56 protein-coding genes and 1 pseudogene (1 of these 57 running past the window's edge) are annotated in these 57,671 nt (G+C 44.8%); 36 read left to right on the top strand and 21 right to left on the bottom strand.

Features of this window, described 5'->3' with window-relative positions; all coding sequences use genetic code 11:
• From yidC to glmU, 17 genes are all read left to right on the top strand, one after another.
• Positions 1–283: the 3' portion of a membrane protein insertase YidC gene (yidC, locus tag QWZ04_RS03290; protein WP_290324899.1), read on the top strand. Its footprint begins 1,343 nt before the window's first position; the window shows 283 of its 1,626 coding nt (coding positions 1,344–1,626); its start codon lies off the left edge, out of view; its stop codon occupies positions 281–283.
• Positions 284–411: 128 nt separating this feature from the next.
• On the top strand, positions 412–1,773 hold the full coding sequence (gene mnmE / locus QWZ04_RS03285) for a tRNA uridine-5-carboxymethylaminomethyl(34) synthesis GTPase MnmE (protein ID WP_290324897.1): 1,362 nt from the start codon (positions 412–414) through the stop codon (positions 1,771–1,773).
• A gap of 49 nt (positions 1,774–1,822) precedes the next feature.
• Positions 1,823–2,257, top strand: a complete 435-nt coding sequence (mioC, locus tag QWZ04_RS03280; protein WP_290324895.1) for an FMN-binding protein MioC — start codon at positions 1,823–1,825, stop codon at positions 2,255–2,257.
• A gap of 469 nt (positions 2,258–2,726) precedes the next feature.
• Positions 2,727–4,619 carry a tRNA uridine-5-carboxymethylaminomethyl(34) synthesis enzyme MnmG gene (gene mnmG / locus QWZ04_RS03275; RefSeq protein ID WP_290324892.1) on the top strand — a complete coding sequence of 631 codons (1,893 nt, stop codon included), beginning with the start codon at positions 2,727–2,729 and terminating at the stop codon, positions 4,617–4,619.
• Between the two features lies 1 nt (position 4,620).
• Positions 4,621–5,256 (top strand): 16S rRNA (guanine(527)-N(7))-methyltransferase RsmG, encoded by a 636-nt coding sequence (rsmG, locus tag QWZ04_RS03270; protein WP_290324889.1) that lies wholly within the window; start codon positions 4,621–4,623, stop codon positions 5,254–5,256.
• 11 nt (positions 5,257–5,267) lie between these two features.
• A complete protein-coding gene (locus QWZ04_RS03265) occupies positions 5,268–6,041 on the top strand; it encodes a ParA family protein (RefSeq protein WP_290324887.1) in 774 nt (257 codons plus the stop codon).
• Between the two features lie 31 nt (positions 6,042–6,072).
• Complete coding sequence (locus QWZ04_RS03260; protein ID WP_290324884.1) at positions 6,073–6,954, top strand: ParB/RepB/Spo0J family partition protein; 882 nt, start codon at positions 6,073–6,075, stop codon at positions 6,952–6,954.
• Between the two features lie 188 nt (positions 6,955–7,142).
• Positions 7,143–7,532 carry a F0F1 ATP synthase subunit I gene (locus QWZ04_RS03255; RefSeq protein ID WP_290324882.1) on the top strand — a complete coding sequence of 130 codons (390 nt, stop codon included), beginning with the start codon at positions 7,143–7,145 and terminating at the stop codon, positions 7,530–7,532.
• An 8-nt stretch (positions 7,533–7,540) separates the two neighbouring features.
• Complete coding sequence (atpB, locus tag QWZ04_RS03250) at positions 7,541–8,371, top strand: F0F1 ATP synthase subunit A (protein WP_290324880.1); 831 nt, start codon at positions 7,541–7,543, stop codon at positions 8,369–8,371.
• 62 nt (positions 8,372–8,433) lie between these two features.
• A complete protein-coding gene (gene atpE / locus QWZ04_RS03245) occupies positions 8,434–8,691 on the top strand; it encodes a F0F1 ATP synthase subunit C (RefSeq protein WP_068334124.1) in 258 nt (85 codons plus the stop codon).
• A gap of 76 nt (positions 8,692–8,767) precedes the next feature.
• Positions 8,768–9,238, top strand: a complete 471-nt coding sequence (gene atpF, locus QWZ04_RS03240) for a F0F1 ATP synthase subunit B (protein ID WP_290324874.1) — start codon at positions 8,768–8,770, stop codon at positions 9,236–9,238.
• Between the two features lie 14 nt (positions 9,239–9,252).
• Positions 9,253–9,786, top strand: a complete 534-nt coding sequence (gene atpH, locus QWZ04_RS03235; protein WP_290324872.1) for a F0F1 ATP synthase subunit delta — start codon at positions 9,253–9,255, stop codon at positions 9,784–9,786.
• Between the two features lie 13 nt (positions 9,787–9,799).
• A complete protein-coding gene (gene atpA, locus QWZ04_RS03230) occupies positions 9,800–11,341 on the top strand; it encodes a F0F1 ATP synthase subunit alpha (RefSeq protein WP_290324870.1) in 1,542 nt (513 codons plus the stop codon).
• Positions 11,342–11,382: 41 nt separating this feature from the next.
• Positions 11,383–12,249 carry a F0F1 ATP synthase subunit gamma gene (gene atpG, locus QWZ04_RS03225; protein WP_290324869.1) on the top strand — a complete coding sequence of 289 codons (867 nt, stop codon included), beginning with the start codon at positions 11,383–11,385 and terminating at the stop codon, positions 12,247–12,249.
• A 34-nt stretch (positions 12,250–12,283) separates the two neighbouring features.
• A complete protein-coding gene (gene atpD, locus QWZ04_RS03220) occupies positions 12,284–13,687 on the top strand; it encodes a F0F1 ATP synthase subunit beta (protein ID WP_290324867.1) in 1,404 nt (467 codons plus the stop codon).
• Between the two features lie 18 nt (positions 13,688–13,705).
• Complete coding sequence (locus tag QWZ04_RS03215) at positions 13,706–14,128, top strand: F0F1 ATP synthase subunit epsilon (RefSeq protein WP_290324865.1); 423 nt, start codon at positions 13,706–13,708, stop codon at positions 14,126–14,128.
• A 194-nt stretch (positions 14,129–14,322) separates the two neighbouring features.
• Positions 14,323–15,684 (top strand): bifunctional UDP-N-acetylglucosamine diphosphorylase/glucosamine-1-phosphate N-acetyltransferase GlmU, encoded by a 1,362-nt coding sequence (gene glmU / locus QWZ04_RS03210; RefSeq protein WP_290324863.1) that lies wholly within the window; start codon positions 14,323–14,325, stop codon positions 15,682–15,684.
• 186 nt (positions 15,685–15,870) lie between these two features.
• Here the strand turns inward: glmU and punC are convergent, their stop codons facing one another.
• Positions 15,871–17,076 carry a purine nucleoside transporter PunC gene (gene punC / locus QWZ04_RS03205; protein WP_290324861.1) on the bottom strand — a complete coding sequence of 402 codons (1,206 nt, stop codon included), beginning with the start codon at positions 17,074–17,076 and terminating at the stop codon, positions 15,871–15,873.
• 136 nt (positions 17,077–17,212) lie between these two features.
• Here punC and punR point away from each other — a divergent pair, with 136 nt between their 5' ends.
• Positions 17,213–18,118, top strand: a complete 906-nt coding sequence (punR, locus tag QWZ04_RS03200) for a DNA-binding transcriptional activator PunR (RefSeq protein ID WP_290324859.1) — start codon at positions 17,213–17,215, stop codon at positions 18,116–18,118.
• Positions 18,119–18,182: 64 nt separating this feature from the next.
• Here punR and ilvA read toward each other — a convergent pair whose 3' ends face one another.
• The 5 genes from ilvA to ilvG are packed head-to-tail and all read right to left on the bottom strand — an operon-like array spanning position 18,183 to position 24,484.
• Entirely contained in the window at positions 18,183–19,718 is a 1,536-nt protein-coding gene (gene ilvA / locus QWZ04_RS03195) for a threonine ammonia-lyase, biosynthetic (protein ID WP_290324857.1), read from the bottom strand.
• Between the two features lie 4 nt (positions 19,719–19,722).
• Entirely contained in the window at positions 19,723–21,579 is a 1,857-nt protein-coding gene (gene ilvD, locus QWZ04_RS03190) for a dihydroxy-acid dehydratase (RefSeq protein WP_290324855.1), read from the bottom strand.
• Between the two features lie 12 nt (positions 21,580–21,591).
• Positions 21,592–22,542, bottom strand: coding sequence for a branched-chain amino acid transaminase (locus QWZ04_RS03185; protein WP_102523609.1), 951 nt, complete (start codon positions 22,540–22,542; stop codon positions 21,592–21,594).
• 11 nt (positions 22,543–22,553) lie between these two features.
• Positions 22,554–22,838 (bottom strand): acetolactate synthase 2 small subunit, encoded by a 285-nt coding sequence (gene ilvM, locus QWZ04_RS03180; RefSeq protein ID WP_290324851.1) that lies wholly within the window; start codon positions 22,836–22,838, stop codon positions 22,554–22,556.
• A complete protein-coding gene (gene ilvG / locus QWZ04_RS03175; protein WP_290324849.1) occupies positions 22,838–24,484 on the bottom strand; it encodes an acetolactate synthase 2 catalytic subunit in 1,647 nt (548 codons plus the stop codon). The genes ilvM and ilvG overlap by 1 nt, the downstream gene beginning before the upstream one ends.
• A gap of 454 nt (positions 24,485–24,938) precedes the next feature.
• Between ilvG and QWZ04_RS03170 the strand changes: the two genes are divergently transcribed.
• Positions 24,939–26,462, top strand: coding sequence for a YifB family Mg chelatase-like AAA ATPase (locus tag QWZ04_RS03170; RefSeq protein ID WP_290324848.1), 1,524 nt, complete (start codon positions 24,939–24,941; stop codon positions 26,460–26,462).
• Here the strand turns inward: QWZ04_RS03170 and QWZ04_RS03165 are convergent.
• Positions 26,459–27,427: a DUF2860 family protein gene (locus QWZ04_RS03165; protein ID WP_290324846.1), complete on the bottom strand. Its 969-nt coding sequence runs from the start codon at positions 27,425–27,427 to the stop codon at positions 26,459–26,461. The two genes, QWZ04_RS03170 and QWZ04_RS03165, sit on opposite strands and share 4 nt — an antisense overlap.
• Positions 27,428–27,614: 187 nt before the next feature.
• Between QWZ04_RS03165 and yihG the strand changes: the two genes are divergently transcribed.
• Positions 27,615–28,499 (top strand): 1-acylglycerol-3-phosphate O-acyltransferase, YihG family, encoded by an 885-nt coding sequence (gene yihG, locus QWZ04_RS03160; RefSeq protein ID WP_290324845.1) that lies wholly within the window; start codon positions 27,615–27,617, stop codon positions 28,497–28,499.
• 43 nt (positions 28,500–28,542) lie between these two features.
• On the opposite strand, the gene QWZ04_RS03155 is transcribed toward yihG, so the two are convergent.
• The 5 genes from QWZ04_RS03155 to QWZ04_RS03135 form a co-directional block, all read right to left on the bottom strand.
• A complete protein-coding gene (locus QWZ04_RS03155) occupies positions 28,543–29,142 on the bottom strand; it encodes a thiol:disulfide interchange protein DsbA/DsbL (RefSeq protein ID WP_290324842.1) in 600 nt (199 codons plus the stop codon).
• A gap of 42 nt (positions 29,143–29,184) precedes the next feature.
• Complete coding sequence (locus QWZ04_RS03150; RefSeq protein WP_290324945.1) at positions 29,185–30,171, bottom strand: serine/threonine protein kinase; 987 nt, start codon at positions 30,169–30,171, stop codon at positions 29,185–29,187.
• Between the two features lie 51 nt (positions 30,172–30,222).
• Positions 30,223–31,641, bottom strand: coding sequence for a cytochrome c oxidase accessory protein CcoG (gene ccoG / locus QWZ04_RS03145; protein WP_290324840.1), 1,419 nt, complete (start codon positions 31,639–31,641; stop codon positions 30,223–30,225).
• 256 nt (positions 31,642–31,897) lie between these two features.
• Positions 31,898–32,164: a YihD family protein gene (locus tag QWZ04_RS03140; RefSeq protein WP_290324838.1), complete on the bottom strand. Its 267-nt coding sequence runs from the start codon at positions 32,162–32,164 to the stop codon at positions 31,898–31,900.
• Between the two features lie 203 nt (positions 32,165–32,367).
• The gene (locus QWZ04_RS03135) at positions 32,368–32,535 is read right to left on the bottom strand and encodes a hypothetical protein (RefSeq protein ID WP_290324835.1); all 168 of its coding nucleotides are present in this window, start codon (positions 32,533–32,535) and stop codon (positions 32,368–32,370) included.
• Between the two features lie 326 nt (positions 32,536–32,861).
• Between QWZ04_RS03135 and QWZ04_RS03130 the strand changes: the two genes are divergently transcribed.
• Both QWZ04_RS03130 and trhA read left to right on the top strand, forming a co-directional pair.
• Positions 32,862–33,659, top strand: coding sequence for a sporulation protein (locus tag QWZ04_RS03130; RefSeq protein ID WP_290324833.1), 798 nt, complete (start codon positions 32,862–32,864; stop codon positions 33,657–33,659).
• A gap of 108 nt (positions 33,660–33,767) precedes the next feature.
• Positions 33,768–34,421, top strand: a complete 654-nt coding sequence (trhA, locus tag QWZ04_RS03125) for a PAQR family membrane homeostasis protein TrhA (protein ID WP_290324831.1) — start codon at positions 33,768–33,770, stop codon at positions 34,419–34,421.
• On the opposite strand, the gene QWZ04_RS03120 is transcribed toward trhA, so the two are convergent.
• From QWZ04_RS03120 to def, 5 genes are all read right to left on the bottom strand, one after another.
• The gene (locus QWZ04_RS03120) at positions 34,418–35,863 is read right to left on the bottom strand and encodes a TrkH family potassium uptake protein (protein ID WP_290324828.1); all 1,446 of its coding nucleotides are present in this window, start codon (positions 35,861–35,863) and stop codon (positions 34,418–34,420) included. The genes trhA and QWZ04_RS03120 overlap by 4 nt on opposite strands.
• Positions 35,864–35,934: 71 nt before the next feature.
• The gene (gene trkA, locus QWZ04_RS03115; RefSeq protein ID WP_290324826.1) at positions 35,935–37,311 is read right to left on the bottom strand and encodes a Trk system potassium transporter TrkA; all 1,377 of its coding nucleotides are present in this window, start codon (positions 37,309–37,311) and stop codon (positions 35,935–35,937) included.
• A 73-nt stretch (positions 37,312–37,384) separates the two neighbouring features.
• On the bottom strand, positions 37,385–38,671 hold the full coding sequence (rsmB, locus tag QWZ04_RS03110; RefSeq protein WP_290324824.1) for a 16S rRNA (cytosine(967)-C(5))-methyltransferase RsmB: 1,287 nt from the start codon (positions 38,669–38,671) through the stop codon (positions 37,385–37,387).
• Positions 38,672–38,751: 80 nt separating this feature from the next.
• On the bottom strand, positions 38,752–39,699 hold the full coding sequence (fmt, locus tag QWZ04_RS03105) for a methionyl-tRNA formyltransferase (protein ID WP_290324823.1): 948 nt from the start codon (positions 39,697–39,699) through the stop codon (positions 38,752–38,754).
• 13 nt (positions 39,700–39,712) lie between these two features.
• The gene (gene def, locus QWZ04_RS03100; protein ID WP_290324822.1) at positions 39,713–40,225 is read right to left on the bottom strand and encodes a peptide deformylase; all 513 of its coding nucleotides are present in this window, start codon (positions 40,223–40,225) and stop codon (positions 39,713–39,715) included.
• A 116-nt stretch (positions 40,226–40,341) separates the two neighbouring features.
• On the opposite strand from def, the gene QWZ04_RS03095 reads away from it, so the two are divergent.
• The 4 genes from QWZ04_RS03095 to QWZ04_RS03080 are packed head-to-tail and all read left to right on the top strand — an operon-like array spanning position 40,342 to position 43,637.
• Complete coding sequence (locus QWZ04_RS03095) at positions 40,342–41,427, top strand: LysM peptidoglycan-binding domain-containing protein (RefSeq protein ID WP_290324821.1); 1,086 nt, start codon at positions 40,342–40,344, stop codon at positions 41,425–41,427.
• Between the two features lie 3 nt (positions 41,428–41,430).
• Positions 41,431–42,528 carry a DNA-processing protein DprA gene (dprA, locus tag QWZ04_RS03090; RefSeq protein ID WP_290324820.1) on the top strand — a complete coding sequence of 366 codons (1,098 nt, stop codon included), beginning with the start codon at positions 41,431–41,433 and terminating at the stop codon, positions 42,526–42,528.
• 2 nt (positions 42,529–42,530) lie between these two features.
• Positions 42,531–43,004: a DUF494 family protein gene (locus tag QWZ04_RS03085; protein WP_290324818.1), complete on the top strand. Its 474-nt coding sequence runs from the start codon at positions 42,531–42,533 to the stop codon at positions 43,002–43,004.
• Between the two features lie 39 nt (positions 43,005–43,043).
• Positions 43,044–43,637 (top strand): DNA topoisomerase family protein, encoded by a 594-nt coding sequence (locus QWZ04_RS03080; protein ID WP_102523626.1) that lies wholly within the window; start codon positions 43,044–43,046, stop codon positions 43,635–43,637.
• Between the two features lie 29 nt (positions 43,638–43,666).
• Here QWZ04_RS03080 and QWZ04_RS03075 read toward each other — a convergent pair whose 3' ends face one another.
• The gene (locus QWZ04_RS03075; protein ID WP_290324814.1) at positions 43,667–44,554 is read right to left on the bottom strand and encodes a LysR family transcriptional regulator; all 888 of its coding nucleotides are present in this window, start codon (positions 44,552–44,554) and stop codon (positions 43,667–43,669) included.
• Between the two features lie 156 nt (positions 44,555–44,710).
• Here QWZ04_RS03075 and QWZ04_RS03070 point away from each other — a divergent pair, with 156 nt between their 5' ends.
• From QWZ04_RS03070 to QWZ04_RS03045, 6 genes and pseudogenes are all read left to right on the top strand, one after another.
• Positions 44,711–45,109, top strand: a complete 399-nt coding sequence (locus tag QWZ04_RS03070) for a RidA family protein (protein WP_102523628.1) — start codon at positions 44,711–44,713, stop codon at positions 45,107–45,109.
• An 83-nt stretch (positions 45,110–45,192) separates the two neighbouring features.
• Complete coding sequence (locus QWZ04_RS03065) at positions 45,193–46,653, top strand: aldehyde dehydrogenase family protein (RefSeq protein ID WP_290324944.1); 1,461 nt, start codon at positions 45,193–45,195, stop codon at positions 46,651–46,653.
• Between the two features lie 67 nt (positions 46,654–46,720).
• Positions 46,721–47,710 carry a membrane dipeptidase gene (locus tag QWZ04_RS03060; protein WP_290324810.1) on the top strand — a complete coding sequence of 330 codons (990 nt, stop codon included), beginning with the start codon at positions 46,721–46,723 and terminating at the stop codon, positions 47,708–47,710.
• Positions 47,711–47,941: 231 nt separating this feature from the next.
• Positions 47,942–49,447: pseudogene (locus QWZ04_RS03055) on the top strand (BCCT family transporter); the annotation flags it as partial.
• Positions 49,448–49,532: 85 nt separating this feature from the next.
• Complete coding sequence (locus QWZ04_RS03050; RefSeq protein ID WP_290324807.1) at positions 49,533–51,266, top strand: hypothetical protein; 1,734 nt, start codon at positions 49,533–49,535, stop codon at positions 51,264–51,266.
• Complete coding sequence (locus QWZ04_RS03045) at positions 51,263–52,000, top strand: DUF3726 domain-containing protein (RefSeq protein WP_102523633.1); 738 nt, start codon at positions 51,263–51,265, stop codon at positions 51,998–52,000. Before QWZ04_RS03050 ends, QWZ04_RS03045 begins: the two co-directional genes overlap by 4 nt.
• 77 nt (positions 52,001–52,077) lie before the next feature.
• On the opposite strand, the gene QWZ04_RS03040 is transcribed toward QWZ04_RS03045, so the two are convergent.
• Both QWZ04_RS03040 and purE read right to left on the bottom strand, forming a co-directional pair.
• Positions 52,078–53,193, bottom strand: a complete 1,116-nt coding sequence (locus QWZ04_RS03040; protein WP_290324804.1) for a 5-(carboxyamino)imidazole ribonucleotide synthase — start codon at positions 53,191–53,193, stop codon at positions 52,078–52,080.
• Positions 53,194–53,198: 5 nt separating this feature from the next.
• Positions 53,199–53,684: a 5-(carboxyamino)imidazole ribonucleotide mutase gene (gene purE, locus QWZ04_RS03035; protein WP_102523635.1), complete on the bottom strand. Its 486-nt coding sequence runs from the start codon at positions 53,682–53,684 to the stop codon at positions 53,199–53,201.
• A gap of 193 nt (positions 53,685–53,877) precedes the next feature.
• Here purE and tsaC point away from each other — a divergent pair, with 193 nt between their 5' ends.
• The 4 genes from tsaC (at position 53,878) to QWZ04_RS03015 (ending at position 56,532) form a co-directional block, all read left to right on the top strand.
• A complete protein-coding gene (gene tsaC / locus QWZ04_RS03030) occupies positions 53,878–54,435 on the top strand; it encodes an L-threonylcarbamoyladenylate synthase type 1 TsaC (protein WP_290324802.1) in 558 nt (185 codons plus the stop codon).
• A 17-nt stretch (positions 54,436–54,452) separates the two neighbouring features.
• Positions 54,453–55,367, top strand: coding sequence for an oxygen-dependent coproporphyrinogen oxidase (hemF, locus tag QWZ04_RS03025; protein ID WP_290324800.1), 915 nt, complete (start codon positions 54,453–54,455; stop codon positions 55,365–55,367).
• A 68-nt stretch (positions 55,368–55,435) separates the two neighbouring features.
• Positions 55,436–56,269 (top strand): shikimate dehydrogenase, encoded by an 834-nt coding sequence (gene aroE / locus QWZ04_RS03020; protein ID WP_290324797.1) that lies wholly within the window; start codon positions 55,436–55,438, stop codon positions 56,267–56,269.
• Entirely contained in the window at positions 56,269–56,532 is a 264-nt protein-coding gene (locus tag QWZ04_RS03015) for a DUF1488 family protein (protein WP_290324795.1), read from the top strand. Before aroE ends, QWZ04_RS03015 begins: the two co-directional genes overlap by 1 nt.
• Here the strand turns inward: QWZ04_RS03015 and QWZ04_RS03010 are convergent.
• Positions 56,525–57,079, bottom strand: a complete 555-nt coding sequence (locus QWZ04_RS03010; protein ID WP_290324793.1) for a gamma carbonic anhydrase family protein — start codon at positions 57,077–57,079, stop codon at positions 56,525–56,527. The two genes, QWZ04_RS03015 and QWZ04_RS03010, sit on opposite strands and share 8 nt — an antisense overlap.
• Between the last annotated feature and the right edge of the window lie 592 nt (positions 57,080–57,671).

Below are 57,671 nucleotides of genomic sequence, written 5' to 3'. Positions count from 1 at the left end.
ATTCTTCCTTTGGATTAATGACTTGTCGGCACAAGACCCATACTACATCCTGCCTCTATTGATGGGTGCAAGTATGTTCATGATTCAAAAAATGAGCCCAACGACTGTGACGGATCCAATGCAGCAGAAGATCATGACCTTTATGCCGGTTATGTTTACTTTCTTCTTCTTGTGGTTCCCATCTGGCCTAGTACTTTACTGGTTAGTATCGAACATCGTAACGCTTATCCAGCAAACTCTGATTTATCGAGCGCTGGAGAAGAAAGGCTTACATACTAAGTAAGACTAATTAATGTTCAACAAAGGCGACCTTTTGGTCGCCTTTTTGTTTTTCGCTGATTACAATTGCGAACAATGACAGCTTCACTATTGCCATCAACAAAGGCAATCAAACTAACTAGGCACTTATTTATGACAACAGACACGATTGTTGCTCAAGCTACAGCACCAGGCCGAGGCGGCGTTGGTATTATTCGCGTATCAGGCCCAAAAGCGGCCCAAGTCGCCCTTGAAGTAACAGGTAAGAGCCTTAAACCTCGTTATGCTGAATACACACCTTTTACCGATGAACACGGCACAGAGTTGGACCAAGGCATTGCTTTGTACTTCCCGAACCCACACTCGTTTACTGGCGAAGATGTCCTTGAACTGCAAGGGCACGGTGGCCCTGTTGTCATGGACATGCTTATCAAACGCATTTTGGCTATCCCAGGTATACGCCCCGCTCGACCTGGGGAATTCTCGGAACGCGCATTCTTAAACGACAAGATGGATTTAACCCAAGCTGAAGCGATTGCTGACCTCATCGATGCAAGTTCAGAGGAAGCGGCTAAATCTGCACTGCAATCACTACAAGGCCAGTTCTCTAAACGCATTAACACGCTGGTGGAATCACTGATACATCTGCGTATCTATGTAGAAGCGGCCATCGACTTTCCAGAAGAAGAAATCGACTTTCTTGCTGACGGTAAAGTAAGTAATGACTTACAAACCATCATCAATAACCTGTCGGAAGTGAGAAAAGAAGCCAACCAAGGTTCCATCATGCGTGAAGGCATGAAAGTCGTTATTGCTGGTCGCCCTAATGCGGGTAAATCGAGCTTACTCAATGCGTTATCTGGCAAAGAGTCAGCCATTGTCACCGACATAGCGGGCACCACACGTGATGTGTTACGTGAGCACATACATATCGATGGCATGCCCCTGCACATTATAGATACCGCAGGGCTGCGAGAAGCGTCAGATGAAGTGGAAAAAATTGGTATTGAACGTGCATGGGAAGAAATAACCCAAGCCGATCGTGTTCTCTTTATGGTTGATGGCACAACTACCGCTGCAACAAACCCTAGTGATATTTGGCCTGAATTTGTTGATCGTTTACCTAAAAAGATAGGCATTACCGTAATCCGAAATAAAGCAGATCAAACCGATGAAGGCCTAGGGATCTGTCATGTAAACGATCCTACTCTTATTCGCCTTTCTGCAAAAACCGGACAAGGCGTAGATGCATTAAGAACTCACCTAAAGGAAATAATGGGGTTCTCAGGCAACCAAGAAGGTGGCTTTATGGCCCGAAGACGTCACCTGGACTCTCTATCACACGCAGCGGAACATCTAGATATAGGCCAACAGCAATTGGAAAGCTACATGGCTGGTGAGATTTTGGCAGAAGAGCTACGAATTGCGCAGCAACACCTTAATGAAATTACGGGTGAATTTAGTTCCGATGATTTACTAGGCCGTATTTTCTCTTCTTTTTGTATTGGTAAATAACATTAGGATGGCCACTTAATGTGGCCACCTGTACTCATAGGAACGAACAATGATCCACATTATTACAGGAAGTACCCTTGGCGGCGCAGAGTACGTTGGTGACCACCTCAGTGACCTATTAGAGCAAGCCGGGCATGAAACGACTATCCACAATCAGCCGGAAGTCAGTGCTATACCATCTGAAGGAACCTGGTTAATCGTCACCTCTACACACGGAGCCGGTGATTATCCTGACAATATCAAACCCTTTTTCGCAGCTATTCAAACGGCGCCACCAAGAATGAGTAACGTCCGTTTCGCGGTTGTGGCATTAGGAGATTCAAGTTACGACACCTTTTGTGAAGCTGGAAAACAGGCACGTGAACTGCTGTTAGACATCGGCACTAGCGAGATATGCGAGCCTTGCGAAATAGACGTTTTGAGCACACCAGTACCTGAAGATGCCGCTGAAGTATGGCTAAAAGAAGTCATTGAATCGTTCTAATTTTGATAAAAAGTCACTCTCAAGGACACCTTATTGGTGTCCTTTTTTTTGCCTAATACAAAAATAAGTCAGAAAACCACGTTCAACTGATGATTAATTGAGCAGCACACTTGTGGATAAATAGATAACTATCCCGTTATTAACCTATAGTTATCCAAAGAATAAGATCTAATATTACGATCGCCTGTGCATAAGTAGCCGTTTTGATCCCAGCTAATCCTCGTGATGATCAGATCAAGATCACAAGAATTGATCTAATCAAAACCGATGATCTTATTGATCATTTTCCAGTTATCCACAAGATCGTGCTTCCCTAATAATAGATCTAATAAAAGATCTATATACAGATCCTACATATAGTAAAGATAACGCCACATGATCCAAAATCGTTTTCACAAGCAGCCAAAGAAGGTAGAATACTGCTCCTTTTGAAAAGATCATCAACCCATTGAATACCTGAGGTCGGTCCATGCTTTATCACGAAATTTTTGACGTCATTATTGTTGGTGGCGGCCATGCAGGAACGGAAGCCGCACTCGCATCAGCACGAACAGGTCAGCGTACCCTGTTACTCACTCATAACATCGATACTTTAGGCCAAATGTCTTGTAACCCTGCAATTGGCGGCATTGGTAAAGGTCACCTAGTGAAAGAAGTGGATGCTCTTGGTGGGTTAATGGCTCAAGCTATTGATCATTCGGGTATTCAATTTAGAACATTAAACGCATCGAAAGGACCTGCTGTTCGTGCTACTCGCGCTCAGGCCGATCGTGCGCTTTATAAATCATTTGTACGGAATGTTCTTGAAAACCAGCCCAACTTGACCCTCTTCCAACAGTCCGTTGATGATCTCATTGTTGAAAATGATCATGTTGTCGGTGTTATAACTCAAATGGGGCTTAAATTCCGCGCTCAAGCGGTTGTATTAACCGTCGGGACCTTTCTTGGTGGAAAGATCCATATTGGAATGGAAAGTAGCTCTGGGGGCCGTGCAGGCGATCCTCCATCGATCGCATTGGCAGACCGTTTAAGAGAGCTCCCATTAAGAGTTGATCGATTAAAAACAGGCACTCCGCCAAGAATTGATGCGAGAAGTGTCGATTTTTCAGTGCTCGAAGCTCAGCATGGCGATAACCCGACACCTGTTTTTTCATTTATGGGCAATAGAAGCCAGCAACCTCGTCAAATACCGTGTTTCATTACGCACACCAACGATAAAACTCATGATGTGATCCGTGCTAATTTGGATCGTAGCCCAATGTATGCCGGTGTTATTGAAGGGATCGGGCCTCGATATTGTCCGTCCATTGAAGACAAAGTCATGCGCTTTGCGGATAAAAACAGCCACCAAATATTTGTTGAACCTGAAGGGTTAACAACACATGAATTATACCCAAATGGCATTTCTACAAGCTTGCCATTTGATGTTCAAGTTCAAATCGTTCGTTCTATGAAAGGATTTGAAAATGCGCATATTGTTCGCCCTGGTTACGCCATTGAATATGATTTCTTTGACCCAAGAGATCTTAAGCAAACCTATGAAAATAAGTACATTCATGGTTTATTCTTCGCTGGTCAAATCAATGGTACTACTGGTTATGAAGAAGCTGCTGCACAAGGTTTAATGGCTGGATTGAACGCCAGTTTATACACCCAAGGCAAAGAGGGTTGGAACCCTCGTCGCGATCAAGCTTACATGGGTGTACTGATCGATGACCTGTCGACGATGGGCACGAAAGAACCTTATCGTATGTTCACCTCGCGCGCTGAATATCGTTTGCTACTGCGTGAAGACAATGCTGATTTACGTTTGACCGAAAAAGGCCACGAACTTGGATTAGTAGATGAAGCTCGTTGGGCTCGTTTTAATGAAAAAGTAGAGAACATTGAAAAAGAGCGTCAACGCTTAAAAGATACTTGGATGAATCCAAAATCAGAAGGCATAGACAAGCTTAACGAATTACTTAAAACTCCTATGTCTCGCGAAGCCAGTGGTGAAGACTTATTGCGTCGTCCTGAAATGAATTATTCATTGTTGACCAGTCTTGATACGTTTACTCCTAGTATTGAAGATATTCAAGCGGCTGAACAAGTTGAAATCCAAGTGAAGTACGAGGGTTATATTCAGCGTCAGCAAGATGAAATTGAAAAATCATTACGTCATGAAAATACACAAATTCCAGTTGATACCGATTATTCACAAGTTAGCGGCTTATCGAATGAAGTGGTTGCTAAACTCGAGCAAGCAAAACCCGAGACCATCGGAATAGCGTCAAGAATTTCAGGTATTACACCTGCAGCAATTTCAATTATTTTGGTGCACTTAAAGAAAAAAGGTCAGCTGAAAAAGGGAGACTTATAATATGAGCGCTTTACGCCTCAAGCTTGATCAGTTGATTGATCAAACCGATCTAGAAGTCAGTGATCATCAACGAGATCAACTGGTTGGTTACGTTGAAATGCTAAATAAGTGGAACAAAGCATATAACTTAACCTCGGTTCGCGATCCTCAAGAGATGGTAGTTAAACACATTCTTGATAGCATAGTGGTTAGTCCTTACTTACCGGGTGAATATTTTATTGACGTAGGTACGGGGCCTGGTTTACCGGGTATTCCATTAGCGATCATGAACCCAGATAAACGATTTACCTTACTTGACAGCCTTGGCAAACGTATCCGCTTTATTAAGCAAGTCGTGCATGAGCTGGACATACCTAATGTTACGCCAGTTCAGAGCCGAGTCGAAGATTTTCATGTTGAAGAGGGCTTTGATGCAGTTTTAAGTCGCGCATTTGCGTCGGTTGTTGATATGGTAGAGTGGTGTCACCATTTACCAAAAGCGAAAAGCGGGGTATTTTTGGCATTGAAAGGAATGCGTCCAGATACCGAGTTGGATCAACTACCGGATTGGTGTTCTGTGACTAACATCAAAGCTTTGACAGTTCCTGAGCTCGAAGGTGAACGACATCTTGTAACCTTAGCGCGCAAGGATAAATAACCGAGGTTAACGTGGGAAGAATCATATCAATTGCTAATCAGAAGGGCGGTGTCGGTAAGACAACAACCTGTGTGAATTTGGCGGCCTCAATGGCGGCAACAAAACGAAAAGTGTTGGTGATCGATCTTGACCCACAGGGCAATGCAACCATGGCGAGTGGTATCGACAAGTATCAGGTTGATGCTACTGCTTACGACTTACTGGTTGAAGATACGCCATTTTCTGAAGTCGTGTGTAAAAGAACCAGTGGCGGTTATGACTTAATTGCTGCAAACGGTGATGTCACGGCTGCTGAAATCAAATTAATGGAAGTGTTTGCTCGAGAGGTTCGCCTAAAGAATGCCTTGATGCCAATCGTTGATAGCTATGACTACATTTTTATTGATTGCCCTCCGTCATTAAACCTCCTCACCATTAATGCGATGGCTGCATCAGATTCAGTATTGGTGCCTATGCAATGTGAATACTTTGCGTTAGAGGGGTTAACCGCCTTAATGGACACCATCAGCAAACTTGCAGCCGTAGTGAATGAAAACCTAAAAATTGAAGGTTTACTTCGCACTATGTACGACCCTCGAAATCGCCTATCAAACGATGTTTCTGATCAGCTTAAATTGCATTTTGGCGAAAAGGTGTATCGTACGGTTATCCCTCGTAATGTACGCTTAGCAGAAGCGCCAAGTCATGGTAAACCCGCTATGTACTACGACAAATACTCGACGGGAGCTAAAGCCTATTTAGCACTCGCTGGCGAAATCCTTCGCCGTGAAGAGATCCCAGCATAAATCATTTCGTTTCCGATATAAGGATAGATCCATGTCTAAACGCGGCTTAGGTAAAGGCCTCGATGCGTTGCTGGCGACCAGTTCAGTGGCTCGTGAAAAACAGCAAACCATCTCTCATAGTCAATCTTTGTCAACGGAAGGTGAACTGAAAGATATTTCCGTTCACAACTTGCAAACTGGCGTGTATCAACCAAGAAAAGAAATGGAGCCGGAAGCACTGACTGAACTTGCATCATCCATCAGTACACAAGGCGTAATACAACCTATTGTTGTCCGGCAGGTAAGTGAAACGCACTTTGAAATTATTGCTGGGGAACGTCGCTGGCGCGCTGCAAAGCAAGCAGGGTTAAAACTTGTGCCATGTTTGATTAAAAAAGTAACAGACAAAGCCGCCATCGCAATGGCACTGATCGAAAATATTCAACGTGAAGATTTGAACGCAATCGAAGAAGCTCAAGCACTAGAACGACTTCAAAATGAGTTCCAACTCACACATCAGCAAGTCGCGGACGCGATCGGAAAATCAAGAGTTTCGGTATCAAATCTTTTGCGTTTGAATCAGTTAGAAGCAAACGTGAAACAATTTGTAGCAGAAAAAAAATTAGATATGGGTCACAGTCGTGCATTATTAGCACTTGAGCTTGATTTGCAATATGAGGTTGCAAAAGAAGTAGTAGCCAAGCAGCTAACAGTGCGTAAAACTGAACAATTAGTGAAAAAATACTTATCACCACAGGTTGAGGTGGAAAAAGCACCTGTCGATCCTGAAGTACAAGTTCTGTCTAAGAGACTGACAGACAAGCTGGGCTCTCAGGTTTCCATACAGCGTGGTGCAAACGGAAAGACCAAAGTGACGATAAGTGTTGATGAACATCACAAATTTGAGCAACTCATTGCAATGCTAGAACGCTAAATGAGATAATTGATTTAGGTCAATTGTGACTAAAATTGGGTTTTTAACCAAAAGTTGTCGGTTTGTAAACAAAAACGTAAGTTTTTGCTGCATTTTGATTGCATTCAAGGCATCTCGCCGTATAATTTTTGACAATTTCCATTTGCGCAAACTTTAGTTTCGTAAATGTGTACTCGAGGAACGAATACATGGTAGCTACGCTAGCTAAACCGGGACGAGAGCTTGCCAAGCACTTGTTCATGATTCAAGTTGGCGTGGTTATTTTTCTGGCCATTGGAATGAGCATTGTAATGAATGCCGGCTGGGGACTTTCAGCGTTAATTGGCGGCGGCATTTTTGTTGTCGCTAATACAGTCTTTGCACTGTTTGCTTTCATGTACAGTGGTGCTCGCGCAGCAAAACGCGTCGCGACATCATTTTATGCAGGCGAAGCTCTGAAAATTCTTATCACAGTTGTTCTGTTTTCACTGGTCTACGTGTATATGCAGGTGGAACTTGTTCCCCTGAAGCTAACCTATTTGCTGGTACTTGGGATTAACATCTTTGCGCCAGCGCTTTTCATTAACAACAAAAAATAGGACGAGTTATGGCTGCGCCAGGTGAAGCGCTAACAGCGTCCGGTTACATTGACCACCATCTCGCCAACTTATCTCTTGCGAAGATTTCTGAGCATTATGATTTGGGTTGGGGAATTGCTGAGACAAGTTTCTGGAACGTACATATCGATAGCCTGTTCTTTTCTTTATTTACTGGATTGATCTTCCTCGGGGTTTTTCATTCAGTAGCAAAGAAAGCGACAGTAGGTGTACCGGGTAAGCTGCAATGTTTTGTAGAAATGGTCGTAGAATTTGTCGCGGAAAACGTCAAAGATACATTCCATGGACGCAACCCATTGATTGCTCCGTTAGCACTGACTATCTTTTGTTGGGTATTGTTAATGAACGTCATGGACTTAGTTCCAATTGATTTCTTACCGTATCCAGCACAGCATTGGCTAGGTATCCCTTATTTGAAAGTGGTTCCTTCTGCTGATGTGAATATCACCATGGCTATGGCTCTAGGCGTATTTGCTTTGATGATCTACTACAGCATCAAAATCAAAGGTCTAGGTGGGTTCGCGAAAGAATTGGCATTACACCCATTCAATCACCCAGTTATGATTCCGTTTAACTTACTGCTTGAAGTAGTTTCGCTATTAGCAAAACCTATTTCACTTGGTATGCGTTTATTCGGAAACATGTTTGCGGGTGAGGTTGTATTTATTCTTGTCGCGGCAATGCTACCATGGTGGCTACAATGGTTAGGTTCACTCCCGTGGGCTATTTTCCATATTTTGATTATTTTGATTCAGGCCTTCGTATTCATGATGTTAACCATCGTGTATCTGTCGATGGCACACGAAGATTCTGATCATTAATTTTTAAGTTTTATGTTTCATACAGGCATTTTTAAGCCAACAACTATAAATTGGAGATAGTAATGGAAACTTTACTGAGCTTTTCTGCAATCGCCGTAGGCATCATCGTCGGTCTTGCTGCTCTTGGTACAGCGATTGGTTTTGCACTTCTTGGTGGTAAATTCTTAGAGGGCGCTGCTCGTCAACCTGAAATGGCTCCGATGCTGCAAGTTAAGATGTTCATCATCGCAGGTCTATTGGATGCGATCCCAATGATCGGTATCGTTATCGCACTTCTATTCACATTTGCGAACCCATTTGTTGGTCAACTAGCTGGTTAATCAATAATTTTCGGCGAACGAAGTTCGTATCTAGTAGGTACGTACTCGTTGGTGAATAAATAGAGGGGTAGCTGTTGTGAATATGAACGCAACTCTGCTGGGTCAAGCAATCTCGTTCGCACTGTTTGTGTGGTTCTGCATGAAATATGTATGGCCACCAATTATGGATGCGATCGAAGAACGTCAGAAGAAAATTGCTGACGGACTTGTAGCCGCTGAACGCGCTGCAAAAGACTTAGATCTAGCACAAGCCAATGCTTCTGACCAAATGAAGGAAGCAAAGCGCACAGCAACTGAAGTTATCGAGCAGGCTAACAAACGCAAAGCTCAAATTGTTGATGAAGCACGCGAGGAAGCTCAGGCAGAACGCCAGAAAATCCTAGCGCAAGCGGAAGCAGAAATTGAAGCTGAACGTAATCGTGCCCGTGATGACTTGCGCAAACAAGTTGCTACTCTGGCTTTAGCTGGTGCAGAGAAAATCCTTGAGCGTTCAATCGATAAAGATGCGCACAAAGATATTCTTGATAACATTACTGCAAAACTTTAAAGCGGGGGGCGCTTATGTCTGACTTGACTACTATTGCACGCCCCTATGCTAAAGCAGCATTTGATTTTGCGGTTGAGAAGGAAACACTAGACCAATGGAGTCTAATGTTAACTTTTGCTACCGAAGTAACGAAGAACGATGATGTTCAAGGACTGCTTACGAGCTCTTTGACAGCCGATAAAATGGCTGAAATCTTCATCGCAATTTGTGGCGAACAGTTTGATGAACATGGTCAGAACTTCTTGAAAGTTTTGGCTGAGAATGGCCGATTACAGGCTATTCCTGATGTTTGCATAGAGTTCCATGCACTTAAACAAGAGCATGAGAAAGAGATTGATGTTGATGTAATTTCAGCAACTGAACTTTCTAAAGAGCAACTAGCAGAGATTGGCAGCAAACTTGAGCAGCGTCTTGAACGCAAAGTTAAGCTGAATTGCAGTATAGATGAGACCCTACTTGGTGGGGTTATTATTCGAGCCGGAGACCTTGTCATCGATAACTCAGCACGCGGTCAATTGAACCGCCTGAGCGATGCCTTGCAGTCTTGATGGGGATTGGAGCATGCAACTTAATTCCACTGAAATTAGCGATCTAATCAAACAACGTATCGAATCTTTCGAAGTTGTTAGTGAAGCTCGTAACGAAGGTACTATCGTTTCGGTAAGCGACGGTATCATCCGCATTCACGGCCTAGCGGACGTGATGCAAGGTGAAATGATTGAATTACCGGGCGGCAATTACGCACTAGCACTTAACCTTGAGCGTGACTCGGTTGGTGCAGTTGTAATGGGTCCATATGCCAACCTAAAGGAAGGCATGAAAGTAACAGGTACTGGTCGTATTCTTGAAGTACCAGTTGGTCCTGAATTACTTGGTCGTGTTGTAAACACACTGGGTGAGCCAATTGATGGTAAAGGTCCAATTGGAGCGAAATTAACTTCTCCTATCGAAGTTATCGCACCAGGCGTTATCGCACGTAAATCGGTAGACCAACCTGTGCAAACAGGTTACAAAGCGGTTGACTCAATGATTCCTATCGGCCGTGGCCAGCGTGAGCTGATCATCGGTGACCGTCAGATTGGTAAAACAGCTCTGGCGATCGATTCAATCATTAACCAACGTGATTCTGGTATTTTCTCTATCTACGTAGCAATCGGTCAGAAAGCATCGACTATCGCTAACGTAGTTCGCAAACTAGAAGAGCACGGCGCATTGGCTAACACCATTGTTGTTGTTGCATCTGCTTCTGAATCTGCTGCGCTGCAATATCTTGCGCCATATGCAGGTTGTGCGATGGGTGAATACTTCCGTGACCGCGGTGAAGATGCACTGATTGTTTATGATGATCTATCTAAGCAAGCTGTAGCGTATCGTCAGATTTCACTATTGCTTAAGCGTCCACCAGGTCGTGAAGCATACCCAGGTGACGTTTTCTACCTTCACTCTCGTCTACTAGAGCGTGCTGCTCGTGTAAGCGAAGCGTACGTAGAAGCATTCACTAATGGTGAAGTGAAAGGTAAAACTGGTTCTCTAACCGCTCTACCTATCATCGAAACTCAAGCTGGTGATGTATCTGCATTCGTACCGACGAACGTAATCTCGATTACTGATGGTCAGATCTTCCTACAAACTGAGCTATTCAACGCAGGCGTACGTCCAGCTGTTGACCCAGGTATCTCAGTATCTCGTGTAGGTGGTTCTGCGCAAACGAAAATCGTTAAGAAGCTATCTGGTGGTATTCGTACTGCTCTAGCTCAATACCGTGAACTAGCAGCGTTTGCTCAGTTCTCGTCTGATCTTGACGAAACAACTAAGAAGCAACTAGACCACGGTCAAAAAGTTACTGAGCTAATGAAGCAAAAGCAATACGCTCCATTCTCTGTATTTGACCAAGCACTGGTTATCTTCGCGGCAGAGCGTGGCTACTTACAAGACATCGAGCTGAACAAGCTTGCTGACTTTGAAGCTGCACTACTATCGTTTGCTCACGGCCAACATGCTGATTTCGTTTCTGAAATTAACTCGACGGGTGCTTACAACGACGAAATCGAAGCCAAGCTTAAAGCGCTTGTTGACGACTTCAAAGCAACCCAGACTTGGTAATTGGTTGGTGATCGAAAGGTCACCTTCTAACGGAGAGTAAAATGGCCGGCGCAAAAGAGATTCGTAATAAGATCGGGAGTGTTAAAAGCACTCAAAAGATCACGAAAGCAATGGAAATGGTAGCAGCTTCAAAAATGCGTCGCTCGCAAGATGCGATGGAAGCTTCTCGTCCATATGCAGAAACAATGCGTAAAGTGATCGGTCATTTGGCGAACGGAAGCCTTGAGTATAAGCACCCTTATCTTGAGGAACGTGAAGCCAAACGTGTTGGTTACATCATCGTTTCTACCGACCGTGGTTTATGTGGTGGTTTGAACATTAACTTGTTCAAAAAAGCCATTGTAGACATGAAAGGTTGGCAAGAAAAAGGCGCAGAAGTTGAATTAGCCGTAATTGGTACTAAAGCAACTGCCTTTTTCAATAACAGCGGCGCGAAAGTAGCGGCTCAGGTCTCTGGTTTGGGCGATAGCCCTAGTCTAGAAGAGCTGATCGGTTCAGTTGGCGTTATGCTACAGAAATACGATGAAGGCGAATTGGATCGTCTGTACCTAGTGTTCAACAAGTTTGAAAACACCATGGTGCAAGAACCAACGATCGATCAATTACTACCATTGCCTAAATCCGATAGCGCTGACTTGCAGCGCGAACATGCTTGGGACTACATTTATGAGCCTGAGCCAAAACCTCTACTGGACGCATTGTTGATTCGCTATGTTGAATCTCAAGTGTACCAAGGGGTTGTCGAGAACTTAGCCTGTGAAATGGCTGCTCGAATGATCGCAATGAAAGCTGCAACAGACAACGCTAGCGACCTGATTGATGATTTAGAACTTGTGTACAACAAAGCCCGTCAGGCTGCGATTACACAAGAACTATCAGAAATCGTTTCAGGCGCTTCTGCGGTTTAAGCAAGGTAACATTAAATAGTTTAGAGGATTAACGATGGCTACAGGTAAGATCGTACAGATCATCGGTGCGGTAGTCGACGTAGAGTTCCCACAGGGCGAAGTACCTCGTGTATACGATGCTCTGAATGTTGTTGACTCACAAGAGCGTCTTGTTCTTGAAGTTCAGCAGCAATTAGGCGGTGGCGTTATTCGCGCAATCGTAATGGGTAGCTCTGATGGTTTACGTCGTGGTTTGACAGTAGAAAATACTGGCGCTCCAATCACAGTTCCAGTGGGTACTAAAACTCTTGGTCGTATCATGAATGTTCTTGGTGATGCGATTGATGAGTGTGGTGACATTGGTGCTGAAGAGCATTACGAAATTCACCGTGCAGCACCTAGCTACGAAGAGCAGTCTAACGTGACTGAACTTCTAGAAACAGGTGTTAAAGTAATCGACTTGATTTGCCCATTCGCTAAGGGTGGTAAAATCGGTCTATTCGGTGGTGCTGGTGTAGGTAAGACCGTTAACATGATGGAACTTATCAACAACATCGCACTGCAGCACTCTGGCCTATCAGTATTTGCTGGTGTAGGTGAGCGTACGCGTGAAGGTAACGATTTCTACTTTGAAATGCAGGAAGCAGGCGTTGTAAACGTTGAAAATCCTGAAGAATCTAAAGTAGCAATGGTTTACGGTCAAATGAATGAGCCACCAGGAAACCGTCTACGTGTTGCCCTGACTGGTCTAACAATGGCTGAGCGTTTCCGTGACGAAGGTCGTGACGTTCTGTTGTTCGTTGATAACATTTACCGTTACACCCTTGCGGGAACAGAGGTATCGGCTCTACTAGGTCGTATGCCATCTGCGGTAGGTTACCAACCAACACTTGCTGAAGAAATGGGTGTTCTACAAGAACGTATCACATCGACTAAACAAGGTTCTATCACCTCTGTTCAGGCGGTATACGTACCTGCGGATGACTTAACGGATCCATCTCCAGCAACAACCTTTGCTCACTTGGATGCAACGGTTGTACTTAGTCGTAACATCGCAGCTATGGGTCTATACCCTGCAATCGACCCATTGGATTCAACATCACGTATGCTTGATCCATTGGTTGTTGGTCAAGATCACTACGATACGGCTCAAGGTGTTCAAACAACTCTTCAGCGTTATAAAGAGCTAAAAGACATCATCGCTATCCTAGGTATGGACGAGCTATCTGAAGCAGATAAGCAAGTTGTATCTCGTGCACGTAAGATTGAGAAGTTCCTAACTCAGCCTTACCACGTAGCTGAAGTATTTACTGGCGACCCAGGCATCTATGTTTCTCTTAAAGAGACACTACGAGGCTTTAAAGGTCTACTAGCTGGTGAGTACGATGACATTCCAGAGCAAGCGTTCATGTACTGCGGTTCAATTGACGATGCTATCGAGAACGCGAAGAAGCTATAAGGCTAACTAGGAGGCGATATGGCAGCAATGACCTTTCACCTAGACGTTGTAAGCGCTGAGAAAAAACTTTTTTCTGGTGTGGTTGAAACGTTTCAGGTGACCGGTAGCGAAGGTGAATTGGGTATTTTCCCAGGGCACACTCCGCTGCTAACCGCTATTAGGCCTGGTATGGTGCGCATAGTGAAACTGCACGGCCACGAAGAAATTATTTATGTTTCTGGTGGTATTGTTGAAGTTCAGCCTGGTACAGCGACTGTACTGGCTGATACAGCAATCCGTGGTGAAGATCTTGATGCAGCTAAGGCTGAAGAAGCCAAGCGCAAGGCTGAAGAGAATATTTCGAATCAGCATGGCGACATGGACTTTGCTCAAGCGGCGAGTGAATTGGCTAAAGCCATTGCTCAGCTTCGAGTTATCGAGCTGACCAAAAAAGTACGTTAATTCACGTTAGCGTAGATGATAAAGGCGACCTTAGGGTCGCCTTTTTGCTTTCTGTTGCCTGTTAAAATGATGATGGGAACAACGGCAAGTACCTAATTTGAGTTAAAAAATAACCAGTCAGATTTAACATCTCCCCTGAATCAGGTTAGAATTTGAAACTTAATAAAAAAACAACGTCTCTAGGGATAGCAACTATGAAATTCAGCGCGGTGATCCTCGCTGCGGGTAAAGGCACCCGTATGTACTCTAACAAGCCAAAGGTTCTGCACACGCTTGCGGGTAAACCTATGGCAAAACACGTCATTGATACTTGTACTGGTCTTGGTGCTCAAAATATTCATTTGGTGTATGGCCACGCTGGCGATCAAATGAAAAGTACCTTGGCTAACGAGTCGGTAAACTGGGTGCTTCAATCTGAACAACTCGGTACAGGTCATGCGGTTAACCAAGCCTCAGCAGAATACGCTGACGATGAAAAAGTATTAGTGCTATACGGTGATGTGCCACTTATCTCCTCTGAGACCGTTGAAAACCTACTTGAAGCCCAACCTAATGGCGGCATCGCGTTACTTACGGTTGTGCTAGATAACCCGATGGGTTACGGACGTATTGTGCGCAAAAATGGCCCTGTAGTGGCGATTGTTGAGCAAAAAGATGCAACTGATGAACAAAAGCTAATTAAAGAAATTAATACTGGCGTGATGGTTGCCACTGGCGGCGATTTAAAACGTTGGTTATCTGAGCTGAAAAACGAAAATGCTCAAGGCGAATACTATCTAACGGATATTATTGAGGCGGCACATAATGAAGGCCGCGCTGTTGAAGCGGTTCATCCTGTTAGCCCTATTGAAGTTGAAGGCGTGAATGATAGAGCGCAACTTGCTCGCCTTGAACGTGCTTATCAAAATATGCACGCACATCGTTTGCTAGAACAAGGTGTGATGCTTCGCGATCCTGCTCGTTTTGACCTACGTGGTACCATTCAATGTGGCATGGATGTTGAAATCGACACAAACGTGATCATTGAAGGTAACGTGACTCTGGGTGATAACGTGGTTATCGGCACCGGTTGTGTACTTAAAGATTGTGAGATCGATGACAACAGTATTATTCGCCCATACAGCGTAATCGAAGGTGCAACGGTTGCTGAAGATTGTACTGTTGGACCATTTACCCGTCTTCGCCCTGGAGCTGAATTACGTAATGATGCCCATGTAGGTAACTTCGTGGAAGTGAAGAATACGTGTATCGGTGAGGGCTCTAAAGCTAACCACCTTACTTACCTTGGTGACGCTGAAATTGGCCAACGTGTTAATGTTGGAGCTGGTGTTATCACGTGTAATTACGATGGCGCAAATAAGTTTAAAACGGTTATTGGCGACGACGTATTTGTTGGCTCTGATTGCCAACTCATTGCTCCTGTTACGATTGCTAATGGTGCGACTGTCGGTGCTGGTACTACGTTAACGAAAAACGTAGGCGAAAGTGAATTAGTGATTACTCGTGCAAAAGATCGCACGATCGCTAATTGGCAGCGCCCAGTTAAGAAAAAATAAAGCCAGTTCTAGAAAGTACGCCATGCCTATAGATATACCATGAGCAAGGCGTACCTTTGCTTTTAGTACCTAGCTTTTAGTACCTAGCTTTTAGTACCTAGCTTTTAGTACCTAGCTTTTAGTACCTAGCTTTTAGTACCTAGCTTTTAGTATCTAAAAAAGGAGCCTTTGCTCCTTTTTTATTGCCTATTTTTCGTCTCGCGCTACACGAGCATTATCAGGCACAGCGAAGTGCTCACTTAAACCACGATGCGATATGAAGTACCCCGCCCATAAGCCCACCAAACACACAATAATAGCAATACCAGTGATTTGTAGAGCTTGGCTTGCAAACCCTGCCACTAATGCACTCGCAAGGCCACAGATACATATTTGGAAGCTATTTTGCAAACCAGCAGCCGTTGCCGGGCTCTGTTTTGCGCTAGACAAAGCGCGGTTAACAACAATTGGATAAAGTGCTCCATTAGCCACGGCAATCAAACAGAATGGTGCCAGTAGCGGCAGAATAGAAGTTAACTCCCACTGGGTTGCCATGAACACCATCAGTGCTGAAACGGTAAATAGAAACAATAAATTCTTAAGAACTTTCTCATCACCAAATTTCTTCACCCATTGTTTACCCAAGTATCCGCCCACCATAAACGCGATGGTTTGTGGAATGAAACTTAGGCCAATGTCTTTTGCGTCATACCCCAGTTGAGCCATGATCTCTGGCATACCAGTAAGGTAAGCAAAGAAAGCGGCAGACGAGGTGGCGTAAATGATGACGTTACCTGTGTAGTGCTTCGACTTAACCAACATCTTGATATCAGTGCTGACGCTGGTGGTTTTTGGTTCCACTTCGTCTTTGGTTTGCACTAACGTTGCAACAACGAGAACAGCACCAATGACAGTTAACGCGATAAAAATACTCGACCAACCGAATTGGCTAAGCAATAGCACACCAAGTTGAGGAGCGAGTGCCGGTGAAAGTGCCACCAGCGGCATTATGGTAGCGAATACTTGTTGGCTGGTTTGGCTAGGGTAGCGCTTAATGACCATGGCTTGCCAAATAACAGCAGGAGCACACACACCAATAGCTTGCACGAAGCGTAATGACAGTAACTGCCACACTTGTTCGCTGAAAGATAGACCAAAAGAAGCCAGTGAGAAAATCATTAGGCCAGCAACAAGCGTGTTTCTATGACCAAATTTGTCACTTGCTAGCCCCCATAGGATTTGTCCAATGGCAAGCCCGGCTAAGAAAATCGAGAGAGAAAGCGCTATTTGCTCTGGGCCCGTTGCGAAATCGCCTTCCATTGCTTTAAAAGCCGGTAAGTACATGTCGGTGGCAATGAAGCCAAGCATTGAGAGACAAGCCAAGTAAAATAACTGACGTTTAGTGACGTTCATAAAATTTCCATTCAAAATGTTTGTTGGGTAAAAGGTGGCGCCAGCCCATATATTTCGATCAAAATGATTGTATTTTTGGTCAAAGGAAATTGGAAACGCTATATTTGTTAGTTATCGTTCAAAAAATTTGATAGCTATGTTTTCAAGACAATCATTAGAGATGTTAGATACCGTTGCTCGAATGGGCAGCTTTACTGCAGCAGCAGAAAGATTACATAAAGTGCCTTCAGCCATCAGCTATGGCGTTCGGCAAGTTGAGCAAGATCTCGGGGTTGAGCTGTTTCATCGTTTACCCAGAAAGGTGGAGTTGACCCCGGCTGGAGTGATCTTTATTGATAACGCCCGACAGATGTTGAGACAGATGGAGACGGTAAGTGCACAAACTCGCAGAGCGGCACAAGGCTGGCAGAAAACACTCAAGATCACCTTGGATAATGTGGTTAAACTCGATAATTTAAAACCGTTGATCGAGGACTTTTACCACACCTTTGAATTTGCTGAATTGCAGATCAATATGGAAGTGTTTAACGGCTCTTGGGAGGCGATATCTCAAGAGCGGGCTGATATTGTGCTGGGAGCGACGGCTGCGGTTCCCGTTGGTGGGGAATTTTCAATAAAACCCATGGGAAAACTTGACTGGGCTTTTGTCATGTCTCCTGATCACCCCGCGTCAAATCTGACGGAATTAAATGAAGAAACACTCAATTCATTTGCGGCGATTTGCTTGGATGATACATCGAACGTGCTGCCAAAACGACATAACTGGCACTATCCTCAACAAAGACGTTTGTTACTTCCCAATTGGTACAGCGCCATTGAGTGCTTAAAAAATGATGTTGGGATCGGCTTTATGCCTTTGCATATTGCTAAGCCCTATCTATTATCCGGTGAGTTAGTTGAGAGGGAACTGATTGAAAATAAGCCTTTGAGTAATTGTTGTATGGTGTGGCGTGGTGATGAAAATAATCGACTAGTGAATTGGATGGTGAATTACTTAGGAGACTCAGAAAAACTGAATCGAGACTGGTTAAGGGCTGACTGATCAACAAACAAAAAAACAGCGAGGAAATCCCTCGCTGTTAGAATACTTAACCGTAATTACGGCCTTATTGGCTAGACAAGAAAAAACGATAAGAGGGGTTATCGGTTTCATCTTTACACTGGTAACCCAGCTCACGCAGGTGAGCAGAGAATCGGCTTAAATCAAACTCTTCTAATTCAAAGCCACACAATACACGGCCGTAGTCGGCACCTTGGTTGCGGTAGTTAAATAAACTGATGTTCCAGTGAGTCCCTAGCGTGCTTAAAAACTTAAGCAAAGCACCAGGAGATTCAGGGAATTCAAAGCTGTATAAACGCTCTTTTAATGGCTTTGACGGCTTACCACCAATCATATAACGCACGTGCAGCTTTGCCATTTCGTCATCAGACAAGTCAGCTACAGGGTATCCACCGTGTTTAAGGTCTTGAATGACGCTATCGAGTTCTTGTTGGCCATTTTGCAAACGCAAACCAACAAAGATATTCGCTAATTTGTCGTCGTTAAAACGGTAGTTAAACTCAGTAACCGCACGGCCGCCAATCAAGTTACAAAACTCTAAGAACGCCCCTGGTCTTTCTGGAATCGTTACCGCCAGTAGACCTTCACGCTTTTCACCCAGCTCACTCCGCTCAGAAACATAACGCAAACCGTGGAAGTTGGTGTTAGCGCCTGACAATACCGTTGCGAGTTGCTTGTCTTTCAATTGATTTTGCTCAGCGTATTTTTTAAGCCCAGCCAGTGCCAAGGCCCCTGAGGGTTCAGCGATAGCACGAGTGTCTTCAAAAATATCTTTTACCGCAGAGCAAATCTCATCGCTTGATACGGTGATATGGCCATCAAGGTATTGCTGACAAACGCGGAATGTTTCATCGCCGATACGTTTAACGGCAACGCCATCAGCAAACATGCTGACCTGATCAAGTACGACTGGTTCACCAGCATCAAGCGCGGCTTTTAAACAGGCTGACTCTTCAGGCTCAACTGCAATCACTTTTATTTCAGGCATCAGTTGCTTTATAAGCACAGCCACACCTGCAGCAAGGCCACCACCACCAACAGGTACGAAGATATAATCTAAGTGACCGTTTTGTTGCAGCATTTCCATGCCAATCGTGCCTTGCCCAGCAATCACGAGTGGGTGATCAAAAGGCGGCACAAAAGTGAAGTTATGTTCAGTCGCCAGTCGTTCAGCTTCTGCTTTCGCTTCATCAAAGTTATTACCATGAAGCACCACAATGCCACCAAAACCGCGCACGGCTTCTACTTTGATGTCCGGTGTAGTTTTAGGCATCACAATGGTGGTTTGAATACCAAGCTTTGTGCCTGAAAGCGCCATGCCTTGTGCGTGGTTGCCCGCTGAAGCTGCAATCACTCCTGCTTGTTTTTGCTCGTCATTTAAACTTGCGACCATGGTGTAAGCACCACGTAATTTAAATGAGTGAACCGGCTGGCGATCTTCTCGTTTAAGTTGGATCTGGTTTCCTAATCGAGCAGATAATCTCGGCATGTCTTGAAGTGGCGTTACCATCGCCACTTCATATACCGGGGCTCTTAGGATTTGGCGCAGATACTCTGCGCCAGTTTGATTGGAGACAGTCATACGACTAACCTTCTAATTTCGACTTATCACGCACCGCGCCTTTATCAGCACTGGTTGCTAAGCTTGCGTATGCTTTAAGCGCAAGAGAGACAACACGCTCGCGTGACACTGGCTTCCAGCCTGCTTGGTCTTGTTCATCACGACGTTTTTCTAGTACATCTTCAGCGACATCAAGTGTAATTGAACGACTAGGGATATCGATGGTGATGATATCGCCATTTTGTACTAAACCAATGGTACCACCGCTAGCGGCTTCAGGAGATACATGACCAATAGAGAGGCCCGATGTACCACCAGAAAAGCGGCCGTCGGTTAGCAGCGCACAGGCTTTGCCTAAGCCCATAGATTTAAGGTAGGTTGTCGGGTAAAGCATTTCTTGCATGCCCGGGCCGCCTTTAGGGCCTTCGTAACGAATCACAACCACATCGCCAGCGCTTACTTTGCCACCTAAGATGCCTTCAACTGCGGTATCTTGGCTTTCGAATACGATAGCAGGACCTTGGAATTTAAGGTTTTCTTCATCAACACCTGCCGTTTTTACGATACAACCATCAAGCGCAACATTACCTGAAAGTACCGCTAAGCCACCTTCTTGGCTAAAGGCATTTTCTTTGGTACGAATACAACCATTTTCACGGTCATCATCAAGACGATCCCAACGGCAATCTTGCGAGAAAGCTTGAGTTGTACGAATACCAGCAGGGCCAGCTCGGAAGAATTTAAGTACGGCTTCATCTTCCGTTTGCATGATGTCGTATTGTGCCAGTTGCTCAGACATGGTCAGGCCTAGCACAGTGCGAGTTTGATTATTCAGTAATCCTGCACGATCAAGCTCACCTAAAATGGCCATAACGCCACCAGCACGGTGAACGTCTTCCATGTGGTATTTCGGTGTAGACGGCGCGACTTTACAAAGGTGCGGAACACGACGAGACATGGCATCGATATCGTCCATATCGAAATCGATGTCGCCTTCTTGAGCGGACGCAAGTAAGTGCAATACGGTATTACTAGAGCCGCCCATCGCGATATCAAGCGCCATGGCATTTTCAAATGCCGCACGGTCAGCAATGTTGCGTGGAAGTGCTGAGTCATCGCCATCTTCATAGTAACGTTTAGTTAACTCAACAATACGAGAACCGGCTTTAAGGAACAATTGCTCACGGTCTGCATGAGTGGCAAGCATAGAACCGTTACCCGGCTGAGATAAACCGAGTGCTTCAGTTAGACAGTTCATGGAATTGGCTGTAAACATGCCTGAACACGAACCACAAGTTGGGCACGCAGAGCGCTCTACTTGCTCACTTTGCTCGTCAGAAATAGTTGGATCAGCACCTTGGATCATGGCATCAACCAGATCAAGTTTGATGATCTGATCGGAAAGCTTGGTTTTACCCGCTTCCATTGGTCCGCCAGAAACAAAAATAACCGGGATGTTGAGGCGCATCGCAGCCATCATCATTCCTGGAGTGATTTTGTCACAGTTAGAAATACAAACCATGGCATCGGCACAGTGTGCATTTACCATGTACTCTACTGAGTCTGCAATCAGCTCACGAGAAGGCAATGAGTAAAGCATGCCTCCGTGACCCATTGCGATACCATCATCAACCGCAATGGTGTTGAATTCTTTCGCAATACCGCCAGACTTTTCAATTTCACGAGCGACCAGTTGGCCCATGTCCTTAAGGTGAACGTGGCCAGGTACAAACTGAGTGAATGAGTTAACAACAGCAATAATAGGCTTGCCGAAATCATCTTCTTTAACACCCGTTGCGCGCCAAAGGGCACGAGCACCCGCCATGTTACGTCCGTGCGTTGTTGTGGCGCTGCGGTAAGTGTTCTTGTTAGAGCTAGACATTAATAATTCCTTTTATTTTGCAGCAGGTGCATTTGCTGGGTAAACGTAATCTAACCAGCCCCACTTATCTTCAGTGGTGCCGTTGAATAGGCCGAAGTACGCTGACTGAACTTTTTCAGTAATAGGGCCGCGTTTGCCTTCTCCGACTGTAATTTTATCGACCGAACGAACCGGTACAATCTCAGCAGCAGTGCCTGTCATGAATACTTCGTCAGCAAGGTATAGTGCTTCACGGGCAATGTTTTCTTCGCGAACTTCATATCCCATTTCTCTTGCTAGGATCATGATCGAGTCACGAGTGATACCCGGTAAAATAGCACTGGTTGCTGGTGGTGTAGAAATGATGCCATTGCGAATAACAAACAAGTTTTCACCCGCTCCTTCAGACAAGTAGCCATCAACGCTGAGTGCAATGCCTTCATCGTAACCGTGACGACGAGCTTCACCGCCAACCAATAAAGAAGACAGATAGTTACCGCCTGCTTTGGCCGCGGTTGGAATGGTGTTTGGTGCGGCACGGTTCCAGCTTGAAATCATCGCATCAACGCCATTTTCTAGCGCTTCTTCACCTAGGTATGAGCCCCAAGGGAACGCGGCAATAATAAGGTCCATTTCCGTTTCTTCTGGCGGACACACACCTAAACCCACGTTGCCAACAAAGCCAAGTGGACGAATGTAAGCGGAATCCAGTTTATTCTGGCGCAGTGTTTCGCGTGTCGCTTCCATGATTTCATCAACCGTATACGGGATTGGGAAACGATAGATTTTTGCTGAATCTTTTAGGCGCTTTGCGTGATCTAAATGACGGAATACAATCGGGCCATTGGGCGTGTTGTAACAACGAACGCCTTCAAATACAGACGTGCCGTAGTGCATCGCGTGAGTCAGTACGTGAACGTTCGCATCTGCCCAAGGAACCATTTCACCATTAAACCAAATGTAATCTGCTGTTTTTGCTGCCATGTCTGTATTCCTTAAGCACCGAGCTTTTGTTGTAAGTTATTATTTGGAAGTTCATTACCGTGTAGTAACGTAACGGTGACGCTTTTTATATCCCATAACTTTTCGATTTGGTTGGTCAAAAACGTAATAGGGCGATCACTGTCTACGATGATCTCTACACTGGCTACGTGGCTTTCATGATTTTGTGTTGCCGCCACTTGCTTGATGATGAAACCACGGTGTCTTACTACGCGTAAAACACGCTCTAGCAGTACCGGTTTATCATCTGCTTTAATATCTAATAAGTATCTTTCCATTAGGTATTCTCCAACATGTCTTGGTTAGCAGCACCCGGTGGAACCAGTGGCCATACATTTTCTTCTTCTGAGATTAGAACATGCAGCAAGTAAGCGGTGTCACTTTCAAGCATTTCTTTTAGAGCGGGCTCAACTTCTTCTTTTTTGGTGATGGTTTTACCCGGAATACCAAATGCGCTGGCCAGCACGACAAAATCGGGGTTGTCATCAAGAATGGTTTCACTGTGGCGACCATCAAAAAACAGGGATTGCCATTGTCTTACCATACCCAAGCGTTGATTGTTGATAAGCACCATTTTAAGAGCAACTTGCTTGCGCTTTAGCGTACCGAGTTCTTGTACATTCATCATGAATGAGCCATCACCTGAGATCAGAATCGATTGATCATCAGGGCGAGCGATTTTAGCGCCCATTGCCGCAGGTAAACCAAAACCCATGGTGCCTAGGCCTGCTGAGGTGATGAAGTTTTGTGGTTCGCGAGGTTGAATGTGCTGCGCTGCCCACATTTGATGTTGTCCAACATCAGTTGAAACAATGGCGTTGTCATCCATCATGTCAGAAAGTTGTTTTAGCATTAATGGCGCGTAGATGAGATCGCCGGGATGGTTGTAATTCCACTTGTTTTCACGGCGTAGTAATTCTGATTCCGTTAACCAAGAGTCGATTTCATGCTCTAACGTGAGTTGAGGCAAGATCACATTGATATCACCTTGAATTGGTGCATGAGCATGGCGAAGTTTATTAAACTCAGCCGCATCAATATCGATGTGAATGACTTTAGCGTGTGGGGCAAACGTATCCAGTTTACCAGTGACTCGATCATCAAAGCGCGCACCAACAACGATCAAAAGATCAGATTGTTGAACCACTAGGTTCGCGGCTTTAGTACCGTGCATACCTAACATGCCAAGGTAGTGAGGGTCGTGTCTTTCTATGCTGCCAAGACCTTTTAGGGTACTGACCGATGGCATTGGGTTTTGCTTTAAGAATGCACGAACCGATTCGGTCGCTTTGGCTATTTGAATACCACCACCCACGTACAAAACGGGCTTTTGACTCTGTGCCAGTAGGTGCTGAGCCAGTTCAACATTTTCTACGGTCGCTACAGGGATCGCTGGTGGCTCAAAATAGGGCAGTTCTGAAACAGGAGAAGCAGCCAATTGCACATCTTTAGCGATATCAACCAGAACAGGGCCTGGGCGGCCAGTTTTTGCTACTTCAAATGCTTCTGCAAGGGTTGCTGCAAGCTCTTCAATGTCGGTAACAAGGTAGCTGTGTTTGGTACAAGATAAAGACATACCAATGACATCCATTTCTTGGAACGCATCAGTACCTATGTGTGTGCTCGCGACTTGACCTGTAATCGCAACAAGAGGAACGGAATCTAAGAAAGCGTCAGCAAGGCCGGTAACGAGGTTGGTAGCTCCTGGACCAGACGTGGCGAGACAAACTGCCACATCCTGAGTTGAACGAGCCATGCCAATGGCCGCCATCGCCGCTCCTTGTTCGTGTCGGCAGAGCACATGCTCAACACCGCCATCGTATAGGGCGTCGTATATTGGCATGATGGCCCCACCTGGGTAGCCAAAAACCGTCTTGATTCCTTGTTGTCGTAGTGCTGCAACTACGAGTCCTGCACCTGTCATTGCTGCTCTCCTTGCGATCGTACCGTAAAACAGTACTTATTTCTTGCTCGACTCTTGCACATCGTGTGCTCCATTTCTTCCTGTATTAACCAAGTTTCTGGTTAGTGCTAATTTAAAACTTATAAAAAAACCCCCGTACCTTTCAGTGCGGGGGTTTTAAGCATTCTGTGGTTTACCTTCTGCCCACATGCCCCCGCTCGGAGTCAATAATGACCACGATAATCAGGGTAATGAGTACGTTAATGCGAGCGGTAAAATTCATTTATATTATTTATTCTTTTAGTTCGAAATTGTTTGCACTACTAGTGGTATCACAGTCATTGCTTACATGACAAGCAAAAACTAGGACTTTTTTCACATTTAATCAGCATTCAAAAAGGATATATAACAATTATGAGATGAAAGTTATGTACTTATAACGTTATCAATAAGAATGTTATTACAAGGAAGTGAAATGGGATTGGCAATTATTAATAGCCGAGCATGCATTGGTGTTGAAGCGCCAGAAGTGACGGTAGAAGTTCATATTAGCAACGGGATGCCAGGTTTCTGCTTGGTCGGGTTACCTGAGACAACGGTGAAAGAGTCAAGAGATAGGGTGCGCAGCGCGATTGTTAATTCTGGATTTGAGATGCCCGCCAAGCGGATCACTGTCAACCTCGCCCCAGCGGATTTACCTAAAGAAGGGGGGCGGTTTGATTTACCCATCGCATTAGGGATCTTAGCCGCCTCAGATCAAATAGCCGTCACTAAGCTCGGTACCTATGAATTTGTTGGTGAGCTAGCCCTTTCTGGTGAATTACGGCCGGTAAAAGGCGTCTTGCCTGCCGCATTGGCCGCCAATAGTAAAAATCGGTGCTTAGTGGTGCCGGATGAAAACGGCGATCAAGCCGCGTTAGTGGGTGAGAAAAGGCACAAGTCATCAGCGCATTTGTTGGATGTATGCACCGACTTATCGGGCCAAAAGGTCATGTCTCTTTTCCAAACCACCAGTTATCAGCCACCAGAAGCACCGGAACGTTGCTTGCGAGATATTATTGGTCAACAGCAAGGTAAGCGTGCGCTAGAAATAGCCGCTGCTGGTAGTCATAACGTGCTTTTTTTAGGTCCTCCAGGTACCGGGAAAACTATGCTGGCTTCAAGGTTGTGCGATTTATTGCCCGAGATGGATGAAACCGAAGCCATGGAAACGGCCGCCGTGGCGTCACTAACGCAACAAGAAATTAATCAGCACAATTGGAAACAACGTCCGTTTCGCTCTCCTCACCACTCGAGTTCAATGGCGGCATTGGTGGGAGGTGGGTCGATGCCAAGACCCGGAGAAATATCTTTGGCTCATAATGGCTTGTTGTTCTTGGATGAAATGCCAGAGTTTGAGCGAAAGGTGCTGGATTCATTGCGTGAGCCGTTGGAATCTGGCGAAATCATTATTTCCAGAGCGGCGGGTAAAACACGATTTCCTGCTCGATTCCAATTGGTAGGCGCGCTTAACCCTAGCCCTACCGGGTATTACGAAGGTAATCAATCCCGTACCAATCCTCAAATCATCTTGCGTTATTTGAATCGCCTTTCTGGGCCGCTACTTGATCGATTTGATATGTCTTTGGAGATCCCGCTTTTACCTAAGGGCACCTTGGCGCAAGGAGGTGATAGGGGGGAAGCAACATCCATCGTAAAAAAACGAGTCGTGACAGCCAGAGAAACCATGTTGTCTCGCGGCGGTAAAGTGAATGCGTTATTAGGGACGAGAGAACTCGATAAGCATTGTGGACTAGAAAAAGCCGATGCTGAGTTTTTGGAGAATGCACTGCACAGACTTGGCCTATCGATAAGGGCATATCATCGAATAATCAAAGTCGCACGCACGATTGCAGATTTAGACGGTCAGGCACAAATAACAAGGCCTCACTTAGCGGAGGCCTTAGGGTATAGAGCAATGGATCGGTTATTGAAACAGCTTACCGCGCAAGCGGTTTAGAATTTCCAGTTAACACCGACAGAGGTGACTAAGCCAGTTTCATCATAGAACTCAATGTTTGAATCAGAGGTGTTGTAACCTGCAAAAGCAACTAACGATAGGCTGTCTATATCGAAAAAGTCGGTGTATTCATAAGCGATGAAGCTTTTTATCTTGGCGTCGGAACGTGTTTTGGAAAACACAGAATGCTGCTCGTTGTATTCATGCTTCATGTAGCCAAGCGTTGCAGCAAATTGATGCTGACCAAAGATCATTATGCTGGTTAACTCACCGCCTAGTGCTGAGTTACTCATGGCATTACCGTCGGCTTTGCTGTCTATGTATTTAATGGCTGGAAACAGTAAAAAGGTGCGAGACAGTGGCAGCATCATATCAAACTTAGCGTAGTAAACTTGGCGATCTCGCTCGAGTTGAGATTGCTCTGATACGCTGTATTCCGAGCCTGATTGCTCATCGCTCACTTTGCTGTCACCGTATGCTACATCTAAGTTAAATAGCGAACCGGCTATATTTTTAAACTGCATACGATAAGCGGTGCCTTTTTCTTCTGTTTCTTTGCGAGCCCCCGTCAGTTGATACGGGTCTTGCCATACTTTGCTTGCCAGTACCGTCGGAAGTACAGAAACACTCCATTTTGTACCACCAGAGAATCTGTATTGATAACCGGCTTCTAGCGCAACAGTACCGACGGCAATGTCGGCTCTAGAGGTACCAGCAAAAAGTTGATGGTTATCGAAGGTGTATTTGATGTTGCCGAGTGGAAATACACCAAAGCTGCTGGTTGTCGGCGTTTCATTTTCTACTCGTTGTGCTTCTGCGCTGGTGTTTAGATTCGATTTACTTTGAAAAAACGCAGTATTTAATGCAATTTCACCACTGAATCCTTGGGGGGCTTCTGATCTCGCAACACTAGGAGCAGCAACGGCTGTTGCCGTTAGTAGAAGGGCAATTTGTGTCTTTTTCATCGTAATCCATTACAGTTGGTTGCCAAGTATTGATCCAGTATATGGTTTTTGGCGTGATAATCGACCATTTTGCGAGCTCTTTTGTCTAATAAATCAGTCAATTAATTAATTGGATTACAAATTCATACAGTAAATGTACAATTCTACACCGTTCAATTCACTAATTCGGGCTTTGCGTTTTTCTGTTATGTTTGCTTATCTTATTCTTATAGTTAATCTTTTTCTTGGTACGTTAAATAATATTCTGTGCTCAACTGTGATTGTCATCTTGGCTTTAGTTAAAGTTTTGCTGCCGACTCAAGGCTCGAAACGTTTTATCACTCGGGTAGCCAACACGGTTATGCGCTTTTGGTCGGGCATTAATGGCTTAATTATTAATGGCCTAAACCCTGTTGAATGGCATGTCATCGGTGGTGAGGACCTTAGAAAAGATCAATGGTACTTGTTGATTTGTAATCACATGAGTTGGACCGATATCTTAGTGCTATGCACCGTATTTAAAGACAAAATACCGATGCCCAAGTTCTTTCTTAAGCAAGCTTTGTTATACGTACCATTTATCGGTATGGCTTGTTGGGCGTTAGACATGCCATTTATGCGCCGTCACTCTAGAGAGTATTTGATACGTCATCCTGAAAAACGAGGCCAAGACTTAGAGACGACACGCCAGTCATGTGAAAAGTTTCAACACATTCCGACTACGGTCGTGAACTACGTGGAAGGAACGCGCTTTACGGCGGAAAAACATCAGAAGTCGGCACAACAATACGATCATCTATTAGCACCTAAGTCGGGAGGTATTGCGTATACGCTGGCTGCAATGGGCGAACAGTTTGATAGCATCATAGATGTGACCATCGCCTACCCGGACAATAGAGAGCAGCCTTTTAAAGACCTGTTATTAGGACGCTTGAAGCGAATTGAAGTTCACATTCGTACCATTCCAATGAGTGAGCAACATACTGGTGACTACTTTAACGATAAGCCGTATAAGCGCAGTTTTCAGTTGTGGCTTAATAATTTGTGGCAAGAAAAAGACGATTTGTTGAAATCAATTTATAAGCGTAACTAAAGTAAAAAAAGGAGCTAATTGCTCCCTTTTAGGTTTGTTTGGATTATTTCTTTAGCAAGAAGTTCACCAATTCAAAGTACTGCTCGACAGACTCTAAAGATTCGGTTTTTACTAAATACTTGTTGTTGACGATAAGAGCAGGAACCCCTCTTAAACCGCTGTTTTCAAATTGTTTATCGAATCGACGTACCATTGAGTCGACGGCAAAGCCATTGAATGCAGAATCGAAAGCTTTCGCGTCAACACCATGATCTAAGAAAATTTGACGCAGTTCGGCGTCATCTTTTGGTGCTTTGCGCATGTTATGAATGCGATCAAATAAAATTGGCGTCATTTTATCTTCGATTTTTAGTACGATCGACGTCGCGTAAGCTTTACTCATCGACATGCCCATCGGGCCACCCATGAAAGAAACGTGTACTTTTTGTAGCTTGGCGTTATCTGGGAGTTGACGCTTAAGTTCTTGAATCATTGGCTCAAATGAATGGCAATGCGGGCAGTAGAATGAAAACAACTCAGTGACTAGCGGTGATGATGAAGCCGTCACATCCAGCACTTTATAGTGCTCATCTTGATTAAACTGTGCAGCGTAGGCAGAAACACTTAATAGCAGGGTTACTGCTAGGGCAATAATTTTTTTCATGTTGTATTTTTTCTCCATTAGATCCGTATGAGCTGTATTTGATTACCACTGAGGCATTAAAGAAAGCGGTGCATCTTGCAGTGCCGCCATTTGCTCTTTGAATGCAAGCACCTGACCTTCCCAATACCTAGGGTCGTTAAACCACGGAAAAGCGATTGGAAATGCAGGGTCATCCCAGCGCTTAGTCAACCACGCCATATAATGTACCATTCGTAAGCCGCGTAGTGGTTCTATAAGTGCCAGTTCCGCTGGGTTGAAATCACAAAAATCGCTATAGCCTTCAAGGATAGTATCTAATTGCGCGAGTTTATCGGCACGATCACCGTTTAATAACATCCATAAATCTTGGATTGCAGGCCCATTCCTCGCGTCATCGAGATCGACAAACATTGGGCCATCGCGCCATAGGATGTTGCCTGGGTGGCAGTCACCGTGAAGGCGGATAATCTTCGAATTATCGGTCCATTGAGCCTCAATCATTTTTATTAGCGTATCTAAATCACCAAAGAAGCTGTTTTCTAGATGCGATGGAATCACATTTGATTGTACCAGTAGCTCTCGAGGGTTGCGCAGATACTCATCCAAGCCCATCGTTGGTCTGTGAGTAAAAAGTTGACGTTCACCAACCTTGTGAATACGGCCTAAAAAGCGACCAGCGCCTTCTAGTTGGTCAAAGTTATCAACTTCAAATTGACGCCCACCAACACTTTCAAATAAAGAAAATAGGTAACCTTGATACTGATGAATGGTTTGCCCATTGATGTGAATAGGTGGCGCGACCGGGATCTCTTGTTCGACCATTTCAAGCGTAAAATCGTGCTCTTCTTGAATTTGCTCTAAGCTCCAGCGCATTGGGCGGTAAAACTTGACCACGTAGCGTTTTTTGTCTTCGTCACTAAACTGATAAACGCGGTTTTCGTAGCTGTTAAGAGCCAGTAAGCCCGATTCAGCGCGAATGCCGATGCTTTCTAAGGCATACCACATAAAGTCGGGAGTCAGGGCATTAAAGTTAAAAGCATTTTCGGACATAGAATAAAAAAGGCTCATTGCTGAGCCCTTTCCTTATTAATGATATGAGGTTTATAGCTTTTTAATAAAGCGGCTTTCCACTTGAATGGAAAAATCGTCACTGTCGGTGAGTATAAACTGAATCGTTGAAATAGGAGAGCTGAGATTATCAGAGTCTACTCCTAACGATATTGGTAAGTTAAAGACTTCACCTGGCTGTACGTGTACCGCTTGAGCACCATACCATTTTGCATCGGTTAACCCAGACACATCCAATTGATATTCTTGTGTCTGTTGGGTCTTGTTGATCACTTTTAAGGTGTAAGTGTTCTCAATCAGCCCCTCATTGTTGGTTTTGAACAGTTGATTTCGGTCTCGAAGGACACTCAAACCGGCTGGATCAACACTGATAACTTGGAACACAAATAGGCCTAGCATGGCAAGGAGTACGACTCCGTAGCCAATGAGTTTTGGCCTGACTACTTTGGTGTGATTTCCGGCCAAGCGGTGTTCCGTGGTGTAACTGATTAAACGAGTCGGGTAACCCATGCGCTCCATGGTTTTGTCACAAGCATCAATACAGGCACCGCAGTTAATGCACTCATATTGTAGTCCATCGCGGATATCGATACCCGTTGGGCACACTTGAACACACAGGTCGCAATCGATGCAGTCACCAAGGCCTTTCTCTTTCGGGTCAGCTTTGCGTGAGCGTGGACCGCGTGTTTCGCCGCGGTTATTGTCATAACCCACGATATACGTGTCTTTGTCGAACATCGCTGACTGAAAGCGAGCATAAGGACACATGTGTAAACATACGATAGAACGCATCCATCCGGCATTTGCGTAGGTACAGCCAGCAAAAAACAGCACCCAAAACGCGGGCCAAAAGCTAGTGTTAAAGGTGACAAAATCCACCACCAGATCGGTTACCGGTACAAAATATCCAACGAAAGTTAATCCAGTAGCAATGGATATCGCCCACCAAGCGAGGTGCTTTAAGGTTTTTCTTACTGCAAGCTTTGCTGTGAGCTTACTTGCATCTTGTTTACGCCGTTTATTGGCTGAACCTTCTAGCTTTTCTTCAAACCACACGAACATAAATGTCCATACCGTTTGAGGACATAAAAAACCACACCAAACTCGCCCTAAAAAGGTGGTAAGAAAAAATAGGCCAAATGCTGCGATCATAAATAGCAAAGCAAGCAGGGTGAGGTCTTGTGGGTAGAGTGTGGTACCGAAAAAGCTAAACTGTTGTTGGCCAATATCTAGCAAAATGGCTTGTCTTTCACCGTATGGAATCCAAGGCACAATCGCAAACATGAGTAGCAAAAACCAACCACCGTAACGGCGTAGTTTTTGGTATGCCCCTTTACTTTCTCGGATATAAATTTGATTACTTGGGTTGAATCTGTCCTTTTTCCCTTTGTGTGTTTTCGGGTTAAAGGTTTTTGGAGTCACATCTTTGATATCGATTTTGTCCTGACTCATACAAAACGGTCCTTATTAAGCTAAGCGAGAAGGTACATTGCCTTCTGGTTATTTATTCCGACATTACTTTCTGCCTGACACGGCAATAGGAGAGTATAACGCTGCCATTAAATAAATTTCTTTAGCGCTATCAAGATTTAGCAAAAATGTTAGTAATCATGAGGAAAGCGTGGTGATTAAGTATCTAGAACTGTTGCATTAATGAGAATAAGCAACAAAGCGGTGAGAGGCACCGCTTTTTAGAACGAACATTTTGTTATTCGATGATACCGCGAGCTCTTAAAATAGCGGTCTTAAAATCATCTTCCTGGTCTTTGGCAAGGCCTGGGATCATTTCTTCTTTCTGACTATTGCGCATTTTCAGGTGATAAATGAGTACATCGTCAGTCAGATCTTCGAGTTTTCCCTCGTAGCCAGCTTCTTTAGCGAGCGTTACGATGAATTTCAGTAAGTTCATGTCTGAATCTTTTTGCCACTCAGGGTGGATCAGTTCAATTAATTCATTTACGCGATGACACTTCATTTTCTTTCTCCATGGGCATGGTTGCCAATTAGGTGCTTACAAAGCGGTTTGATGGTCTGGCAATGTGAGCTTTGGCTATTTGTAAATTTATTCTTATTGATAACTTCATATCGTCAGGCTTGAGCGACCCTAGTATGAGTGGGGATAAATTAGCAGATCAATAGAAAAGAAAAAAGCGCAGTATTAAAGACCGCGCTTTTTTATTATGCCGCTTGAGTGACTTTGTCTTGCGTTGGACTGGTTAGAGCCGTTTGCTTAACTAAGTTTACTTGTGGCGTTGCTTTAGCTGCTACTGGTGCAGCAACAAAGCTGCTACGACGGCGTGACGCACTACAATGAGTGTGCGAAAACCTGACGGAAGTTGGGCGCATTAGTTTACCTAACAGTCAGGCATATCCTTTGCCAAATTAATGGCCTAATTATCGCGTGAGATAAATCTCTTCTGGCACGTGCCAATCCAAACCATAATTAGGTGTTTAGATATGAAATCATACCCACTAAATAGACTAGCACTTTCAATTAAATTGGGCGACCGTTTACACTAATAATTTGCTGGTTTTTTGAACATTATATTAATAGCGAACGGGAATGGATTGAACTTGCTTGTTCAACATGCTTAATATGAGGGAGGAAAATAGCTGATCACTGCGTTCTTTATCTCGGTAGTGAATTTATGGTGTCAAAACAGGAGTCTTAAATGTCTTTTTTTAAGAAAACATTAGCCAGCTTTGGAATTGGCAGTGCCAAGGTCGATTCAGTCTTACAGCAGGAATTCTTAGTCCCTGGTGGGAAAATTAACATAAAAATTCACGTCTATGGCGGCTCAACTGACCAAGCTATCGATAACATTGACCTAAAACTATGCAGTCAATATGTGGAAGAGGTCATCGACACTTCGGGCAATGATGAACGCCAACATCGAACAAAAAGAGTAAAAGTGAAATATGCGTTGGCAAGTTGGACTTTACCTTATGCGTTTACTATTGAGTCAGGTAAAGAACGAGAATTTGATGTCGAGCTAGATGTACCTTTAAACACGCCAGTAACCATTGGTGATGCCAAAGTGTGGCTTGAAACTGGCTTGGATATTTCTATGGCGGTAGATCCAAGTGATAAAGACGTGTTGACCGTCAGGCCAGAACCTATGCTAGACGGAATTTTTACCGCTTTAGAAGATCAGGGGCTGCGTATTCGCCAAGTAGAATGTGAAGCGGCAAAAGGGTTCGAATTGCCATTTGTACAAGAATTTGAGTTTGTGCCGACTACTGGGCCTTTCCATGGTCGCTGGCGCGAGTTGGAGATCATTGCTTACCGAGACGAAGATAAACTATCGCTCTGGTTTGAAATAGACAGACAAAAGAAAGGGCTAGGAGGCTTAGTTGCGAGCTTGTTGGGTACCAGTGAATTGAAGAGACAACTGGAACTTCCTGTCGATCTCAGTGGTGAAGAAGCAGGAAAGCAAGTGCTCGAGTTTCTTGATTCGACCAGTGGTTAACTGCGCATGTTGAGTGTGGATGTCTGTTAATAATTTCAGCTTACATGTGTACTCTGAATGTGTCATACTGCCGAATGTTGAGTTCTAACTCTAGTTTTTAAGGCGTTTATGACCGAGCTATCCATTAATGATTACAGTAAAAAAGAAGAGCTAGCCAATACGATTACCCATGGGGTGGGGCTGTTGGCCAGTGTGATTGGCTTAGTCCTTATGTTGGTTAAGTCTTTCAGTTACCAAGCCGATATGCTGACGTTTTTTAGCATGACGGCTTACGGTAGCAGCATGATTTTACTGTATCTTGCATCGACGCTTTACCATGCCAACACTAAACCATCAGCACAACGATGGCTAAAAACGTTTGATCACTGTGCTATCTATTTATTGATAGCCGGCAGTTATACGCCATTCTTACTTGTTGGGCTGCGCACGCCTCTGGCGATTGGCTTAATGGGCGTTATTTGGTTGATAGCCTTAGTGGGGATCATTGGCAAAGTGGTGTTCATTTATCGTTTCGAACGTTTGTCGCTCTACAGCTACCTGAGTATGGGCTGGCTGTCGCTAGTGGTTATTTATCAACTGGCGATTACCATTGATATCGGTGGGCTGGTATTGCTCGCTTTAGGTGGCGTGGTGTATTCGCTAGGCGTGATTTTTTACGCTAATGATCGCATTCCATACAACCACGCCATATGGCATGGCTTTGTATTAGCGGGCAGCGCGTGTCATTTTTTTGCTATTTATTTGTTTGTCACACCGATTTAACGACGCCAAAAGGCTGGAAAGAAAAGTACCAGAATGGTCAGTATTTCCAGTCTTCCCATCAACATGCCTACACTTAATACCCATTTAGCGCTGTCTGGTAAAGAAGCAAAATTACCTGTCGGGCCTATCACGTTACCCATTCCAGGCCCCACATTCGCAACCGCAGTTACTGCACCTGATATCGCAGTTACAGAGTCAAGACCCAGTCCGCTGAGAATGGCGGCAATGATGATGATGGTAATAAAAAAGGTTAAGCCAAAAGCGACCAGAGAACGGACGATGTCGTCATTCACTTGGCGCTGGTTGTACTTTTGAACAAACACACCTGATGGGTGGATTAGCCTCAGCATTTGTTTGTTTAACAAGGTTAATGCGATTTGAAAGCGGAACACTTTTATGCCGCCAGAAGTTGAGCCAGAACACGCCCCTGCCATCATGATAAAGGCAAAAATAACCGTCGGCAGTGCGCCCCAAGCTGAAAAGTCTTCTAAGCCAAAACCGGTGGTAGTGATCACCGAAACGATGTTAAACATAGCGACACGTACCGCATCGATAAAGTGGTAATGGTTATGGTAAGTCAGCCATAACGCCACAATTAAGGTGGTGGTGACAACCAAATAGAAGAAGCCACGAACTTGTGCATCACGCCATAAAGCCTTTGGGGTGCGCTTTTTAAGGGCGACAACAAACAGCAAGAATGGCAGACCACCAAGGAACATAAATAGCGTCCCTACCCATTGAGAGCCGTGAGAGAAGTGGTTCATCGACCCGTCAGATGTAGAATATCCACCTGTAGATAATGTGGTAAAAGCATGATTGACGGCATCAAATAAGTTCATGCCAGTGACTAAATAGCCAATAATGCACAGTGCCGTTAGTGTCAGATAAACGTACACAATGTTTATTGCCACGTTTTTCATTCTAGGAGAGCTTTTATCGGACCAATCAGAAGACTCAGTTTGGAATAGTCGCATCCCCCCAACATTTAGCATGGGTAATATCGCCACGCCCATTACGATAAACCCGATCCCGCCGAGCCATTGTAAAATTGAACGCCAGAGTAAAATGCTTGGTGCCATCGAGTCTAGGCCGCTGAGTACGGTAGAACCGGTTGTCGTTATTCCTGACATTGTTTCAAAGTAAGCATCGGTAAAGCTAATATGGTTGATGAAAACAAACGGTAGGGCGGCAAACGCACTGGCTATTGTCCAGACCAACGAGGTAATGAGAAACATATCTCGCACACCTAGCCGAAATGTTGCGGTTCGGCCAATGGTTAAACAGGCAAAAGCGGCCACATGCAAGATGATCAGTGACTTACCAAATTCTAAAAACCCACCTGTACCCGTGATAAATGCAACGATGGTAGGCACGTACATAAACAGCGCTAACTTTGATAGCACAAGTCCAATAACGAATAAAATAGGGCGTAGGTTAACCATAACGATTGTTCACCAGCAGGCTTGTTGGTAGTAATCCTAACGCAGGATTACCACCCCAAAGCATAGCTCGATTATAGGAAGAAAGGACTCGGTTGGAATAGACGTTCAACATCGGGTACGTATTTTTTATCGACTAAGAACATCACAACGTGATCGTCTTGTTCAATAACGGTTCTGTCGTGGGCAATGAGTACTTCTTCACCACGAACAATAGCACCAATGGTCGTGCCCGGAGGAAGCTTAATGTCGCCAACGGCCCGGCCAACTACTTTAGATGTGCTTTCGTCACCGTGAGCGATGGCTTCGATGGCTTCTGCTGCGCCACGTCGTAATGACGATACGTTAACAATATCGGCTCGACGAACATGAGTCAGCAAGGCTGAAATAGTCGCTTGTTGTGGTGATATGGCGACATCGATAACGCCACCTTGAACCAAATCAACGTAGGCACCACGTTGGATCAGCACCATTACTTTTTTAGCGCCCATGCGTTTTGCTAGCATGGCAGACATGATGTTGGTTTCATCTTCATTGGTGAGAGCGATGAACACATCAACTTGGTCGATATTTTCTTCTAGTAGCAGTTCCTGGTCAGCGGCGTCGCCACAAAATACGATGGTGTTTTCTAATTCTTCTGATAATTGCTCGGCACGATGAGTGCTGCGCTCAATCAGTTTCACGCTGTATTGTTGTTCAAGTCTTTTCGCAAGGCTAGCTCCGATATTACCACCACCAACAATCATGATGCGGCGGTATGGTTTCTCTAGTCTTTGCAGTTCACTCATTACTGAGCGAATATGATTACTGGCCGCAACAAAGAATACTTCATCGTCGGCTTCAATGATGGTTGTGCCTTGAGGCCTGATAGGGCGACCTTGACGGAAGATTGCTGCCACGCGAGTATCAATGTGCGGCATGTGTTCACGCAACGCGGATAACGCATTACCCACTAACGGGCCGCCGTAATAGGCTTTTACCGCCACTAAGCTGACTTTTCGTTCAGCAAAACTGACCACTTGCAGAGCTCCAGGGTATTGGATTAAGCGCTCAATGTAGCTTGTTACTAATTCTTCTGGTGCAATTAGGTGATCAACTGGAATCGCACCAGATTGAAATAACGCGTCTTTTTGAGCCAGGTATTGCGGTGAACGAATTCGAGCAATACGGTTTGGTGTGTTAAACAGGGTAAACGCTACTTGGCAAGCCGCCATGTTGGTTTCATCCGCATTGGTTACGGCAACCAGCATATCCGCATCTTGAGCGCCGGCTTCTTGCAGAGTGTCGGGGTGACTGGCATAACCATTCACCACACGAAGGTCATACTTATCTTGTAGTTCTCTTAGGCGATCGCCATCACGGTCAACAACCGTAATATCGTTGTTTTCACCCACCAAGTTTTCTGCCAGTGTGCCGCCGACTTGCCCAGCACCAAGTATGATGATTTTCATCGTTCACCTATGTTATCTCAATCAGAGCGAGCTTATGCTCGCTCTGTAGTCTTAGTTGTACTTCGTGTTTTGGTTAGCTGTCTGTACGCTTGGTTAGAACGGCGTAGTAGAAACCATCCATATCTTCATCGCCAGGTAGAATCTGGTAGCCTGGGTTTTTTGGATCAGAGCCTTCTAGTTGTGCATCTTCAGTACGCTTTAGGAATGCGATGACTTGATCGCGGTTTTCCTGTGGTGTTACTGAGCAGGTTGCATACACCATGGTGCCACCTGGCTTCAGCTGACGCCACATGGCATCAAAGATTTCACTTTGTAATTCAGCCAATGCTTCAATATCGGTCGCGCGACGTAGCCATTTGATGTCTGGGTGACGACGTATTACGCCAGTTGCTGAACATGGAGCATCAAGTAAAATTCGGTCAAACTGACCACCAGTCCACCACTCTTCAGGGTAGCGAGCGTCACCGCAAATCACGTCGGCTTTTAGTTGCAAGCGATCTAGGTTGTCGTATACACGGTCTAAACGGTTCACATCACAATCAATCGCCACCACTTCAGTGTCGTTAGTGTGTTCTAGAATGTGTGCGGTTTTACCACCAGGTGCGGCACAACAATCTAAGATCAGGTCGCCATTTTGTGGTGCTAAGAAGTCTACCGACAGTTGAGCCGCGGCGTCCTGAACAGATACCCAGCCTTTATCAAAGCCCGGTAGCGTCATCACATCACAAGGCGCGGCCAATTTTATGGCGTCTTGGGCTTTCGAGTGCGCAATGCATTCAATGTTTTCGTTTTTAAGCAGTTCCATGTACTCGTCACGAGTATGGTGCTGGCGGTTCACACGTAGCCACATCGGGGCTTTCTGGTTGTTGGCTTCTACAATGCTTTCCCATTTGTCTGGGTAGGCCGCTTGAAGTGATTTCATGATCCAACCAGGGTGGCCATATTTGCCTGCACTGTGGCTAACAGAAATTTCGTCTAACTGTTCTTGATTGCGTTGATAATTACGCAGTACCGCGTTAATTAGGTTTTTTAAGCGAGGACCACGTAGGGTTTCCGTTGCTTCAACCGTTTCCCCCACCGCCGCGTGTGCTGGGATTCGCATGAAGCTAAGTTGATAAATACCCACCAAGATTAGGTGATGGAATACGCGCTGCTTACCTTTTAATGGCGTGTCCATTAATTCATTGACAATGGACTCTAAGCGAGGTAAATAACGCAGAGCACCGTAACAGATCTCTTGAAGCAACGCATGATCGCGTGGCTTGATGGTTTTCTGCGCCGCTGGAAGAGCGTGAGAAAGAGAGTGGCCTTTGTCTACCACTTGGAAAAGTACGTTTGCTGCTGCTGCGCGAACATTCATGATCAAAACCTAAAATAAATCTAATTGAGATAGGCCAGTAAACGCTGGCCTAAATGATAATGGTAATTTATGGAGCAGGTTTAGCCTAATTGGCTGCCCACTTCAAACCAAGCTGCACGGGAGTTTAAAATATCCTGTACTGACATGGCTTTCTTGCCCGGAACTTGTAATTGTTCTAGCACTAATACGTCTTTGCCTGTTGCAATATAAATACCGGTTTTATCCGCTTGGATAATCGTTCCCGGCGCTTTGTCTTGGCTTGTTGCTATCACACGGGTTTGCCACACCTTAATGGTGTTTTCAGCTACACTGAAATGACTCATTGGCCAAGGATTAAAAGCTCGAACGCAACGCTCAATGAAGGCTGCATCTTGTGTCCAATCGATTTTTGCTTCTTCTTTACTTAGCTTTTTGGCGTAATTTGCCAGTGCATCGTCTTGCTTGGTCGCAACGGCTTTACCTGTAGCAATATCAGCAACGCAATCAATCAAAGCTTGCGGGCCAAGATCGGCTAGCTTGTCATACATACTTGCACTGGTATCCGTTGCTTCAATTGGCAAGGTCGCAATTTTGAGCATATCACCAGTATCAAGACCAATGTCCATCTGCATAATGGTTACGCCAGTCTCGGCATCACCCGCCCAAATAGAACGTTGGATAGGAGCTGCACCACGCCAGCGAGGCAAGATAGAGCCATGCACATTGATACAACCTAAACGAGGGGTATCGAGTACGGCTTGTGGCAGTAATAGGCCGTACGCCACAACAATCATTAAGTCGGCATTAAGGTCAGCGAGTTGTTGCTTGGCTTCATCCGATTTAAAGTTTTCAGGTTGGAATACCGGAATATTACTTTCAAGTGCGATATTTTTAACTGGGCTCGCGGTCAGCTTTTTGCCACGACCTGCAGGGCGATCTGGCTGGGTGTAAACACCGATGATTTCGTGCTCCGAAGACAACAACGCCGCCAAATGACGGGCGGCGAAGTCCGGAGTACCTGCAAAGACAATTCTTAATGACTGGCTCAAGGTAACCTCGTTTCTATTTGTTTTTAGCGTTGCTGCGTTGAATTTTTTCTAGCTTATCTTTAATGCGCTTACGTTTTAGAGGCGAAAGGTAATCGACAAATAGTTTGCCTTCTAAATGGTCAAGCTCATGTTGAACACATATTGCTAGTAATTCGTTGGCTTCAAAGCTGAATTCTTTACCATCACGATCAAGTGCCGTAACAGTGACTTCGGCAGCACGCTCTACCAATGCACGAGCACCGGGAACAGACAAGCAACCTTCTTCAATACCATCTTCACCGCGTTTTTCAGTGATTTCAGGGTTGATAAGCACCATTGGTTCATCGCGTGTCTCAGACACATCAATCACCACGATGCGTTGGTGGATATCGACTTGAGTTGCCGCAAGGCCGATGCCTTCTTCGTCGTACATGGTTTCAATCATGTCATCGACGATTTTTTGGGTCTCTGATGTTACTTCCTGCACGGGCTTGGCCACGGTGCGTAAGCGGTCATCTGGGAAAGTTAGTACTTGTAATACAGACATATACACTCGAAATATTGAACTGTGCCGAAACAGCTAAAACCTAGTTGGGTCAATTCTAGACATTTTATGACCTAAATGACAGCATCCAAAGCAAAGATTCACAATGGAGTAGTGGTATGAAAGGGAGATTTTTAAAGGCAGCTCTGGTTATTTGTACTGCTGTTTCATGCTTTTCTGTCAGTAGAGTTGCAGTAGCGGCAAACATAGAATTAAAAACAAATGCGCCGACGGCTTATGAAGTGATCAAAGGCGATACCCTATGGGATATTTCAGCACTTTATTTGGATAGCCCATGGTTGTGGCCAAAGCTTTGGCGCGCAAACCCAGCGATTAATAATCCTCACCTTATTTATCCTGGAGACAAACTGACGCTGATTTGGCGTGATGGGCAACCAACTCTTGAATTAAAGCCTGCCCACACAGTAGATGGAACAGAGTCAGCCAATCAAGCCTTATCGGCTTTGGCAAAGCCATTACTAACGCCGTATTTACAGAAAGATAGGTTGCTCTCGGTAGAGGACTTTCAAGCCGCGAATCGAGTCGTTGGCTCTGAAAGTGGTCGTCACTTTTTAACTGCGCGAGACACTATTTATATCCAAGCGAATCGCCAAGTTCGTGAGTGGGGGATTTACAAAGAAGTTGAAACACATCGCCGTAAACCTCACAACCAAAGTGCGATCTCATTGAAGTTGGTTGCACTGGCAAAAACGGTAGACCTGTCTGCAAAGGTTTCCAATGAGAGCGTGATGACAGCGCTAAAAATCGTGAAACAAACCCAAGAAGTCAAAGTGGGCGATCTCGTTTTAAGCCAAGAGCATCATACGAGTGAGCATTCTTTGTCTTTCTTCCCTTCCGCCGCCCCCGCTGAGCCTTCATCTTCTCATGGTGAACATCACCCACCAGAGGTTGTTGGCATGATGAATGGCAGTAAGTTCGCCACGGTTAATGATGTGGTGATCATCAACCGTGGTAAGCAAGACCAACTGGTTCAAGGCAGTATGTATCAAGTCGAGCATGCTATTGATGGTGTATTACTGGCAGATCAGCAAGCAAAAAAGATTATGTTGCCTGCGGTACATATTGGGCAACTCATGGTTATACGTACTTATGATCACTTTAGTTTGGCGATGGTGACCGAAAGTAAAGAGCCGATTGATCGCAGCGCAGGTTTGGTTTCTCCGCTAAACGCGGTTGTAAGGTAAAGCATGACCGAGAAAGAGTTATCGGCTTGGCTAATTTTGAGTAGTACTCCCAGAATAGGATCCACTGCGCTAGGACGCTTATTGGCGTTTGATAGTGCCGTTAATATTATTCATTCAGATGAAGCGCGTTTAACGTCTTTTGGAATGACGGCTAAGCAAATATCTTATATTCAAAGATCCAGTCACGGCCATGTGGAAGCGTGTTTAGAGTGGCAAATGGCGGATAGCCATCATATTGTGACCTTATTAGACGACGCATACCCCAGCCTTCTCAAACAGGTTTCATCCCCGCCACCGGTTATTTTTGTAAAAGGCGATGTTGCGTCACTTTCTCAACCTCAAATAGCCATGGTAGGCAGTAGAAATGCCAGTATTGATGGGCTTCGACATGCCACTAATTTTGCCAAAGCGCTGGCCGAAAGTGGGTTGATTGTTACTAGTGGATTAGCGCTTGGCATTGACGGCCATGCCCACAATGGTGCACTACAAAGTGGCAAGACTATTGCTGTTTTGGGTTCAGGCCTAGATTGTATTTATCCTGCTCGTCATAAAAAATTAGCCTGTCGCATTATCGAACAAGGTGCACTGGTTTCCGAATTTCACCCATCGACAAAACCTCATCCGACTCATTTTCCTCGGCGTAATAGAATAATAAGTGGCTTATCGGTTGGTGTGTTTGTGGTGGAAGCCGCCCAAAGAAGTGGATCATTAATCACTGCTCGTTATGCGGCAGAACAAGGGCGGGATGTGTTCGCCTTGCCAGGATCAATTGATGCGCCAAATAGTAACGGCGGCAACGGTTTGATTAAGTCTGGTGCTTGCTTAGTTTTGACTCCTCAAGACATTATAGAAGAGGTAGAAACTCTTGTCTCATGGTCAGTATCGCAACAAACAACTATATTTACATCAGAGACCGAGCAAGAAGCATTGCCATTTCCAAAACTAATGGCTAACGTAGGACAACAAGCAACACCCGTTGATATTCTTGCACAGCGGACCCATATACCTGTGCATGAAGTCATGATGCAACTGCTCGAGTTAGAACTCTTGGGGCACGTTGTTGCAGTACCTGGTGGCTATATTCGAAAGGGGAGGGGCTAGTTATGATGGACATATTGATGTATTTGTTCGAAACCTACATCCACAGCGATGCAGAACTGATGGTTGATCAGGACGAGCTCGAAGATGAGTTGGTTCGTGCTGGTTTCCACCAAAAAGAAATTTATAAAGCGCTTAATTGGCTTGAAGAGTTAGCGGCATTGCAAGAAAGTGATGGCCAATCTGCGATTACGACGAACTCAACGACTTCGGTACGCATTTATACCGACACAGAAATGCACCGTATTGATATGAAATGCCGTGGGTTTTTACTCTTTTTAGAGCAGGTTGGTGTGCTTACAACCGAAACTCGCGAAATGGTGATTGATCGAGTGATGGGGATTGAAACAAGCGACTTTCATCTTGATGACCTCAAGTGGATTGTGTTGTTGGTCTTGTTTAATGTTCCAGGAAATGAAAACGCTTATACGCAGATGGAAGAGCTGTTGTACACAACCGAAACCGGCATCCTTCACTAGGTCAGTAGACCTTAATAATAGGCATTTTGTAATTGTCATATGAGCAATAAAATCGATCAGCAGCTTTTTTCGAATCATGAGCATGCACTAGAGCATGAGTCTTGTCCTAAATGTAGTAACGAAGAGGGCGGTGAACTGTCGTTAAAACACGGCAAACACGGCCCGTTCTTGGGGTGTAATCGATACCCCGAGTGTGACTTCATTAAACCACTGCATCAAAACGATGGTCACATCGTTAAAGAGTTGGGGATCCCTTGCCCTGAATGCAGCCATGAAATGGTGTTGCGCCAAGGTCGATATGGCATGTTTATTGGCTGTAGTGCTTATCCTGTGTGCCATCATATTGAATCAATGGATAAACCGACTGAACCGCAAGAGAAGCAGCCGCTATTTGCTTGCCCTGATTGCGGAAAGGGACACCTAGTAGAGCGAAAATCGCGCTACGGAAAAACCTTTTACGCGTGTGATAACTTCCCTAAGTGCAAGTTTGCGTTGAATCAGCCGCCGTATAAAGGTAAATGCGAGTTATGTGGCTTTCCGCTGTTGATTGAAAAAAAATTGGCCAGCGGCGATAAAATTCAATGCGCTGATAGAAAGTGTCAGCATACTCAAAGCGATCTTTCCCTCCAATAATCCCGACTAAATTTAAGTTTGGTCGAAACCTAAGCATCGTCGGAATAGTTGAGATACTGAATGCACAAGTCGTAGAAAGCTTGTGCCTGCGGTGAGATGGTTCTTTCTGCAAGCCGAAATATACCGATTTGACGCTTAAGAGGAGGATCAATCAAAGGCAGCCAGATTAAGCGAGTTTCATTCGTTGGAAAGGCTAATTTTGGTAATGTCGTTACTCCTATTCCTAGCTCCAGCACTGAAAATAATGATGTGATGTTTTCTACTGAGTAGAGGGCCTGCTTACTTAATGCTCTCGCGGGTGTTGGATCGAGTAAGGTGCAGGTTCCATTACGTATAAAGGGTTGTTCAAGTAATGTGTGCCATTCGATGCCCTCTTGCTTGGCGGCAATGGGGTTGTCTCGTAGGCAGACTACTCCGATAGGGTCGGAAATCAGCGGTGTGAAATCGATAACGCCATTATCAACTTCGGAGCAGTTTCCCAGAGCCAAATCAACCTCCCCAGACAGTAGTCTTGTTTCTACACCGGCTGCGTTATCGTCAATTAAACTCACCTCTACATTTGGGTACTTTTCACAAAAAGCACCAAGAACGCTGGGGATCAATTTAGCGGCTACAGAAGGGACACTGGCGATACGAACTCGGCCTTGTTGACCTGCTGCCGCGGCTCGTAAGTCATTATCTAGTGCTTGATAAACATTAAGAAATTGCGTGACTTTGGGTAAACAAATCTCACCAAATGGCGTTAATTTTGACGTATTGCCAGATTCAAATAGTGGCTGACCAAGTGTTTTTTCCAGTTCCTTTAAAGAGGTTGAAAGTGCCGCTTGAGAACGATTAGCTCGATTAGCCGCAGCGCGAAACCCACCTTCTTCGACTACCATCACAAAATGACTTAATTGTTGGAGCTTGATGCTCATGGGGTTATTTCCTTGTCAGCCCTTTATTCACCTTATGTTTGATAAGGTGATAAGTTTTAATTATCAAATGAACAAAATTTACCGTTAGATTTATCATATCTCAAAGCGCATTATTTAACCATATTGAAACATAGTTGTTACAAGGTTGGATAAGACGTGAATGCCCAAACAATAAAACACCCAGTTAAAACTTCTTTATTTGCTTCTAAGGCGCCACTTGAGTGGGCGATCGTAAATAACGGTACGCTTTATACTGCGCAGATACCGATTGATGAAACCGGTGCTGTTGTCGAGGGGGGGATTGAGGCGCAAACCAGACAAACGTTCAACAACTTAGTACACACATTAGAGTGTGCGGGTGAATCGTTGGACTCGGTTCTTCAAGTTCTTATTTATGTTACCGACCGTGAATATCTTAAAACAGTGAACAGTGTTTACGCTGAGTACTTTAATGCACCTTATCCTAATCGTGCGGCGATGATCGTTGCCGGTCTTGCTCGAGAAGAAATGCTGGTGGAATTTGTTGTGTATGCCGCGTCTTCTGCATCTGAGTGATGCCGTAAACGAAAGAATAGCACTCTCCCAATTTTTACGACTGCCTGACTCAACCGCAGTCCAACAGTTACAAGGAAAGAATGATGACTCATGCAAACAATACCCCATCTGAAAATGCGCTATATATCGCTGGTGAATGGCAATCAGGTGTTAGCACTATCGAAAACATTAACCCATCGGACATTAGTGAAAATTTAGGTCACTTTGCTCAAGCCAGTGAAGAGCAAGTCCATCAAGCTATTTCGGCGGCGAAAATGGCACAGCCTGAATGGGAAAAAACGCCCATTGAGCGTAAGCAAGCAGTATTGCAAGCCATTGGCGATGAACTGATCGCCCGTTGTGATGAGTTAGGCACTTTGTTATCTCGTGAAGAGGGCAAACCATTTGCAGAAGGGCGCGGTGAGATATATCGAGCTGGGCAGTTTTTCCAATATTTTGCAGCTGAAGTGCTTCGCCAAATTGGTGACAGTGCGGATTCCGTAAGGCCAGGGGTTTCTGTTGAAGTGACTCGAGAGGCGGTTGGAGTGATTGCTATTATTTCACCATGGAACTTTCCGACAGCAACAGCAGCTTGGAAAATTGCACCAGCGCTAGCGTTTGGGAATAGCGTGATTTGGAAACCAGCCAATTTAACCCCTGCAAGTGCGGTTGCGCTAACGGAAATTATTCACAGACAAGGGCTTCCTGCTGGCACATTTAACTTGGTGCTGGGCGGCGGTTCTAAAGTGGGCAATACCTTAATCAACTCGAAAGAGATCAATGGGGTGAGCTTTACGGGTTCAGTCGAAACCGGACGTAAAGTGGCGACCGCGACCGCGCCTAATTTTGTCCGTTGTCAGTTAGAGATGGGCAGTAAAAATGCGTTAGTGATTGCCGATGATGCAGATATTCAAACGGCGGTTGATGCGACGATAGCAGGATCATTTTCAGGAGCAGGTCAGAAATGTACCGCTTCATCTCGTTTAGTGGTGATGGACGGTATTCATGACGCCTACGTAGAAGCGCTGATCAAACGCATGAGCGAATTAAAAGTCGGTCACGCTTTAGAAGACGGTGTGTTCATGGGGCCTGTTGTTGACAATAACCAATTGGAATCAAACTTCAATTGGATCGAAAAAGCACGCCAGAGTGGCGCTGAACTTGCCTTTGGTGGAGAGCGCTTGAGCCTTGAACATGAAGGTTATTACATGTCACCAACGCTATTTCTAAATACTCAAAACAGCTGGGAAGTTAACCAAGAAGAGGTGTTTGCGCCGATGGCGAGTGTTATCCGAGTGGCGAACTTGGAAGAGGCCATAGCGACCACCAATGATACGCGCTTTGGTTTAACGGGCGGCATCATTACACAAAGTCTTCGTACTAGTGCCATGTTTAAACAGCAAGCTCAGACTGGCTGCGTGATGGTTAACTTACCGACCGCTGGAACGGATTATCATGTGCCATTCGGTGGCCGCAAAGAATCCAGCTTTGGACCAAGAGAGCAAGGCCAATACGCGAAAGAATTTTATACCGTTGTGAAAACGGCTTACCAACGTCCTTACTAAGGTCGATTGGCCTGATGGATGAACCATTAGGCCTTTCCAAATAACCAAAGTTATCAAAGGAGTGGCTATGTATCAGCAACGGATTGTGATTGATGGATTGCAGTACTGCAATTGGAATCGAGAGTACTTTCAAACCCTAAAAGCGAGTGGGATTACTGCGGTGCACGCAACGGTGGTGTACCACGAGAATACGCGTGAAACCCTAACTCGTTTTGCTGAGTGGAATTTACGATTTGAGCAGAACTCGGATCTCATCATGCCGATTCACTCAATGGCGGATGTAGAGCTTGCAAAACAAACAGGAAGAGTGGGCATTTTTCTTGGTGCTCAAAACTGTTCACCAATTGAAGATGAAATTGGCTTGATAGAGGTTATGCGCAGGCAAGGTTTGCTCATTATGCAGCTCACTTATAACAACCAAAGCCTTCTAGCTACGGGGTGCTATGAACAAAACGATAGTGGTATTACTCGTTTTGGGAAGCAAGCGATAGCCGAAATGAATCGGGTGGGGATGATCATCGATATGTCCCACAGCGCGGAACGTTCAACATTAGAAGCGATCGACCTTTCTTCAAGACCCATATGCATTAGCCATGCTAACCCAACCTTTGCTCATGACGCCTTACGTAATAAATCAAATGAGGTGATCAAAGCACTGACCGCTCGTGGTGGATTGATTGGGTTCAGCTTGTACCCATTTCACTTACCTAATGGTAGCCAATGTACGTTGGAAGACTTTTGCCAAATGGTCGCAACAACAGCAGAAATGGTCGGTGTTGATCACTTAGGTATTGGCAGCGATTTGTGCTTGAACCAACCGCAAGAAATCTTGGAATGGATGAGAAACGGTCGATGGTCAAAAGCCATGGATTATGGTGAAGGTTCCGCAAACAACTCTGGTTGGCCTGATGCATTGCCATGGTTTTGTGGAAGTTCAGGTATGGAAAATATTTATAACGGTTTAATGCGTCACGGATTTAACGAATCTGAGGCGGGCAAAATTCTGGGTGAGAACTGGTTCAATTTCCTACAACAAGGATTAGAGCCTATTTCGTAAAGCTGTAGCCCGAACAAGGAACAGCCTACCCAGCACAACAATAATAGGGTAGGTGTTAAATACACTGCTTGCTGTTGCCACTTAGGTGATAGTACAAAACTCTGGAGTCAGAGCATGTCTGATTTAACCAATAGCGTGAAAGCTTCTAACTTGGGGACTGCATCGAATAGTGCGCAGTCATCAAATAACCAAGCTGCAAGTGAGAAGAGCCTATCCACCTCTAATAGCAATTCCGACAAACTTGGATTGAGTAACCCTGCCTTTTGGTATAGCGGCGGTTTTATTGCTCTGTTCGTCATGATTGCTTTGTATGACGCTAAGTTACTCTCGAGTCTTGTTAACTCGGGATTTGCTTGGTCGGTCAAAGTGTTTGGCCCTTACTGGCAAGTCCTGTTGTTGCTGACGTTTCTGATTGGCATCGGTCTTGCTGCAGGGCGCACAGGTAAAGTGATACTGGGTGGTATTGATAAGCCCGAAATGGATGCATTTCGTTGGATGGCGATCATTTTCTGTACGTTATTAGCTGGTGGTGGTGTCTTTTGGGCTGCCGCTGAGCCTATCGCCCATTTTGTCAGTCCTCCACCCTTATATGGTGCTCAAGATAATGTTCAGCAAGGCGCGGTGAATGCACTTTCTCAATCATTCATGCATTGGGGGTTTTTAGCGTGGGCGATTGTTGGCAGCTTAACGTCTATTGTTGTGATGCATCTTCATTATGATAAAGGACTGCCGCTTAAACCTCGTATTTTATTGTATCCAGTGTTGGGCGAGCGAGCATTAAAAGGGCATGTAGGTGCGCTGATTGACGCTTGTTGTATTGTTGCCGTTGCTGCGGGAACCATTGGGCCAATTGGCTTCTTGGGCTTACAAGTCAGTTATGCACTGAATGCGTTGTTTGATATTCCTGATGGCTTTACCACTCAACTGATCATCATTCTATTTGCCATTGTGCTGTATACCCTATCTGCGTTAAGCGGGCTTAATCGAGGCATGCAGATGCTAAGCCGTTATAACGTTATTCTGGCGATGGCTCTGATGGTGTACATCCTTATTTTTGGCCCTACGAATTTCATTTTTAACGGCTATATTCAAGGTGTAGGTAGCATGTTGGATAACTTCATCCCGATGGCAACATATCGTGGTGATGAAGGTTGGTTGAGCTGGTGGACGGTGTTCTTCTGGGGCTGGTTCCTAGGTTATGGGCCTATGATGGCGATCTTTATTGCTCGTATCTCTCGGGGCCGCAGTATTCGTCAATTGGTGACGACAATCAGTGTGGTTGCGCCATTAGTGACTTGTTTTTGGTTCACGATTGTTGGCGGGTCTGGCCTCGCATTTGAAATCGCCGACCCTGGTAGTGTGAGTAAAGCTTTTGAAGGCTTCAATCTTCCTGGTGCTCTGCTTGCTGTTACACAACAGTTGCCGTTCCCAATGCTGATATCCATCTTATTTTTGGTTCTTACTACGATCTTCATTGTGACAACCGGTGACTCAATGACCTACACCATCAGTGTGGTGATCAGTGGAGAAACAGAACCTAACGCTGTCATAAGAACATTTTGGGGAGTAATGATGGGGGTAACAGCTTTAATCCTGATATCTCTTGGTTCGGGTGGTATTTCTGCACTGCAATCCTTCATTGTGATTACAGCCGTACCTGTGTCGTTGATCTTGTTGCCTTCGCTTTGGAATGCGCCACAAATAGCGATCAAAATGGCAAAAGAACAAGGGCTATAAGCTAATAGACACATCGATAAGGGTGAGCGTACTCACCCTTAATTGAACATTACTACTCTTATAATTAAAAATGGTGGTGAGCAAGATGGATGCACATCGTTCTACTTACACTGAAACGTCTTTGCGAAATGCTGATGTTGTCATGTCGCCAGAAAGGCTAGGTGCAATGCACCAATCTCGAATTAGCTTCGTGAGAACCATGATTCGAAAAATGGGACAACAACAATGGAAAGTCTCTAAGCATCAATGGCAGCTTAGCCCTGATGGGTTTGGCCATGTCATCTACAAACTGGCAACGCCAAACCATACTTATCACTTGGTCGTGTTTTGCGATGAAATTGCTGATGATGAGCGTAATGATCGCGTCATTGCGGAAAAATGGGATGTAACCTTTGCATTGGTTGACGGAGATGTTGATGTCAGCCTATTGGAAAAACTTCGAGCGAACGTCCCTTTGCAAGAAGCAGGTAGAAACCCGAACAATGTGCTGGTGCTGGCACGAGCCAATAAAAGTGTGCGTGTCTTTGACCACATTGTTAGTCGGTTAGCCGACGGCGAGCAACCGAGTTCGAAAGAATTAGCCGATGTGGGTTATATCCTACGCACTACTGCAGTATATGGTAACGGTAAATTTGGCATTGCCGATTTTAAACTATTGGAACGCAATCCGGATTTTGAACAATCTTTCAGTGCCCAAATGTGTGCCGTGTATTTGCTAAGAGAATTCAGCCTCGACTGGGTTAATTATTTAGCAAAACAAAAAGGTGGCGCACAATCGGTGAGTCTTCATCGTCAATTGCAGCGCTATTTGGGGGTCGGTAATGCGACGGGGTTGGGGATGGCTCCTTACTTAATTAATCACCCATGTATCGTTGATCAATGGCTTACTACGCGAGAAAAAGCGTTGTCATCGGTATTAACTTGCACGCCAGAGCTGAGCATACAACAATCGCTGCAAAAATTACTGCTTAAAGCGGTCAGTCACCTTCAACAAGTAGTGACGATTAATGAGCAACAAAAGAAACTCAATCAAACGGCAGTGGCCGATTTAAATCAGTGGTTAAAGCAAGAGTTGCCCACCTTGTTAGAGTCGCGTCAAACATGGGCACAAGTCGTTGAACAATCTCAGGGCATGAGTTTAGAAGCTCAAGAAGTGTTATTGGTTTGTTTGTTAGAGTTGTACCCAGATCGTGTCGATGCATTTCAAGAAAAAATGAATTGCGATGAAACACTGTCCATTCCCAGTGGCAAAAAAGTCCAAGATCTACTTGTGACCTTGGAGCAAAACTACCGTTGGGCGATTGATACGGATTTCACTCAGGCCGAGAATAATTATTGGTTTTGGTATCGCTCACAAGATAAAGAAGAGCCACGGCTAGGGGTTCGAGGTGAAGAGCCAGGCGAAGACAGAGAGTTGCCTTTGGATATTGGTCGGCAGATCTATCATTTACATCAAGCCCTGCAGTCGTTTTCTCCTGACGTGTCTTTGGCTGAGTTTTTTGTTTTACAGCCACAATATCGAGCGATATCCCGTCGAGCCTGGACTCTAGGAAATAAGGCGATGGGTGACATACAGATGAATGTCTTGCATCGGTCTTCATTACCAATGCACTTGCTGCGATGTAAGTTGGCCATATTTGGTGCAACTAAATTTGATCCTCGATCTGATCGCTGGGTACAAGTAACGTTTTTCCAAGGTGCTCCGCTATTGGATGAAATTGAAGATGAATGTCAGCAAGATAATTGGATATTCCCGCTTTTACCTACCGAGAGCGAGTTAATAAATACGCGCAGCACTACAGAAGGAGAGAAGTCATGATTGTTTCTCATAATGAATTAGTGGCTTCGGTGAATAAGGCTTTTCTTGGTATGCGCCGTTGTTGTGGAGAAGCAGATGTTATCGCCACCATGGTAGCAGACCTACAAATGGTCGGCTTGCATGGGGTTCGCCACTTTAATAATGCGAGCCGTTTTATAGGGCTAGAAGAAGATTACCCCGTCGACATTAAACTCGCGACGAGTAAAGGCGTCACGGTTCAGGTTGATTTGCATAAAAGTAGCCTAGCGTGTCATTTGCCGGTGATCATGGATTATGCCGTTGAAAAAATGGTAGGCCATAAGACGCTCAAGGTTGAACTGACAAACTGCCATAATAGGTGGTTAGCTTATAGTGAGTTAGTCAAACTCGCGGCTAAGGGGATTGCGTGTACAGCGAAGTGGAGTAATGGCACTAGCCCTAACCGTATTTTGTATATCTTGAATCGTGGCTGTGTTTCCCCTGAGCTTTTTTACTCTGAGTTAAATGATGTAGCAGAAGAATCACTTCATGACATGACGATAGAGCTTTCAGTCCATGACTTTGATATAGCGTTACTTTCACAACAGTACCCCGTTCATATCACTTCGGAAGAACTATCCCAATCACAAGAAAATGCCTGGCAAAAGGGCATTGAAGTAGAAGACGCAGAATGGGCCGCATTAAAAGAAACGGCCACCGCTATTTTGGTTGAAAACAGTGAACAATCAAAAATGGGGGCTGGTGAGTTAGTATAACTTTCCATCTTTTGTAAAATACGAAAAGGCCGCAGATACGTTTATCTGCGGCCTTTTATTGTTTGGTGTTCTGTAGGCTAGATATTCTTCAGAGCAGGAAACGCATGTTCATCTAGAGTATTTGCCAATACACGAAGTGCTTCAGTGAGTGCTTCATTGCTGTTCGCACAAACATTAATATGACCCATTTTACGACCAGAGCGTTTTTCTTTGCCATACCAATGAACATGACAACCATCCATCGCAAGTGCAGACTCTGGTAATGTATCTTCACCAAGAATGTTGATCATTGTGGTCGGGCGGATGAGTTCGGTGCTGCCTAATGGCATATTGCATACCGCACGCAAGTGGTTTTCAAATTGGCAAGTTTCAGCGCCTTGCTGAGTCCAGTGACCTGAATTGTGTACACGAGGTGCAATTTCGTTAACCAGAAGCTGACCTTGCACATCAAAGTATTCAAGGGCTAGCACACCAACGTAGTCTAGGCTTTCTGCTACAGCGGTGAACATTTGCTTTGCTTGTTGTTGAAGTGCAGGCTCTACAATGGCAGTGGATAAGCTTAATACACCATCGGTGTGCACGTTTTCAGCCAATGGGTAAACAGCGATGTCACCCTGAGCATTACGAGCACCCACTAATGATACTTCGCGGTCAAAAGCGACAAATTCTTCGGCAACAATTGCCTGAGTTGGTGTCGCGTCAATGCAGGCTTGCATTTCAGACCAAATATCATCGGCTTTGTCAGTGTCTTTTAAGCGCCATTGACCTTTACCGTCGTATCCACCTAAGGCGCTTTTTAGCACCATAGGTACGCCAACATAGGCTATTGCGGCATCGAAATCTTCACGAGTTTCAATAACGGCGTATTTAGCATTTTTTACGTTGGCATTATCAAGTAAGGCTTTTTCAATGCGTCGATCACCGCCAGCTTTAATTGCATCGGTAGTAGGAAAGAATTTTCCGCTCTTTTCACAGACATCGAGTACATCGTGAGGAATATGCTCGAACTCTGCTGTGATTACGTCCGCTTTCTCAATGGCGTTTTCAAGGCCGTGGCCAAGTAACTGCGCCGTGAGAGGGTGCACAATATTTTCACTGCCAACATCAAAGGCTGAAATCTCAATATTGAGTGGAGCACCGGCTAAAGACATCATGCGAGCAAGTTGGCCCGCACCTAACACCAATACGTGCATGGCGATTAATCCTCTGCAGGGTTTGGGTTAGCTAATACCGTTTCCGTTTGTGTTGCACGGAAAGCTTCAACCTTTGACATCACTTCTTCATCATGAGTACCTAGGATTTGCGCGGCTAAAATGCCTGCGTTTGCCGCGCCAGCTTCGCCAATAGCGAGAGTACCAACAGCAATACCTTTTGGCATTTGAACAATCGAAAGCAGAGAATCCATGCCTTTAAGCGCACGAGACTGAACAGGAACACCTAATACGGGAAGGCTAGTAAAAGCAGCCGCCATACCTGGAAGGTGCGCTGCGCCGCCAGCGCCAGCAATGATCACTTTAATTCCGCGATCTTTAGCGCCACTTGCGTAATCGGCTAATAACTGAGGAGTACGGTGTGCAGACACCACTTTGGTTTCGTAAGCAACGCCAAATTGGTCTAGCATTTCTGCTGCTAGTTTCATTGTTGGCCAATCAGACTTAGAACCCATGATAATACCGACTTTCATCTCAAACTCCTTCAAGTGCGTAAATTAGGTGAGCGGATATTTTGCGCGCATTATACGGGTAAAAACGCTTAAGGAAAACGTTTGCGTCGCTAGTGGATGAATATTGATACATTTTATAAACAAATAGCTTTGGGCAACGAGAATGATAGTTTGTACACTTAGTTCATAAAGTGTATTCATTAGGAACTCGGTCATGGACAATTTTAAACATACAATCTCAACCCTACAGGCAGGGGAAGTTATTGCGTACCCGACAGAAGGGGTGTTTGGGGTGGGCTGTGATCCTGATAATATTCACGCAATAAATAAGCTTTTGGCGCTAAAGCAGCGCCCTGTTGAAAAAGGGCTTATCCTTATTGCGGCTGATTATGCCCAGCTATTACCTTATATAGATGAAGAACAGTTGAACGAACAACAGTTATCTAGAGTGAAAACCAGTTGGCCTGGCCCAGTAACCTGGATTATGCCTGCGAGTAAAAAAGCCTCTAGCCACGTGACGGGGCAATTTGATTCGATAGCCGTACGTGTGACCGATCATCCGTTAGTACAAAAGTTGTGTCGGGAGTTTGGAAAGCCAATTACCTCTACCAGTGCTAATCTAACGGGGCAGCCTCCATGTATGACTACCGAAGAAGTCCATCAGCAACTGGGCGACAGACTCGACGCTATATTGGAGGGGAAAACCGGTGGGCGAGATAAGCCAAGTGAAATTCGTGACGCCAAAACTCTGCAATTGATCCGACAGGGCTAATCTCAGCAAGGAAAAATATGTCTCAGATAGATAAGCAAGCCGTTAAAGAATTTCTATTGTCACTGCAAGACAGTATTTGTCAGCAACTAGAACAAGCTGACGGTCACGCTAAATTCGTTGAAGATGCGTGGCAACGAGAACCAGGTGAAAAATTGGGTGGCGGAGGCCGAACTCGAGTGATGAAAGCGGGTCATGTTTTTGAGCAAGGCGGTGTGAATTTTTCTCACGTACAGGGCCAAGCAATGCCCGCGTCTGCGACAGCGCATAGACCAGAGTTAGCGGGGCGCAAGTTTGAAGCGATGGGGGTTTCGTTAGTGATGCACCCAAACAATCCATTTGTTCCCACTTCTCATGCTAACGTCCGCTTCTTTATTGCAGAAAAAGAGGGAGAAGCACCAATCTGGTGGTTTGGCGGTGGTTTTGATTTGACTCCATTCTATCCATTTGACGAAGATTGCCAGCATTGGCATGACACAGCAAAGCAGCTGTGTGAGCCATTTGGTGAATCCGTTTATGGCGATCATAAAGCGTGGTGCGATAAATACTTCTTCTTGCCACATCGAAACGAAACTCGCGGTGTCGGAGGCTTGTTCTTTGATGATCTGAATGAGTGGGGTTTTGAGCGTAGCTTTGAATACATGAAAGCGGTAGGACTTGGTTATACACAAGCGTATTTGCCTATTGTAGAAAAACGCCATTCTACAGAGTTTAGCCAGCAACAACGTGACTTCCAACTCTATAGACGTGGGCGTTATGTTGAGTTCAACTTGGTCTATGATCGAGGGACGCTATTTGGGTTGCAAAGTGGTGGCCGTACCGAATCCATCTTGATGTCTATGCCACCTCTGGCTCGATGGGAATACCAATATGAGCCGGAAGAAAATAGTGAAGAAGCGAAACTTCAACAATACCTAAAGCCGATCGACTGGTAAGGGTTTTTTCATTGCTTATATAGTGATAGGGTCATTAACAGTGACCCTTTTTACATAGAGGCAAGGACATGGCCCACCCAAATGATCAATACGCCGTTTTTGGCAATCCTATTTCCCAAAGTAAATCCCCATTTATACATACCTTGTTTGCCCGTCAAACTAATCAAAACATAGAGTACACCGCTCAAAGTGCACCTCCTGAAGAATTTGCAGCCGCTGCAAAATCATTTTTTGACCAAGGTGGTAAAGGGTGCAACATTACTGCCCCTTTCAAAGAGCAGGCCTATCAGTTCGCAGATCGCTTAACAGAGCGAGCAAAGTTAGCAGGCGCTGTGAATACCTTAAAAAAACTTGATGATGGTGAAATTATAGGTGATACCACCGATGGCGCTGGGCTAGTTCAAGATTTGCTTTCGATGAAAGTGCCATTAGAAGGTGCTCGGATCTTACTTATTGGTGCTGGTGGGGCAGCGAGAGGGGTTATTCAATCCATCTTAGAGCAAAAACCGAAGCAGCTAGAAATTACCAATCGTACTTATGCTAAAGCAGAACTCTTGGCCGATATGTTCCAAGCATACGGGGCTGTTTCATCTATCGAGATGTCTCAAGTAAAACAACCTTACGATTTGGTTATTAACGCTTCTTCAGCTGGCTTGCAGGGCGATTTACCAAACATAGAGCCTGTCATTTTTGGAGCCAGTACCATTTGCTATGACATGGTGTATGGCAAAGGAACCACTCGTTTTAATCAGTGGGCATTAGATAATGGTGCATTAATCGGATACGACGGACTTGGTATGCTGGTAGGGCAAGCGGCGGAAAGCTTTATGCTATGGCGGGGCCTTAGACCCGGCGGTAAGCAAATACTAAGAGAATTACGCAGAAATTTAGAAGGGCAGTAATGAACCAATCAATTTTGTTTCCAGATATACAAAGTTGGAAATCAGACAGTCAACAAATTAGTTTTCCTGCACAGCAAGCAGGAGCCTTGATTGAGTGTATTGTTCATCAATCGGTTCTTGTCCGTATGTCTGATGGTGAAATAGCTGATGAAGAACAAGCATTAGCTGCTTTCAGCCAACTTCGTTTTGATTTAGAAGATTTGGCTGAAGAGCTAATAGAAGAAGAGAGCTTTAATGAGCTCGGTCAAATAGAGATTATCTAGCTTTCACTTCGTGTACACATACAAGGTAGTCGTTTTTGTTCTGTACATAGTTTTTAGCGGACTGTTTTAAAAAAGCGCGTTCTTTGTCTGTTAAAGGGCGCGCTTGCTTTACAGGGCTACCAACATAGAGAAAACCACTTTCTAGCCGCTTATTGGGTGGTACTAAGCTACCCGCACCAATCATGACGTCTTCTTCTATATAGACACCATCTAAAACAATGGCACCCATTCCCACTAACACTCTGTCTTTTATCGTGCAGCCATGCAACATAACCTTATGGCCAACAGTAACGTCATTCCCTATTAATAGAGGATAGCCGTCAGGGTTATCGTCATTTTTATGGGTAACATGCAATACACTGCCGTCTTGTACGTTACTGCGTTTACCAATATGGATATGGTTTACATCACCACGGGCTGCAACATGTGGCCAAATGCTGGAATCATCGCCAATTCGGATGTCTCCAACGACGACGGCGCTGTTATCTATATAGACACGCTTGCCTAATTTTGGCTGAATGCCTTTATAGCTGCGTATTGAAGTCATGATTATCTCCTTAATCTAGACTCATAATGGCGTGATACTGATGATTTTAGTAGCAGAAATAGCGGTATTTGTTTGAAAAACGCCCAAACGATAAAAAAATGCAAAATATCGTAAAAAAGGGCTTGCCAATGTGACGCTGATCTCTATAATGCGACCTCACTGACACGGAGCACACATCGAAAGATATGAGCAACCAATCAGTAAGGTCTACTAGCTAAGCCAAGTGCTTAAAAAGTTTTGAAAAAAGTGGTTGACACTAAAACTTAAATCGCTAGAATGGCCGTCCGATTCAAGCATAGCTTAAATCGAAACGCTCTTTAATAATTTAAACCTATCAATCTGTGTGGGCACTCGTTGATGATAATCAAAATGTTTTTACCTCGGTAAAAACTGTTTCTTCGGAAACAACTTTGGTTTCAATGAACTGAGTGACCAATACGAAATTAAGTTTACTTAATTTTGGCACAGTCAATTCATTACCATTCTGTTGGAATGGTAATAGCTTTAGAATTACATGTTTACTTCGGTAAATATTAGTTTTGAAGTCAGTATTCATTGAGCCGACAAAATCTTAAATTGAAGAGTTTGATCA

Source organism: Vibrio tapetis subsp. quintayensis (assembly GCF_030409945.1).
In the GTDB taxonomy this organism is placed as follows: domain Bacteria; phylum Pseudomonadota; class Gammaproteobacteria; order Enterobacterales; family Vibrionaceae; genus Vibrio; species Vibrio quintayensis.
This window is presented reverse-complemented; position numbering and strand designations above follow the sequence as displayed.

Excerpts from the sequence above, each read along its gene's own strand:
- mnmE (WP_290324897.1), top strand. The coding sequence starts at position 412 with ATGACAACAGACACGATTGTTGCTCAAGCTACAGCACCAGGCCGAGGC.
- mioC (WP_290324895.1), top strand. The coding sequence starts at position 1,823 with ATGATCCACATTATTACAGGAAGTACCCTTGGCGGCGCAGAGTACGTT.
- mnmG (WP_290324892.1), top strand. The coding sequence starts at position 2,727 with ATGCTTTATCACGAAATTTTTGACGTCATTATTGTTGGTGGCGGCCAT.
- rsmG (WP_290324889.1), top strand. The coding sequence starts at position 4,621 with ATGAGCGCTTTACGCCTCAAGCTTGATCAGTTGATTGATCAAACCGAT.
- QWZ04_RS03260 (WP_290324884.1), top strand. The coding sequence starts at position 6,073 with ATGTCTAAACGCGGCTTAGGTAAAGGCCTCGATGCGTTGCTGGCGACC.
- QWZ04_RS03255 (WP_290324882.1), top strand. The coding sequence starts at position 7,143 with ATGGTAGCTACGCTAGCTAAACCGGGACGAGAGCTTGCCAAGCACTTG.
- atpB (WP_290324880.1), top strand. The coding sequence starts at position 7,541 with ATGGCTGCGCCAGGTGAAGCGCTAACAGCGTCCGGTTACATTGACCAC.
- atpE (WP_068334124.1), top strand. The coding sequence starts at position 8,434 with ATGGAAACTTTACTGAGCTTTTCTGCAATCGCCGTAGGCATCATCGTC.
- atpH (WP_290324872.1), top strand. The coding sequence starts at position 9,253 with ATGTCTGACTTGACTACTATTGCACGCCCCTATGCTAAAGCAGCATTT.
- atpA (WP_290324870.1), top strand. The coding sequence starts at position 9,800 with ATGCAACTTAATTCCACTGAAATTAGCGATCTAATCAAACAACGTATC.
- atpG (WP_290324869.1), top strand. The coding sequence starts at position 11,383 with ATGGCCGGCGCAAAAGAGATTCGTAATAAGATCGGGAGTGTTAAAAGC.
- atpD (WP_290324867.1), top strand. The coding sequence starts at position 12,284 with ATGGCTACAGGTAAGATCGTACAGATCATCGGTGCGGTAGTCGACGTA.
- QWZ04_RS03215 (WP_290324865.1), top strand. The coding sequence starts at position 13,706 with ATGGCAGCAATGACCTTTCACCTAGACGTTGTAAGCGCTGAGAAAAAA.
- glmU (WP_290324863.1), top strand. The coding sequence starts at position 14,323 with ATGAAATTCAGCGCGGTGATCCTCGCTGCGGGTAAAGGCACCCGTATG.
- punC (WP_290324861.1), bottom strand. The coding sequence starts at position 17,076 with ATGAACGTCACTAAACGTCAGTTATTTTACTTGGCTTGTCTCTCAATG.
- punR (WP_290324859.1), top strand. The coding sequence starts at position 17,213 with ATGTTTTCAAGACAATCATTAGAGATGTTAGATACCGTTGCTCGAATG.
- ilvA (WP_290324857.1), bottom strand. The coding sequence starts at position 19,718 with ATGACTGTCTCCAATCAAACTGGCGCAGAGTATCTGCGCCAAATCCTA.
- ilvD (WP_290324855.1), bottom strand. The coding sequence starts at position 21,579 with ATGTCTAGCTCTAACAAGAACACTTACCGCAGCGCCACAACAACGCAC.
- QWZ04_RS03185 (WP_102523609.1), bottom strand. The coding sequence starts at position 22,542 with ATGGCAGCAAAAACAGCAGATTACATTTGGTTTAATGGTGAAATGGTT.
- ilvM (WP_290324851.1), bottom strand. The coding sequence starts at position 22,838 with ATGGAAAGATACTTATTAGATATTAAAGCAGATGATAAACCGGTACTG.
- ilvG (WP_290324849.1), bottom strand. The coding sequence starts at position 24,484 with ATGACAGGTGCAGGACTCGTAGTTGCAGCACTACGACAACAAGGAATC.
- QWZ04_RS03170 (WP_290324848.1), top strand. The coding sequence starts at position 24,939 with ATGGGATTGGCAATTATTAATAGCCGAGCATGCATTGGTGTTGAAGCG.
- QWZ04_RS03165 (WP_290324846.1), bottom strand. The coding sequence starts at position 27,427 with ATGAAAAAGACACAAATTGCCCTTCTACTAACGGCAACAGCCGTTGCT.
- yihG (WP_290324845.1), top strand. The coding sequence starts at position 27,615 with ATGTTTGCTTATCTTATTCTTATAGTTAATCTTTTTCTTGGTACGTTA.
- QWZ04_RS03155 (WP_290324842.1), bottom strand. The coding sequence starts at position 29,142 with ATGAAAAAAATTATTGCCCTAGCAGTAACCCTGCTATTAAGTGTTTCT.
- QWZ04_RS03150 (WP_290324945.1), bottom strand. The coding sequence starts at position 30,171 with ATGTCCGAAAATGCTTTTAACTTTAATGCCCTGACTCCCGACTTTATG.
- ccoG (WP_290324840.1), bottom strand. The coding sequence starts at position 31,641 with ATGAGTCAGGACAAAATCGATATCAAAGATGTGACTCCAAAAACCTTT.
- QWZ04_RS03140 (WP_290324838.1), bottom strand. The coding sequence starts at position 32,164 with ATGAAGTGTCATCGCGTAAATGAATTAATTGAACTGATCCACCCTGAG.
- QWZ04_RS03135 (WP_290324835.1), bottom strand. The coding sequence starts at position 32,535 with ATGCGCCCAACTTCCGTCAGGTTTTCGCACACTCATTGTAGTGCGTCA.
- QWZ04_RS03130 (WP_290324833.1), top strand. The coding sequence starts at position 32,862 with ATGTCTTTTTTTAAGAAAACATTAGCCAGCTTTGGAATTGGCAGTGCC.
- trhA (WP_290324831.1), top strand. The coding sequence starts at position 33,768 with ATGACCGAGCTATCCATTAATGATTACAGTAAAAAAGAAGAGCTAGCC.
- QWZ04_RS03120 (WP_290324828.1), bottom strand. The coding sequence starts at position 35,863 with ATGGTTAACCTACGCCCTATTTTATTCGTTATTGGACTTGTGCTATCA.
- trkA (WP_290324826.1), bottom strand. The coding sequence starts at position 37,311 with ATGAAAATCATCATACTTGGTGCTGGGCAAGTCGGCGGCACACTGGCA.
- rsmB (WP_290324824.1), bottom strand. The coding sequence starts at position 38,671 with ATGAATGTTCGCGCAGCAGCAGCAAACGTACTTTTCCAAGTGGTAGAC.
- def (WP_290324822.1), bottom strand. The coding sequence starts at position 40,225 with ATGTCTGTATTACAAGTACTAACTTTCCCAGATGACCGCTTACGCACC.
- QWZ04_RS03095 (WP_290324821.1), top strand. The coding sequence starts at position 40,342 with ATGAAAGGGAGATTTTTAAAGGCAGCTCTGGTTATTTGTACTGCTGTT.
- dprA (WP_290324820.1), top strand. The coding sequence starts at position 41,431 with ATGACCGAGAAAGAGTTATCGGCTTGGCTAATTTTGAGTAGTACTCCC.
- QWZ04_RS03085 (WP_290324818.1), top strand. The coding sequence starts at position 42,531 with ATGATGGACATATTGATGTATTTGTTCGAAACCTACATCCACAGCGAT.
- QWZ04_RS03080 (WP_102523626.1), top strand. The coding sequence starts at position 43,044 with ATGAGCAATAAAATCGATCAGCAGCTTTTTTCGAATCATGAGCATGCA.
- QWZ04_RS03075 (WP_290324814.1), bottom strand. The coding sequence starts at position 44,554 with ATGAGCATCAAGCTCCAACAATTAAGTCATTTTGTGATGGTAGTCGAA.
- QWZ04_RS03065 (WP_290324944.1), top strand. The coding sequence starts at position 45,193 with ATGACTCATGCAAACAATACCCCATCTGAAAATGCGCTATATATCGCT.
- QWZ04_RS03060 (WP_290324810.1), top strand. The coding sequence starts at position 46,721 with ATGTATCAGCAACGGATTGTGATTGATGGATTGCAGTACTGCAATTGG.
- QWZ04_RS03050 (WP_290324807.1), top strand. The coding sequence starts at position 49,533 with ATGGATGCACATCGTTCTACTTACACTGAAACGTCTTTGCGAAATGCT.
- QWZ04_RS03045 (WP_102523633.1), top strand. The coding sequence starts at position 51,263 with ATGATTGTTTCTCATAATGAATTAGTGGCTTCGGTGAATAAGGCTTTT.
- QWZ04_RS03040 (WP_290324804.1), bottom strand. The coding sequence starts at position 53,193 with ATGCACGTATTGGTGTTAGGTGCGGGCCAACTTGCTCGCATGATGTCT.
- purE (WP_102523635.1), bottom strand. The coding sequence starts at position 53,684 with ATGAAAGTCGGTATTATCATGGGTTCTAAGTCTGATTGGCCAACAATG.
- tsaC (WP_290324802.1), top strand. The coding sequence starts at position 53,878 with ATGGACAATTTTAAACATACAATCTCAACCCTACAGGCAGGGGAAGTT.
- hemF (WP_290324800.1), top strand. The coding sequence starts at position 54,453 with ATGTCTCAGATAGATAAGCAAGCCGTTAAAGAATTTCTATTGTCACTG.
- aroE (WP_290324797.1), top strand. The coding sequence starts at position 55,436 with ATGGCCCACCCAAATGATCAATACGCCGTTTTTGGCAATCCTATTTCC.
- QWZ04_RS03015 (WP_290324795.1), top strand. The coding sequence starts at position 56,269 with ATGAACCAATCAATTTTGTTTCCAGATATACAAAGTTGGAAATCAGAC.
- QWZ04_RS03010 (WP_290324793.1), bottom strand. The coding sequence starts at position 57,079 with ATGACTTCAATACGCAGCTATAAAGGCATTCAGCCAAAATTAGGCAAG.